Source organism: Streptomyces sp. SudanB182_2057 (genome assembly GCF_964272715.1).
Lineage (GTDB): Bacteria > Actinomycetota > Actinomycetes > Streptomycetales > Streptomycetaceae > Streptomyces > Streptomyces rubradiris.
The window spans coordinates 5,247,235-5,304,702 of record NZ_OZ186798.1 but is presented as its reverse complement, the minus strand read 5'-3'; the positions used below and the strand labels follow the sequence as shown (position 1 = coordinate 5,304,702).

The window sequence follows — 57,468 nt, the reverse complement described above, 5'->3', positions numbered from 1 at the left end:
TGAGCCGGGACCGTTTCGGACGGGAGTTCGGGGGACCGCCCGGCGAGGCGTTCGCGCCAGGCGGCGAGGACGGCCTCGTCGGTGGGCCGGGTGGCCAGGGAGACGGCGACGTAGGCCACGAGCGAGGCCAGCAGGCCGTAGTAGACGGGTTCGTTGGCGAGGATGCCGTAGCCGGCCATCAGGCCAATGACGGCCAGGCCGCCGACGGCGACGGCGGCCAGCGCGCCCTGGGCCGTACCGCGCTTCCACAGCAGGCCGCCGAGGATGGGCACCAGCAGGCCGCCGACGAGCAGGTTGTAGGCCACGGTGAGCGCCTGGACCACGTCGTTCAGCGCGATCGCGGTGCCGATCACGGCGAGGCCCATGACGAGGATGAAGGCGCGGTTGCCGGCGACCTCGTCGTGTTCCTCGTGCTCCGCGGAGCGCTTGGCGAGGCCGCGCAGCCGGGACCAGATGTCGTTGTTGGCGACCGTGGCGCAGGCGATCAGGGCGCCGGAGGAGGTCGACATCACCGCGGCCAGGGCGGCGGCCAGCACCAGGCCGCGCACGCCGACGGGCAGTTCGTCCTTGACGATGGTGGCGAAGGCGTCGTCGGGGCTGCCCAGGTTGGGGTAGAGCACCTTGGCGGCGGTGCCGATCACCGCGCCGGCGACGGCGTAGGCCAGACAGTAGGTTCCGGCCACCGTGCCGCCCCAGCGGGCGGTGCGGTCGCTGCGGGCGGTGAACACGCGCTGCCAGATGTCCTGGCCGATCAGCATGCCGAACGTGTAGATCAGCACGTACGTGAAGATGGTCTCGCCGCCGACGCCCAGCGGGTCGAAGTAGGAGGTCGGCAGCTCGGCCTTCATCTCGGCGAAACCGCCCGCCTTGACCACCGCGATGGGCAGCAGCAGGAGCAGGACGCCGATCGTCTTGACGACGAACTGCACCATGTCGGTCAGGGTGATGGACCACATCCCGCCGAGGGTGGAGTACGCCACGACGATCGCGCCGCCGAGAATGATCGCGACCGTGCGGTTCACGTCGAACAGCACGTCGAAGATGGTGGCGTAGGCGATGGTGGAGGTCACCGCGAGCATCAGGGTGTACGCCCACATGACCACGCCGGAGATCACGCCCGCCCGGCCGCCGTAGCGCAGGTCCAGCATCTCGGAGACGGTGTAGACCTTCAGGCGGGCGATGCGCGCGGAGAAGAACACGGACAGGGCGAGGAGCCCGAGGCCGATGGTGAAGACCATCCAGGCGCCGGACAGGCCGTACTGGTAGCCCAGCCCCACGCCGCCGATGGTGGACGCGCCGCCGAGCACGATCGCCGCCATGGTGCCGGAGTACATGGCTGGGCCCAGGCGGCGGCCCGCCACCAGGAACTCGCTCTTGGACTTGGCGCGGCGCATGCCCCACCAGCCCATCGCCAGCATGCCGGCGAGATAGACGACGATCACTGTGTAGTCGACGGCCATGGGGCGGCCCTCCTTCGCGCACTGTCCGGTGGCGTGTCGTGCAGATCCTGCGGTTCTGTCGGCAGCGGCTCGCGGGGACATCCGCCCGTACCCGCGGCTGCCGTGCTCACTTGACAGTAGGTGGCCGGAAAGCGACTGCGAAGTATACGTTTCATACAGAGGAACGGGGCCGGATGGAAGGTACGCACACCATGCCGGAGACGAGCGGCCCGGCCCAGGCCCCGGCCGTCCCGCCGACCCCGCCGGTACCGCTCCAGGCGCTGCTGGCCCGGGAGGACCTCGCCCTGCGGCGGATCGCCGGGCCCGCGGACCCCGGGACCGTGATCCACGGCGCGCACACCTCGGAGATGGCCGACCCCTCCCCCTACCTGCTGGGCGGCGAGCTGCTACTCACGGCCGGGGTGCACATCCCGGAGGGAGCGGAACCGGGGGGCTACTTCGCCGACTACGTCTCCCGGATCGTGGCGGGGGGCGCCGCGGCGCTCGGCTTCGGGGTGGCCCCGGTGCACGACACGGTCCCGCCCGCCCTGGTCGCCGCCTGCGAGCGGCAGGGCCTGCCGCTGCTGGAGGTCCCGCCGCACACCGCGTTCTCGGCCGTGGCCCGGGCGGTCTGGCAGCTGATGGCCCAGGCCCGGCTGGCGGAGCTGCGCCGCGTCACCGAGGCCCAGCAGAGCCTCGCGGCGGCCGCCGCCCGCCCCGACCCCATTCCCTCGGTGCTGCGCCAGCTCGCCCAGCGCCTGTCCGGCCGGGCGGTCCTCTACGGCCCGGACGGCACGGAGGTCGCGGGGGCGGGGCGGGTACCGGAGGAGGGGGACGCGGGGGCGGCCCTGGCCGGGCTGGCCGACGTGGTCAGGCCGGCCCCCCGCCCGGCGGAAGCCCCCTCCCGCCCCGCCTCCGCCACCGACACCCACGGCGGTGTCCACCTCGCCGTCTACGCGCTCGGGGCCGGGGAGGGGTTCGTGCTCGGGGTGGCCGGCCGGCGGCGGGAGGCCGGGGACCACACCATCGCGTCGGTCGCCGCCGTGCTGCTGGCGCTGCTCACCGGGGAGCACCACAGCGGGGCCGGCGCGGCCCGCTCCTCCGCGCTGGTGCGGCTGCTGCTCGGCGCCCCGCCCGAGGAGGTGGCCCCGCTGCTCGGCGCCGGCCGCCTGCTCGTCGTGCACGCCCGGCCGGAGGCCCAGGCCCCGGACCCGGTCGCCGCGTCCGCGCTCGGCGCCGCGCTGGGCTCGCCGCTGGTCGACCTCGCCGGCGAGATCGTACGGGTGCTGGTGCCCGCCGACCGCGAACCGCGGCCGCAGCCCGGCTGGACCCTCGGGGTGAGCGCCCCGGCCGAGCCCCGGGAGTGGCCGGCCGCCGACACCCAGGCCGCCCGCGCCCTGGCCCGGGCCCGCGCCACCCGCGCCCCGCTGCTGCGGCACGCCGCCCGCCCGGCGCTCGCGGACCTGGTGCCGGCGGCGGACGCCGAGGCGCACGCCCGTACCCTGCTCGCCCCCCTCGCCGGGCAGCCCGCGCTCGCCGAGACGCTGCGCGCCTGGCTGTCGCTGCACGGCAGTTGGGACCGTACGGCGGTGGCGCTGGGCGTGCACCGCAACACCGTGCGGCAGCGCGTCGCCCGCTGCGCGGCCCTGCTGGCCACCGACCTGGACGACCCGGACGTGCGCATGGAGCTGTGGTTCGCCCTGCGCCGGGGCTGACCGCGCCGGGGCGTGACCCCCGTCCCAGCGGGTGATTTCCCCGCTACCGGCGCCGCGCGCTGCCCCACAATGGGTGCCATGCCGATATCCGGGACACCCAGCCGCGCCCAGCTCGTCGACCATCTGGTGCGCACCCGCATCGCGGGGGACGTCGCCACGCCCCGCGAGAACAACCTCTCCCACTACCGTCAGCTCGCCAACGGTGTCCGCGACTTCTGGCTCGGCCTGGAACTGGGCGACCGCTGGACGGACGAGCAGGACGTGCTCGCGGTGATGGCCGAGCGGGTGGGTGTCAACGACGACCCGGAGTACCGCTTCGGGCAGGACACCATCGACCCCGAGCTGACCGTGGACGCCCTGGACCGGATGGCGGCGCGGCTGCGCAAGGCGGCCGAGGACCGCCAGCGGGTGCTGTTCGCGACCGGGCACCCGGGCGGGCTGCTGGACGTGCACCGGGCCACAGCCGCCGCGCTGCGCGCCGCCGGGTGCGAGATCGTGGTCGTCCCGGACGGGCTGAGCACGGAGGAGGGGTACGTCATGCAGTTCGCGGACGTGGCCGTGCTGGAACACGGGGCGACGCTGTGGCACACCCACTCCGGGCAGCCGATGCGGGCCGTCCTGACCGGACTCGAGCGCGCCGGGCGTCCGCTGCCCGATCTCGTCGTGGCCGACCACGGCTGGGCGGGCTACGCGGGGCAGCACGGCGTGGACTCCGTCGGGTACGCCGACTGCAACGACCCGGCGCTCTTCCTCGCCGAGGCGGAGGGCACCGTGCAGGTGGTGGTCCCGCTGGACGACCATGTGGTCAGCCCCCGTCACTACGACCCGATGACGGCGTATCTGCTGGCCGGGGCGGGCCTGGCCTGACGCCTCGTCACTCCGGGCGCGGACACGACGTGCGGCCCCGCCGAGGGGGCCGCACACCGTGTTCGGTTGTCAGGTCGGATCAGTGGCCACCACCGCCACCGCCGCCACCGTGACCGCCGCCACCGCCACCGCCGTGGCCGCCGCCGCCACCGCCGCCGTGGCCACCGCCACCGCCGCCGTGACCGCCGCCACCGTCGCCGTGGCCACCGCCACCGCCACCGTGGTCACCACCGCCGTAGCCGCCGTGGTCGCCACCGCCGTAGCCGTCGTGGTCACCACCGTAGCCACCGTGGTCACCGCGACCGTAGTCGTCATCGTCGTCCCACCAGCCGCCGCCGTGGTCGTCGTCGTAACGGCTGTAGGAACTGTCGCTGCCGTAGTCCGAGGCGGAGGCCGTCGCGGCCGTGCCGAACGCGGCTCCGCCGGCCAGCAGCAGACCGGAGGCGGACAACGCGACAAGACGCCTCGTGCGCTGTGATCGCATGGGAATACCTTCCATCTCCATCGTCTCTCGCGGCTCCCTGGCGGAAGCGCGAGGTGGATGGCCGTCGCCGCGGCTGATGAGAAAGATGCGGCGCGGTCTTCAGGTGTCACCGCAGCACGGAATGAACGAACACGTCGTTCGCTGCGGCCCTTCACCCAGAGAGCCTAATCGGACATACGCCACAAGTCATCCCGAAAAGCACATCCGTCACAGATGTTTCGGAACGCGGACCACGCCCTCCTGGATCACGGTGATGGCGAGCCGCCCGTCCTGCGTGTATATGCGGGCCTGACCGAGGCCGCGGCCGCCGGACGCGGTCGGCGACTCCTGGTCGTACAGCAGCCATTCGTCCACCCGGAAGGGCCGGTGGAACCACATGGCGTGGTCCAGGGACGCCCCGACGACGTCCCCGACGGCCCAGCCGCCGCGCCCGTGGGCGAGCAGCACGGGGTCGAGCAGGGTCATGTCGGAGACGTAGGCGGCGAGGACGGCGTGCCGCAACGGGTCGTCGCCGTCGAGCTTGCCGTCCACGCGGAACCACACCTGGGAGTGCGGCTCGCGCGGCTCGCCGTAGCGCCCGTACGGCGGCTCGTCCACGTATCGGAGGTCGACCGCCTCGCGGGCCTTGAGGAACCGCTCCACGACCCGGGGCGCGAGGTGGCCGTAGCCGCCCAACCGCTCCGGGGAGGTGGGCAGGGTGGCCGGATCGGGCGCGGCGGGCATGGGCACCTGGTGCTCCAGGCCGTCCTCGTACGCCTGGAAGGACGCGGAGAGGTGGAAGACCGGCTTGCCGTGCTGGACCGCGACCACCCGGCGCGCGGTGAAGGACCGGCCGTCGCGGATGCGGTCCACGGTGTAGACGATCGGCGCGCCCGGGTCACCGGGGCGCAGGAAGTACGCGTGCAGGGAGTGGACGGGCCGGTCGGCGGGGACCGTGCGCCCGGCCGCGACCAGCGCCTGCGCCGCGACCTGCCCGCCGAAGACCCGCGGGACGACGGCGGAGCGGGACCGGCCGCGGAAGATGTCCTCCTCGATCCGCTCCAGGTCGAGCAGATCGAGGAGGTCCTGAAGTGCCTGGCTCATGGCGTGCAGGTATACCGCCCGGGGTCCCGGCGTCCTTAGAGACCCATGTCCTTGGCGATGATCGTCTTCATGATCTCGCTGGTGCCGCCGTAGATGCGGTTGACGCGGTTGTCCGCGTACAGGCGGGCGATCGGGTACTCGTTCATGTAGCCGTAGCCGCCGTGCAGCTGGAGGCAGCGGTCGATGACGCGGTGCGCGACCTCGGTGCAGAACAGCTTGGCGGAGGCGGCCTCGGCGGGGGTCAGCTCGCCGGCGTCCAGCGCCTCCAGCGCGCGGTCGGCGACGGCCTCGGCGGCGTCCACCTCGGCCTGGCAGGCGGCCAGCTCGAACTTGGTGTTCTGGAAGTGCGCGACCGGCTTGCCGAAGACGGTGCGCTCCTGCACGTACTGCTTGGCGAACCGGACGGCGGCCTTGGCCTGCGCGTAGGCGCCGAAGGCGATGCCCCAGCGCTCGGAGGCCAGGTTGTGGCCGAGGTAGTAGAAGCCCTTGTTCTCCTCGCCGAGCAGGTCCTCGGCGGGCACCTTGACGTCCACGAAGGCCAGCTCGGCGGTGTCGGAGGTGCGCAGGCCCAGCTTGTCCAGCTTGCGGCCGACGGAGTAGCCCTCGGACTTGGTGTCCACGGCGAACAGGGAGATGCCGTGGCGGCGGTCCTCGGCGGTGGGCGCGGAGGTGCGGGCGCAGACGATCACCTTGTCGGCGTGGACACCGCCGGTGATGAAGGTCTTGGCGCCGTTGAGGACGTAGTGCGTGCCGTCCTCGCTCAGCTTGGCGGTGGTCTTCATGCCCGCGAGGTCGGAACCGGTGCCCGGCTCCGTCATCGCGATGGCCCACATCTCCTCGCCGGTGACGAACTTCGGCAGGTAGCGCTTCTTCTGCTCCTCGGTGGCGAGCATCTTGATGTACGGCAGGGCGAGCAGCACGTGCACGCCGGAGCCGCCGAACTGCACGCCCGCGCGCGCGGTCTCCTCGTAGAGGACGGCCTCGAACTTGTGGGTCTCCAGGCCCGCGCCGCCGAACTCCTCGGGCACGCTGATGCCGAAGACGCCCAGCTCGCCGAGCTTGTAGTAGAAGTCGCGCGGCGCCTGGCCGGCGGCGAACCACTCGTCGTAGACCGGGACGACCTCGGCCTCGATGAAGGCGCGAAGGGTCTCCCGGAACGCCTCGTGATCCTCGTTGAACACCGTACGGCGCACGCCGCCACCTCCACGTACCTGACATCGGGCATGTCTAAGCGCTTGCTCATTCACCGTACCGGCGGGTACGGAAGCCCGTCCAGGGGGGTTCCGCCGTAATGCTCGTCACGCCCGGCCGCCCGGGGACCGGGGCCTGGGGCCGGCCCGGGGCCCGGGCCGGCCTGGGGCCCGGGGCTGGCCTGGGGCCCGGGGTCGGCTTGGTGGTCGGGCCCGCGCGCGGTTATTCCCGGCCCGCCGCCTCGAACGCCCCCCGCGCCATCCGGTGCAGCAGGTCTGCCGTCGTCCCCCGGCCGGGGAGCGTGCCGGCGCGGCCGAGGTGGGGGGTGGAGTTGAGCAGGCCGAAGACGGAGTGGACGGCCGAGCGGGCGGCCGGTTCGGTCAGGCCCGGATAGACCTCGCGGACCACCTGCACCCACAGCTCCACGTACTGCCGCTGGAGCTGGCGCACCAGCTTGCGGTCGCTGTCGCGCAGCCGGTCCAGCTCGCGGTCGTGCAGGGTGATCAGCGGGCGGTCGTCCAGGGCGAAGTCGATGTGGCCCTCGATCAGGGAGTCCAGCACGCGGGTCGCGGGGATCCCGTCGGCCTCCGCGAGCCGGCGCCGGGCACCGGTGAGCAGCTGCCCGCTGATGCCGACCAGCAGCTCGGCGAGCATCGCGTCCTTGCCCGGGAAGTGCCGGTACAGGCCGGGGCCGCTGATGCCGACCGCGGCGCCTATCTCGTCGACACCGACGCCGTGGAAGCCGCGTGCGGCGAAGAGCCGGGCGGCTTCCTTGAGGATCTGCTCGCGGCGGGTGGGGGCGTCGGTTCTGCTGGCCATGCCGTCAATTCTAGACAGCGACGTTAGCGGTCGTTAACCTGAAGGGGATGGTTAACGCTCATTAACAGGTTCGGACACCGGTGAGGGGACCGCAGGATGCAGGAGGCACCGGAGCTTCACAGCGCGGCCGATCCCGCGTCGGAGGGCTGGCGGGCCAACGAGAGGGCCCACCTCGCTCTCGTGGAGGAGCTGCGCGGCAAGCTGGCCGCGGCGGCCCTCGGCGGCGGCGAGAAGGCGCGGGCGCGGCACACCGCGCGCGGCAAGCTGCTGCCGAGGGACAGGGTGGACACACTGCTCGACCCGGGCTCGCCCTTCCTGGAGCTGGCACCGCTCGCGGCCGACGGGATGTACGACGGGCAGGCCCCGGCCGCCGGGGTGATCGCCGGCATCGGGCGGGTCAGCGGCCGCGAGTGCGTGATCGTGGCGAACGACGCCACGGTCAAGGGCGGCACGTACTACCCGATGACGGTGAAGAAACACCTGCGCGCCCAGGAGGTGGCCCTGGACAACCGGCTGCCGTGCGTCTATTTGGTCGACTCCGGCGGGGCCTTCCTGCCGATGCAGGACGAGGTCTTCCCCGACCGGGACCACTTCGGCCGGATCTTCTACAACCAGGCCCGCATGTCCGGCGCGGGCATCCCTCAGATCGCGGCCGTCATGGGCTCCTGTACGGCGGGCGGGGCGTACGTCCCGGCGATGAGCGACGAGGCCGTGATCGTACGGAACCAGGGCACGATCTTCCTGGGCGGGCCGCCCCTGGTGAAGGCGGCCACCGGCGAGGTCGTCACCGCCGAGGAACTGGGCGGCGGCGAGGTGCACTCCCGGGTCTCCGGGGTCACCGACCACCTCGCCGAGGACGACGCGCACGCGCTCGGGATCGTCCGGGACATCGTGGCCACGCTCCCCGCCCGGCGGTCCCTGCCCTGGGAGGTCAGGCCGTCCGTCGAACCCAAGGTGGACCCCTACGGGCTCTACGGCGCCGTCCCGGTCGACTCCCGTACGCCCTACGACGTCCGCGAGATCATCGCGCGCGTGGTCGACGGCTCCCGGTTCGCCGAGTTCAAGGCGGAGTTCGGGCAGACCCTGGTCACCGGGTTCGCGCGGATCCACGGCCACCCGGTGGGGATCGTCGCCAACAACGGCATCCTGTTCTCCGAGTCCGCCCAGAAGGGCGCCCACTTCATCGAGCTGTGCGACCAGCGCGGCATCCCGCTGGTGTTCCTCCAGAACATCTCCGGCTTCATGGTCGGCAGGGACTACGAGGCGGGGGGCATCGCCAAGCACGGCGCCAAGATGGTCACGGCGGTGGCCTGCACGCGCGTGCCCAAGCTGACGGTGGTGGTCGGCGGCTCCTACGGCGCGGGCAACTACTCGATGTGCGGCCGGGCCTACTCCCCCCGCTTCCTGTGGATGTGGCCGAACGCCAAGATCTCCGTGATGGGCGGCGAGCAGGCCGCGTCCGTGCTGGCCACCGTCAAGCGGGACCAGTTGGAGGGGCGCGGCGAGGAGTGGCCCGCCGAGGAGGAAGAGGCGTTCAAGACGCCGATCCGTGCCCAGTACGAGCGCCAGGGCAACGCCTACTACGCCACCGCCCGGCTCTGGGACGACGGCGTGATCGACCCGCTGGACACCCGTCAGGTCCTCGGACTGGCCCTGACGGCCTGCGCCAACGCGCCTCTGGGAGACCCCCAGTTCGGCGTCTTCCGGATGTGAGGAGGGGAACCGTGTTCGACACAGTGCTGGTGGCCAACCGGGGCGAGATCGCCGTACGCGTGATCCGTACGCTGCGCGCCCTGGGCGTGCGCTCGGTGGCGGTCTTCTCCGACGCCGACGCCGACGCGCGGCACGTACGGGAGGCCGACACGGCGGTGCGGATCGGTCCGGCGCCGGCCGCCGAGAGCTATCTGTCCGTGGAGCGGCTGCTGGAGGCCGCCGCCCGCACCGGCGCCCAGGCCGTCCACCCCGGGTACGGCTTCCTCGCCGAGAACGCGGCCTTCGCGCGGGCGTGCGAGGAGGCGGGGCTGGTCTTCATCGGCCCGCCGGCGGACGCGATCGCGCTGATGGGCGACAAGATCCGGGCCAAGGAGACGGTCGAGGCGGCCGGGGTGCCGGTGGTGCCGGGCGGCCGCGACCCGGAGCTGGCCGAGGCGGCCCGCGCCCTGGGCGCGCCCGTGCTGCTGAAGCCGTCGGCCGGCGGCGGCGGCAAGGGCATGCGCCTGGTGCGGGACCTGACCGTGCTGGAGGAGGAGATCGCCGCCGCCCGCCGGGAGGCCCGCACCTCCTTCGGTGACGACACACTGCTGGTGGAGCGGTGGATCGACCGCCCCCGGCACATCGAGATCCAGGTGCTGGCCGACGGCCACGGCAACGTGCTGCACCTGGGCGAGCGCGAGTGCTCCCTCCAGCGGCGTCACCAGAAGGTCGTCGAGGAGGCGCCGAGCGTGCTCCTGGACGAGGAGACCCGGGCCGCGATGGGCGAGGCGGCCGTGCAGGCGGCCCGCTCGTGCGGGTACCGGGGCGCGGGCACGGTGGAGTTCATCGTCCCGGGCGGCGACCCCTCGCAGTACTACTTCATGGAGATGAACACCCGTCTCCAGGTGGAGCACCCGGTCACCGAACTGGTGACCGGCCTTGACCTGGTGGAGTGGCAGCTGCGGGTCGCGGCCGGCGAACGGCTGCCCTTCGGCCAGTCGGAGATCACGCTCACCGGGCACGCGGTGGAGGCCCGGATCTGCGCCGAGGACCCCGCGCGCGGCTTCCTGCCCTCCGGCGGCACGGTCCTGCTGCTGGACGAGCCCGAGGGCGACGGGGTGCGCACCGACTCCGGGCTGAGCGAGGGCACCGAGGTGGGCAGCCTGTACGACCCGATGCTGTCCAAGGTGATCGCCTACGGCCCCGACCGCGCGACCGCGCTGCGCAGGCTCCGGGCGGCCCTGGCGGAGACGGTCACGCTGGGCGTGCAGACCAACGCCGGGTTCCTGCGCCGGCTGCTGGCCCATCCGGCGGTCGTCGCGGGCGACCTGGACACCGGGCTGGTGGAGCGGGTGGTGGACGACCTGGCCCCCGCCGAGGTGCCGGAGGAGGTGTACGAGGCGGCGGCGGCCGTACGGCTTCAGGCGCTGAAGCCGAGCGCGGAGGGCTGGACCGACCCGTTCTCGGTGCCGAACGGCTGGCGGCTGGGCGGCACCCCGAAGCCGCCCGTCTTCCACCTGCGGGTGCGCGAACCGGTCGCCCACACCCCCCGGGGCGCCCACACCGTCACCGGTGACCGGGTGACCGTCACCCTGGACGGCGTCCGGCACACCTTCCGCCGGGCCGGCGACTGGCTCGGCCGGGACGGCGACGCCTGGCAGGTGCGCGACCACGACCCGGTCGCCGCGTCCCTGAACCGCGCGGGCCACGCGGGCGCCGACTCCCTCACCGCGCCCATGCCGGGCACGGTCACGGTGGTCAAGGTGGCCGTCGGCGACGAGGTGACCGCCGGGCAGAGCCTGCTGGTGGTGGAGGCGATGAAGATGGAACACGTCATCTCCGCCCCGCACGCGGGCACGGTCGCCGAACTGGACGTGACACCGGGCAGCACGGTCGCCATGGACCAGGTGCTGGCCGTCATCGCACCGCACGAGGAGGCGGCCGGATGAGCGTCACAGGACTGCCCATGACCGTCCCGGCCGAGGGCCTGCCCGCGCGGGTGCGGATCCACGAGGTGGGCGCGCGCGACGGGCTGCAGAACGAGAAGACGGCCGTGCCGACGGCGGTGAAGGCCGAGTTCATCCGCCGGCTGGCCGGCGCGGGCCTGACCACCATCGAGGCGACGAGCTTCGTGCATCCCAAGTGGGTGCCCCAACTCGCCGACGCGGAGGAGCTGTTCCCCCAGGTCAAGGACGTGGACGCGGCGCTTCCGGTGCTGGTGCCCAACCAGCGCGGACTGGACCGGGCCCTCGCCCTCGGCGCCACGTACGTCGCCGTGTTCGCCAGCGCCACCGAGTCCTTCGCCAAGGCCAACCTCAACCGCACGCTGGAGGAGTCCCTCGCGGTGTTCGAGCCGGTGGTGCGGCGCGCGAAGGACGAGGGCGTACGGGTGCGCGGCTATGTCTCCATGTGCTTCGGCGACCCGTGGGAGGGCCCGGTGCCGCTCGCCCAGGTGGCGCGGGTGTGCGGGGCGCTGCGGGACATGGGCTGCGACGAGCTGAGCCTCGGCGACACCATCGGGGTGGCCACGCCGGGCCAGGTCCGGGCGCTGCTCGGCCTGCTGAACGAGCGGGGGGTGCCGACCGACGCGCTCGGCGTGCACTTCCACGACACCTACGGCCAGGCGCTCGCCAACACCCTGGCCGCCCTCCAGCACGGCGTCACCACCGTGGACGCCTCCGCCGGTGGGCTCGGCGGCTGCCCGTACGCCAAGTCCGCCACCGGCAATCTCGCCACCGAGGACCTCGTCTGGATGCTGCACGGGCTCGGCATCGAGACGGGGGTCGACCTCGGCCGTCTGACCGCCACCAGCGTGTGGATGGCCGAACAGCTGGGCCGGCCCAGCCCGTCCCGTACCGTCCGCGCTCTCTCCCACAAGGACCAGTGATCAGCATGGACCACCGTCTCAGCCCCGAGCTGGAGGAACTCCGCCGTACGGTGGAGGAGTTCGCGCACGACGTCGTGGCGCCGAAGATCGGCGACTTCTACGAGCGGCACGAGTTCCCGTACGAGATCGTCCGCGAGATGGGCCGCATGGGCCTGTTCGGGCTGCCGTTCCCCGAGGAGTACGGCGGGATGGGCGGCGACTACCTGGCGCTCGGCCTCGTCCTGGAGGAACTGGCCCGGGTGGACTCCTCCGTGGCGATCACCCTGGAGGCGGGCGTCTCGCTGGGCGCGATGCCGCTGCACCTGTTCGGCACGGAGGAGCAGAAGCGGGAGTGGCTGCCCCGCCTGTGCTCGGGCGCGATCCTGGGCGCGTTCGGCCTGACGGAACCGGACGGCGGCAGCGACGCGGGGGCGACCCGTACGACGGCCCGGCTGGACCCGGACACGGACGAGTGGGTGATCAACGGCACCAAGTGCTTCATCACCAACTCGGGCACGGACATCACGGGGCTGGTCACGGTCACCGCGGTCACCGGCCGCAAGCCGGACGGCCGCCCGGAGATCTCGGCCGTCATCGTGCCGTCCGGCACCCCGGGCTTCACGGTGGCGGCGCCCTACTCGAAGGTCGGCTGGAACGCCTCCGACACCCGCGAGCTGTCCTTCCAGGACGTCCGGGTCCCGGCGGCCAACCTGCTGGGCGAACGGGGCCGCGGCTACGCCCAGTTCCTGCGTATCCTGGACGAGGGCCGGATCGCCATCGCCGCGCTCGCCACGGGCCTGGCCCAGGGCTGTGTGGACGAGTCGGTGAAGTACGCGAAGGAACGTCACGCCTTCGGCCGCCCGATCGGCGCCAACCAGGCCATCCAGTTCAAGATCGCGGACATGGAGATGAAGGCCCACACGGCCCGCCTGGCCTGGCGCGACGCGGCCTCCCGCCTGGTCGCGGGCGAACCCTTCAAGAAGGAGGCCGCCCTCGCCAAGCTCCACTCCTCCACGGTCGCCGTGGACAACGCCCGCGACGCGACCCAGATCCACGGCGGCTACGGCTTCATGAACGAGTACCCGGTGGCCCGCATGTGGCGAGACTCCAAGATCCTGGAAATCGGCGAGGGCACGAGCGAGGTCCAACGCATGCTGATCGCCCGCGAACTGGGCTTGCAAAGCTGACCCACCACCGCTCGCGCGGGTCGGACTGGGCCGGAGGCGCCGTGGCATCGCTCATCCCGCCGTGCTGAACGTGCCGTTCGCCGCCATGCTCATGGGCATCGCCGCTACGCTCACCGGGCATGGCCCAAGCGCACGGTAGTGACGAGAAGCCCGACGCCTCCGTGATCGTCGCCCGCGACGAGCAGGGGCAGGTCGCCGTCCTGACTGCGGAGTTCCCCCGGCATGGGGGCGAGTACCTGTTCCTGCCCGGAGGCAAGGCCGAGGCGGGCGAGACGCCGGAACAGTGTGCCCGCCGCGAACTCCTCGAAGAGGCGGGCATCACCGCCCGGGCCTGGCGGCGCCTCGGCTCGTACGCCATGACGCTCGACTCCGCCGCACGGGTTCACCTCTTCGAGGCCACACGACTCTCCTGCGGCCCTCAGCAACTCATGCCGTGGGAAGCGAACTTCAAGCTCATGTGGTGGACGATGGACAACGCGCTCGACGCCGTCGGAGAGGGCCGTTTCCTCTTGCAGGGCGGCCCCTTGGCGCTGCTTCTCGCAAGCAGGGTGCCGGTCGACTCCCGGCCCTGATTCCGGATGCGAGCCGGTGGGCTGAGGTGACGCCGCTCGCGCCGTTTGCGTGGGTCGGGCTGGGCCGGGGTTGTCTGGTTGCCGTGGGGCCGCCCGCTTCTCGGTGAGTGTCGTGCTTCCGCGAGGTGAGTCAAGGGCGCGTTCCGCGTCGGCTGCGCCGATGGGCCTGCGGCCCACCCTTGACACACCTCGCTCCAGCACGAGGAAGAAGCGAGCGGGCAGCCCGGGGAAAGTGGCCGACTCAGGTCCCTTGACCCCTGCCGTCGGCTGCGTTCGCACCGTGGGTCGGGGTTGCGCGTCCTCGCCTCGCATGGACGCCGGGCCGGTTCGGCGGCCTGCGGACCGGTGGCTGGTGCGCGCTCGCTTCTCGCCAGCACGCCGGGTGAGTTGGGCGGCTTGCGGGTTGGTGGGTGGCGTGCGGTGGCGCCGGGGGGGGATGAGTGAGAGGTGATGGGGCGGTGGGCCTGGGGGGTGGGTAGTTTTGGACTGCTTGTCCATAACTAAGTCCCCTGCCCCTCGCCTCCTTGCCCCTCGCGTATCTGGGCTGCCGTGGCAGTAGTCGTCGCCCGACACCCCCGTTCGCGAGATGGCCGCTCGTCCGCAGGGCCCATCCGCCGGGCCGCAGGCCGCTGAGCCGGCCCGGCGTGCCGGTGAGGCGCGATCGCGTGCCCACCACCGGGCCGCAAAGCCGCTCAACCGGCCCGGCGTGCTGGCGAGGCGCGAGCGCGTCCCTTGGCTACGGGAGTGTGTAGCTCACCTATGGGTCCGGTGCCGGGCTGGGCCACTGTTCTTTCGGCCGCTCGCTCGCTTCTGCCCCGGGCTGGAGCGAGGTATGTCAAGGGTGGCCCGCAGGGCCATCGCCGAAGGCGACGCGCAGCGCCCTTGACTCACCTCGCGGAAGCCCGACACTGACCGGGAAGCGAGCGGCCCGACGGCCACTTGGAGAAAGGGGCAACGCGTCCTACGCAACAGGGCTGACGGCGCCTCCGAATGGTGCGCTCCCCGACCCCACCCTCTGGACATAAGCTGAGGTTAGGCTAACCTACCTTCGAACTTGTCCGGCGGGCGCTCCGCCCCGGTCGAAAGCAGTCATACCCATGTCCCATGCCCGTGTCACCCACCTCACCCGCCGCGGACTGCTCGCCGCGGGCGGCGCCCTCGGTCTCGGTGCCGCGCTCGCCGCCTGCGGGGACGACAAGGGCAAAGACGGTGGCTCCGGCGGGAGCACGGGCGCGGGCAAGTCGGGCCCCTGGTCGTTCAAGGACGACCGCGGCACGCCCGTGAAGCTGGACAAGGTCCCCGCGAACATCGTCGCGTTCACCGGCGTCGGCGCCGCGCTGTACGACTACGGCATCCAGGTCAAGGGCGTCTTCGGCCCGACGAAGACCACCGCCGGCAAGCCCGACGTCCAGGCCGGCGACATGGACATCAGCAAGGTGACGGTCCTCGGCAACGCCTGGGGCCAGTTCAACATCGAGAAGTACGCCTCCCTCGCCCCGGACGTGCTCATCACGACGATGTTCGACGGCGCCGGCACCCTCTGGTACGTCCCCGAGGAGTCGAAGGGGAAGATCTCCCAGCTGGCCCCCAGCGTCGGCATCTCCGTCTACGACCGTCAGCTCACCCAGCCGCTCCAGCGCATGTGGGACCTGGCCGAGTCGCTCGGCGCGGACATGAAGGCCGCCAAGGTCGCCGACGCCAAGAAGCGGTTCGAGGACGCCGCCGCCCGGCTGCGCGCCGCCGCCAAGGCCAAGCCCGACATCAAGGTGATGGCCGGCAGCGCCAGCGACCAGCTGTTCTACGTCTCCGGCAGCAACCTCTCCATCGACCTGGAGTACTTCAAGTCCCTCGGCGTGAACCTCGTGGAGCCCCCGGAGAGCGCCAAGAAGCAGGGCGGCGGCTGGTACGAGTCGCTCAGCTGGGAGAACGTCGACAAGTACGGCGCCGACATCATCATGATGGACGACCGCTCCTCGGCCATCCAGCCCGCCGACATCACCAAGGCCACCTGGAAGAAGCTGCCCGCGGTGAAGGCGGGTCAGATCATCCCCCGCTCCCCCGAGCCGATCCTCTCGTACGACAAGTGCGTTCCGCTGCTCACCAACCTGGCCGAGGCCCTGGAGAAGGCCAAGAAGGTCAGCTGACGCCGGTCCAGCCCCCCGACAAAGCCCTGAACCACACCCTCAGGAGCCACACATGACCACGGCCGTAGCCGCCCCGTTCCGTTTCTTCTCCCTCCAGGTCGTACGGACGAGGCGGCTCGGCCCGTCTCTGGTCCGGGTCACCTTCACCGGTGCCGACCTGCACGCCTTCCACTCCGACGGGCACGACCAGTCCCTGTCGCTGTTCCTGCCGCACCCCGGGCAGAGCGAACCGGCCGTCCCGCTGGAGCTGGGCGACGGCTGGTGGCAGGGCTGGCGGGAACTGCCGGACGACGTACGGGCCGTGATGCGCTCGTACACGCTGCGGGCGCTGCGCCGCGACCCCGACGAGATCGACATCGACTTCGCCCTGCACGGCGTGGAGCCGGGTGCCGCCACCCCGGCCGGTCCCGCCTCCCGCTGGGCCGCGCGGGCCGCCGCCGGCGACCGGGTGCTGCTGCTCGGGCCGGCCGTCGCCGACAACCGCGCGATCCGCTTCCGCCCGCCCGCGGACACCGATCTCGTCGTCCTGTGCGGCGACGAGACGGCCGTACCCGCCGCGACCGCGATCCTGGAGTCCCTGCCCGCCGGGACCCGGGTCCGGGCCTGGCTGGAGGTGCCGCACGCCGGCGACGTGCAGGACGTGCGCACGGAGGCGGACGCGGAGATCACGTGGCTCGTCCGGCACGACGGGTCCCCCATGGCCGTCGACGCCGTGCGGGACGCCGCGCTGCCGGCCGCCGAACTGCCGTATGTGTGGCTCGCCGGGGAGTCCGGCCAGGTCAAGGCCCTGCGGCGGCACTTCGTCGGCGAACGCGGCGTGGACCGGCGGCGCGTGACGTTCGTCGGCTACTGGCGCCAGGGACTGACGGAGGAACAGCTCCGCGCGGCGGGCGAGTAGTCCGGTCCCCTTCCCCTTCGGCCTGATCCGGCCCGGGGAGAGGCACGCCCACCTCCAGTGAAACTTAGGTTAGGCTAACCTAAGATCATCCCGCACGGATCGTCCCCTCGGAGGACCCCCACATGCGCTCGCACCTGCTCAATGGCCTCACCGCGGAGCACTACCGCCGCTCCGTGACCGAAGGAGTCGAGCGGGTGGCGGCCAAACTCGCCACCACCGACCGTCCGTTCACCGGCGTCACCGTGGACGCCCTCGCCCCCTCCATCGACGCGATCGACCTCGACCGGCCGCTGGGCGACACCACCGCCGTCCTGGACGAACTCGAGGACGTGTACCTGCGGGACGCGGTCTACTTCCACCACCCCCGCTACCTCGCCCACCTCAACTGCCCCGTGGTCATCCCGGCGGTGCTCGCCGAGGCCGTGCTGTCCGCCGTCAACTCCTCGCTGGACACCTGGGACCAGTCGGCCGGCGGCACCCTCATCGAGCGCAAGCTCGTCGACTGGACGGCCGCCCGCATCGGCCTCGGCCCGGCCGCCGACGGCGTCTTCACCTCCGGCGGCACCCAGTCCAACCTCCAGGCGCTGCTGCTCGCCCGGGAGGAGGCCAAGAGCGACTCGCTCGCCAAACTGCGGATCTTCGCCTCCGAGGTCAGCCACTTCAGCGTCAAGAAGTCCGCGAAACTGCTCGGGCTCGGACCGGACGCCGTCGTCGCCATCCCGGTCGACCACGACAAGCGCATGCAGACGGTGGCCCTCGCCCGCGAGCTGGAGCGCTGCGCGCGGGACGGCCTGGTCCCCATGGCCGTCGTCGCCACCGCCGGCACCACCGACTTCGGCTCCATCGACCCGCTGCCGGAGATCGCCGGGCTGTGCGCCCAGTACGGCGTGTGGATGCACGTGGACGCCGCCTACGGTTGCGGGCTGCTGGCCTCCCTGAAGTACCGGGACCGCATCGACGGCATCGAGCGCGCCGACTCCGTCACCGTCGACTACCACAAGTCCTTCTTCCAGCCGGTCAGTTCCTCCGCCCTGCTGGTCCGGGACGCGGCCACCCTGCGGCACGCCACTTACCACGCCGAGTACCTCAACCCGCGCCGCGCGGTGCAGGAACGTATCCCCAACCAGGTGGACAAGTCCCTCCAGACCACCCGCCGCTTCGACGCCCTCAAGCTGTGGCTGACCCTGCGCACGATGGGCGCCGACGGCATCGGGCAGCTCTTCGACGAGGTGTGCGACCTCGCGCGCGAGGGCTGGGAGCTGCTGGCGGCCGACCCGCGCTACGACGTCGTGGTCGAACCCTCGCTGTCCACCCTCGTCTTCCGCTACATCCCGGCGGCGGTCACCGACCCGGCCGAGATCGACCGGGCCAACCTCTACGCCCGCAAGGCCCTCTTCGCCTCCGGCGACGCCGTGGTCGCGGGCACCAAGGTGGCCGGCCGCCACTACCTGAAGTTCACCCTGCTCAACCCCGAGACCAAGGCGGACGACATCGCCGCCGTCCTCGATCTGATCGCCGGCCATGCCGAGCAGTACCTGGGAGAGTCCCTTGACCGCGCGTCCTGACAGCCCGACCAAGACCTACGACTTCGTGGGGATCGGGCTCGGCCCCTTCAACCTCGGCCTCGCCTGCCTCACCGAGCCGATCACCGAACTGGACGGCGTCTTCCTGGAGTCCAAGCCCGACTTCGAGTGGCACTCCGGGATGTTCCTGGACGGCGCCCACCTCCAGACCCCGTTCATGTCGGACCTGGTCACCCTGGCCGACCCGACCTCGCCGTACTCCTTCCTGAACTACCTGAAGGAGAAGGGCAGACTGTACTCGTTCTACATCCGGGAGAACTTCTACCCGCTGCGCGTCGAGTACGACGACTACTGCCGCTGGGCCGCCGGCAAGCTGAGCAGCGTCCGCTTCGGCACCACGGTCACCGAGGTGTCCTACGACGACGGGCTGTACGCCGTGCGCACCGCGGCCGGGGACACCTACCGCGCCCGGCACCTGGTGCTGGGCACCGGCACCGTCCCCTTCGTCCCCGAGGCGTGCCGGGACCTCGGCGGAGACTTCCTGCACACCTCCCAGTACATGCACCGCAAGGCGGAGCTGCTGGAGAAGAAGTCCATCACCGTCGTCGGCAGCGGCCAGAGCGCGGCCGAGATCTACTACGAGCTGCTCTCGGAGATCGACGCCCACGGCTACCAGCTCAACTGGGTCACCCGCTCCCCGCGGTTCTTCCCGCTGGAGTACACCAAGCTGACCCTGGAGATGACCTCCCCGGACTACATCGACTACTTCCGGGCGCTGCCCGAGGAGACCCGCTACCGGCTGGAGAAGCAGCAGAAGGGCCTGTTCAAGGGCATCAACTCGGACCTGATCGACTCCATCTTCGACCTGCTGTACCAGAAGAACGTCGTCAGCGGCGACCGCCCGGTGCCCACCCGGCTGCTGACCAACTCCACGCTGCGCACGGCGTCCTACGCGGACGGCTCGTACACCCTCGGCTTCCACCAGGACGAGCAGGGCAAGGACTTCGAGATCCGCACCGAGGGCCTGGTCCTGGCCACCGGCTACCACTACAGCCCGCCGGCCTTCCTCGAACCCGTCCGCGACCGCCTCCGCTTCGACGGCCACGGCCGCTTCGACGTGGCCCGCAACTACGCCGTCGACGTCACCGGCCGCGGGGTCTTCCTGCAGAACGCCGGCGTCCACACCCACAGCATCACCAGCCCCGACCTGGGCATGGGCGCGTACCGGAACGCGTACATCATCCGAGAACTGCTCGGCACCGAGTACTACCCGGTCGAGAAGTCCATCGCCTTCCAGGAGTTCGCAGTATGACCTTCACTTTCCGACCCGTCGACCCGCTGAAGGACGCCCAGGTGCTGCATTCCTGGGTGACGCACCCCAAGGCGGCGTTCTGGATGATGCAGGACGCGCGGCTGGAGGACGTCGAGCGGGCCTATATGGAGATCGCGGCGGACGAGCACCATCACGCGCTGTTCGGGCTGCGCGACGGTGAGCCGGCGTTCCTGATGGAGAAGTACGATCCCGCGCACCGGGAACTGGTGGGGCTGTACGAGGCGCGGCCGGGGGACGTCGGCATGCACTTCCTGACGCCGGCCACGGACACCCCCGAGCACGGGTTCACCCGGGCCGTGATCACCGCCGTGATGGCGCACCTGTTCGAGGACCCGGCGGTGGAGCGGGTCGTGGTCGAGCCGGACGTCCGCAACACGGCCGTGCACGCCCTGAACGCCGCCGTCGGGTTCGTGCCCGAGCGGGAGATAGACAAGCCGGAGAAGCGGGCGCTGCTGAGCTTCTGCACCCGCGAGCAGTTCGAGAAGGCGGTGACCGCATGACCCTCGCCGACGCCGTGGCCCATCTGTCCCCCGAACGGTGGGAGCGGGCCAACCGCCTGCTGGTGCGCAAGGCCCTCGCCGAGTTCGCGCACGAGCGGCTGATCACGCCCGAGGAGGACGGCGGCCACTACGTGGTGCGCAGCGACGACGGGCTGACCGCCTACCGGTTCGCCGCCGTGCGCCGGGCCCTGGACCACTGGCAGGTCGACGCCGACTCGATCACCCGGCACCGCGACGGCGCGGAACTCCCGCTGGCCGCGCTGGACTTCTTCATCGAGCTGAAGGAGTCGCTGGGGCTGAGCGACGAGATCCTGCCGGTGTACCTGGAGGAGATCTCCTCCACCCTGTCGGGCACCTGCTTCAAGCTGACCAAGCCGCGGGTGACCTCGGCCGAGCTGGCGCGCGCCGGGTTCCAGGCGATCGAGACCGGGATGACCGAGGGCCACCCGTGCTTCGTCGCGAACAACGGGCGGCTCGGCTTCGGCGTCCACGAGTACCTGTCGTACGCGCCGGAGACGGCGAGCCCCGTGCGGCTGGTGTGGCTGGCGGCACACCGCTCGCGGGCCGCGTTCACGGCCGGCGTGGGGATCGAGTACGAGTCGTTCCTGCGCGAGGAGCTGGGCGAGGAGACCGTGGCGCGGTTCCGGTCCGTCCTCACCGGCCGGGGCCTGGACCCCGCCGACTACCTGTTCATACCGGTCCACCCCTGGCAGTGGTGGAACAAGCTCAGCGTCACCTTCGCCGCCGAGGTGGCCCGGAACCTGCTGGTGCCGCTCGGCGAGGGCGACGACGAGTACCTGGCCCAGCAGTCGATCCGTACCTTCTTCAACACCAGCGCCCCGCACAAGCACTACGTGAAGACGGCGCTGTCGGTCCTCAACATGGGCTTCATGCGCGGTCTCTCGGCCGCCTACATGGAGGCCACCCCGGCGATCAACGACTGGCTGGCCCGGCTGATCGAGGGCGACCCGGTGCTGAAGGCTAGCGGCCTGTCGATCATCCGGGAGCGGGCGGCCGTCGGCTACCGGCACCTGGAGTACGAGCAGGCCACCGACCGGTACTCGGCGTACCGCAAGATGCTGGCCGCGCTGTGGCGGGAGAGCCCGGTGCCCTCGCTGGAGGAGGGCGAGTCGCTGGCGACGATGGCCTCGCTGCTGCACGTCGACGACGAGGGCGCCTCCTTCGCGGGCGCGCTGATCGAGCGGTCGGGCCTGGCCCCGGTGGAGTGGCTGCGGCGGTATCTGCGGGCGTACTACACCCCGCTGCTGCACAGCTTCTACGCCTACGACCTGGTGTTCATGCCACACGGCGAGAACACGATCCTGGTGCTGCGGGACGGGGCCGTGCGGCGGGCGGTCTACAAGGACATCGCCGAGGAGATCGCCGTCATGGACCCGGACGCGGCGCTGCCGCCGGAGGTGCGGCGCATCCGGGTGGAGGTCCCCGAGGACAAGAAGCTGCTGTCCATCTTCACGGACGTCTTCGACTGCTTCTTCCGCTTCCTCGCCGCCCAGCTGGCCGCCGAGGGCATCCTGGAGGAGGACGGCTTCTGGCGCACGGTCGCCGAGGTCACCCGCGAGTACCAGGAGGCGAATCCGCAGCTGGCCGACCGGTTCCGCCAGTACGACATGTTCGCCCCGGAGTTCTCGCTGTCCTGCCTCAACCGACTCCAGCTGCGCAACAACAAGCAGATGGTGGACCTCGCCGATCCCTCCGGCGCGCTCCAGCTGGTCGGCACGCTGAAGAACCCCATCGCCGGGTTCTGACGGCACCGCGCGGACGGACGGGCACCCCGGAGTACGGTCCTTGGGGGTGCCCGTCCGTCTTCATCGGGTCAGGGTGCCGGCCAGGGCACCTGCGGTGAGTGGTAGTAGCCGATGCCGAGGGCGTCCCAGCGGGGGCCCTGGGCGGCCAGCCGCTCCCGGTAGCCGTCCCAGCCCAGCCGGTCGGCCGGCGACCAGCCCAGCTCGGCCGCCCCGGCGAACCGGGGGAAGGACAGGTACTCGATGTCGGCGGTGGTCGACACCGTCTCCGTCCACAGGGGTGCCTCGACGCCCCGGACGGCCTCGGCGGGCACCCCGGCCAGGTAGGAGCCCGGGTCCCAGTCGTAGGCGCGCCGCACCTCCACCAGGCTCGCCCACTTGGTGCCGATGGGGGTGTCGGCGGTGTACTTCATGTCGAGGTAGATCCGGTCGGCCGGGGACAGGACGATCCCGGTGCCGTTCCGGGCGGCCTGCGCGACCTGTTCCTTCTCGGCGGCGCTCGTGCGGTCCAGGCCCCAGTACTGGGCGAGGGCGCCCGGGGCCGGGCCGGCACCGGCGAGCTGGTGCCAGCCGATGACCGTCTTGCCGTAGCGGGCGACCACCGGCTGCACCCGGTCCATGAAGGCCACGTAGTCGGCGTGGCTGGTGGAGTACGCCTCGTCGCCGCCGATGTGCAGGTAGCGGCCGGGGGTGAGGGCGGCGACCTCGCGGATCACGTCGTCCACGAAGTCGTAGGTGACCTCCTTGGGCACGCACAGCGAGCTGAAGCCGACCCGGGTGCCGGTGTAGGGCGGGGGTGCCACGCCGTCGCAGTTGAGCTCGGCGTAGGAGGACAGGGCCGCGTTGGTGTGGCCCGGCATGTCGATCTCGGGGACGACCTCCAGGTAGCGGGAGGCTGCGTAGCGGACGATCTCCCGGTAGTCGGCCTTGGTGTAGTAGCCGCCCGGGCCACCGCCGACCTGGGTGGCGCCGCCGTAGGTGGCCAGGCGCGGCCAGGAGTCGATGGCGATGCGCCAGCCCTGGTCGTCGCTGAGGTGCAGGTGCAGCTCGTTGACCTTGTAGAGGGCCACCTGGTCGATGTAGCGCTTGACCTGGGCGACGGTGAAGAAGTGCCGGGAGACGTCGAGCATCGCGCCCCGGTAGGCGTAGCGGGGGCGGTCCTCGATGGTGCCGCCGGCGATCTCCCAGGGGCCGTCCTGCACGGTCTTCTTCTCGACGGCCGCCGGGAGGAGCTGGCGCAGGGTCTGGACGCCGTGGAAGAGCCCGGCGGGGGTGCGTGCGGTGAGGGTGACGCCGCCGGTGCCGCTGTGCAGCCGGTAGCCCTCGGCGCCGAAGTCCCCCTTGTGCAGGCGGAGCCGGATGCCGCCGCCACCGTGGTCGGTGAGCGGCAGCGGGTATCCGGTGGACGGGCGCAGGATGCCGGCGAGGTAGGCGCCGACGCGGCGGACCTCGGCGGAGCCGTCGACGCGGATGCGGGTGGCGCGGGTGATGCGGTACGGCGTGCCGCCCGGCTCGGTGGAGACGGGCGCCGGGATTACCTGGTCCAGCGGCGAGGGTGCGGCGGCCTGGACCTCGGGGGCCGCGCCGACGCCGAAGACACCGGCCGCCGCGAGCAGCAGCAGGGTGGCGAGGGTGCGGAACGTCCGGGGAGTCGTGCCGTGGTTCGGTCTCACATGCGCTCCCTTCGGTTAAGGGGAGGTGACCGTCTGACGGGGTCGTCCTCCACTGTGCCGCAGATCGGGTGAAACAATCCCCGTATGGCGGACATCATCCAGAAGGACGGCACCTGGGCCTTCGACGGCGACGCTCTGCGGATCACCCCGGGCCGGGAGAAGAATGTCGGCCTGCTCCGCCGTGAGCTGGGCGAACTCGCCGTGCCGTTGCGCGCGTTGGCCGGGGTCTCGGTGGAGCAGGGCCGGAAGTCGGGGCGGCTCAGGCTGCGGCTGCGCGACGGCTCCGATCCACTGCTCCAGGCCACCGCGGGCCGGCTGGCCGAGCCGCACGACCCCTATCAGCTCGTCGTGGAGCCCGACCGGTACGGCGTGGCCGAGTACGTCGCCAACGAATTGCGCAACGCCCTGCTGCTGGAGGGGGTTTCGCCGGGCCCGGTCGACGAGTACCTGCTGCCGGGGCCGTCGCTGCCGGTGTCCGCCTCGGCCGGGGACGGCACCGCGAGCTTCGACGGGGAGCGGGTGCGGCTGGAGTGGAACTGGAAGACGGAGGAGTCCAAGGCGTCGGCCGGGTCCCGCACGATCCCGCTGGCCGACCTCACCGGTGTGGACTGGCAGCCGGCCGCCGGTCTGGAGAACGGGCACCTGCGGTTCCTGGTGCGCGGCGCCCCGGTGGACGTGCCGCCCAAGTACGACCCGAACGCGGTGGAGTTGTGGGGGTTCCGGAAGGACCCGCTGATGGCCCTGGTCGCGGCGGCGGTGCAGGCGCGGCTGCCGCACCCCTCGGCCGCGCGGGAGGGGGCGGGGCGGATCCCGGCGCAGCGGGCCGGGGAGCGGGAGGCCGGGGAGGACCACGACACGCTGCTGCGGCGGCTGCGGGAGCTGGGCGAGCTGCACCGCGACGGGGTGCTGACGGACGAGGAGTTCGCGCTGGCCAAGCAGGCGGTCCTCAAGCGCCTGTGAGGACCGCCCGCGCCGCGGGGGCTACTTGGCCGTTCGGGACACCGTGAAGTGGTCGATGCGGTCGCCGGTCTCGGCGATACCCGACACCTTCAGGGTGGCCTGGCGGCCCCTGGGCGCGGGGCTGACGTCCACGCGCAGGAAGGAGTAGTCCAGGTAGCGCACCCGGGACCAGCCGACGGTCTCGTGGACCTTGCCGTCCTTGGTGTTGACGAACGAGGCCACGGAGTCGGTCTCGTGCTCGTGGCCCTCGTAGGTGTCGGGGGCGGTGAAGGCGTACAGGCTGCGGCCGGCCGCGCCGGCGGTGACGTAGACCACGCCGTCGGTCTCGGGGTAGGCGGTGCCGCCGATGGGCAGCTTCTTGGCGACCTCGCCCGCCTTGATCACGTCGGTGCGCTCGTACTGGTGGTTGTGGCCGTTGATGACCAGGTCCACGGTGTACTTCTCGAACAGCGGCACCCACTCCTGGCGCACCCCGCCCTCGGAGGCGTGGGCGGTGGAGGTGCAGTAGGCGCAGTGGTGGAAGAAGACGACGATGAAGTCCACGTCCCTGGCGGCGCGGAACTTCTTCAGCTGTCCTTCCAGCCATGTGGTCTGGGTTCCGCCGGAGATGCCCAGGTTCGCCGGGATCTCGTAGGAGATGTCGTTGGCGTCGAGCGAGATGACGGCGGTGTTGCCGTAGACGAAGGAGTAGACGCCGGGGAGGTTCTTCCGGTCCGGGCCGTTGTCCGGCAGGGTCCAGCGGGCGTCCTCGCCGCCGTAGCCGTTGGGCGAGTACCAGGCCTCCATGTCGTGGTTGCCGTACGCCGGCATCCACGGGACCTGCTTGGCGACGGTCTCGGTCTGGGCGAGGAAGGAGTCCCAGGTGCGCGCGTCGAAGCCGGTGTCGGTGGTCTTGCCCGCGCCGGACGGGTCGGCGTAGGCGATGTCGCCGGCGTGCAGGTGGAAGGCGGGGTTCTGGCCGAGCAGGAGGCTGTTGTTGGCCAGGCCGTGGTAGCCGACGCCCTCGTCGCCGAAGGCGGTGAAGGTGAACGGCGCCTTGTGGGCGGGGGCGGTGGTGAAGGTGCCCACGGTGCCCAGCAGGTGCGGCTCGGCCGGGTCGAAGCCCTGGTGGCCGACGCCGTAGTAGTAGGTCCTGCCGGGGCGCAGGCGGGTCAGCCGGGCGTGCAGGTAGTACTGGGTGTGGTCGCCGCTCGCGCCGACCCCGGCCGGGGTGTGCAGGGTGCGGACCTCGGCCTCCATCTTGCGGGAGAGGTCCCAGGGGTGGGCGCCGATCCGGATGAACGGCTTCTTGACGGCGACCGGGACCTGCCAGGAGACGGTGATCTCGGTGCGCGGGTCGTTGCCCCAGGCCAGGTGGCGGCCGAAGGGGGCGACGTGCGCGCCGTCGACCGTGGCGGCGGCGGGGGCGGTGCTCCGGGCCGGCCCGGTGGCCGCCTGGGCAGTGCCGCCCGGCACGAACGCGCCACCGGCGACGGCGCCCAGCGTGACCGCGCCGCCCCGGATCATGGTGCGCCGCGAGAATCTGGCGCGCAGGTACTCGTGCTGTTCGGCCATGCTCATGCGCTCGGCCAGCTTCTCGGGAACGCCCATACGAGGAATGTCCATGGCGTCTGAAACTGGTCGGCTCGGGCAACGAGATGCCGGACTCCGGGTGGACAGGGGGCGAACAGGGCGCCATAAGAGTTTCAACAGCCCTCTGCCCGGAATCGGGCACGATTCTTGCGAAACAGCCGCCGGTACCCCAGGATCTACCGGGTGCACGACGAACTCGTAGATCATCTGACGCGGTCCACGCCCCTGAGCCGGGGCGAGGCGCTGCGCGTGGTCCAGGACGTGCTCGCCTACTTCGACGAGACGACCCAGGAGTACGTCCGTCGCCGCCACCGCGAGCTCCAGGCCCAGGGCCTGCTGAACGCGGAGATCTTCCAGCGGATCGAGGCGGACCTGAAATACCGGGCGGTGGCGCCGCCGGAGCTGACGCTCAGGCAGCTGCGCCGCATGGTCTACGGCTGAGACCGGCCGCAGCCCGGACCCCCTCACCCCGGACCCCTCCGGCCCGGACCAGCGACAGCCAAGGGATACCTCTATATATGTGCGGAATTGTCGGTTATATCGGTAAGCGTGATGTCGCCCCCCTCCTCCTGGAGGGCCTCCAGCGCCTGGAGTACCGCGGCTACGACTCCGCGGGCATCGTCGTCACCTCCCCGAAGGCGCCCGGCCTGAAGATGGTCAAGGCCAAGGGCCGGGTGCGCGACCTGGAGGCCCGGGTCCCGGCGCGCTTCAAGGGCACCACCGGCATCGCCCACACCCGCTGGGCCACCCACGGCGCCCCCTCCGACGTGAACGCCCACCCGCACATGTCGGCCGACCAGAAGGTCGCCGTCGTCCACAACGGCATCATCGACAACGCCGCCGACCTGCGCCGCAAGCTGGAGGCCGACGGCGTCGAGTTCCTCTCCGAGACCGACACCGAGGTCCTCACCCACCTGATCGCCCGCTCGCAGGCCGAGAAGCTGGAGGACAAGGTCCGCCAGGCGGTCCGGCTGGTCGAGGGCACCTACGGCATCGCCGTCCTGCACGCCGACTTCCCGGACCGGATCGTGGTGGCCCGCAACGGCTCCCCGGTCGTCCTCGGCATCGGCGAGAAGGAGATGTTCGTCGCCTCCGACATCGCCGCGCTGGTCACCCACACCCGCCAGATAGTGACCCTCGGCGACGGCGAGATGGCCACCCTCAAGGCCGACGACTTCCGCACCTACACCACCGAGGGCACGCGCACCACCGCCGAGCCCACCACGGTGGAGTGGGAGGCCGAGTCGTACGACATGGGCGGCCACGACACCTACATGCACAAGGAGATCTTCGAGCAGGCCGACGCCGTGGACCGGGTGCTGCGCGGCCGGATCGACGACCGGTTCTCCACCGTGCACCTCGGCGGCCTCAACCTGGACGCCCGCGAGGCCCGGCGGATCCGCCGGGTGAAGATCCTCGGCTGCGGCACCTCCTACCACGCGGGCATGATCGGCGCCCAGATGATCGAGGAGCTGGCCCGCATCCCCGCCGACGCCGAGCCGGCCTCCGAGTTCCGCTACCGCAACGCGGTCGTGGACCCCGACACCCTGTACATCGCCGTCTCCCAGTCCGGCGAGACCTACGACGTCCTGGCCGCCGTGCAGGAGCTGAAGCGCAAGGGCGCGCGGGTCCTCGGCGTGGTCAACGTCGTCGGCTCGGCGATCGCCCGCGAGGCCGACGGCGGCGTCTACGTCCACGCCGGCCCCGAGGTCTGCGTCGTCTCCACCAAGTGCTTCACCAACACCACGGTGGCCTTCGCCCTGCTGGCGCTGCACCTGGGCCGCACCCGCGACCTGTCGGTGCGCGACGGCAAGCGGATCATCGAGGGCCTGCGCAGGCTGCCCGGGCAGATCTCCGAGATCCTGAAGCAGGAGGAGGAGATCAAGCGGCTGGCGGAGAAGTACGCCGACGCCCGCTCGATGCTCTTCATCGGCCGCGTCCGGGGTTACCCGGTGGCCCGCGAGGCCTCCCTGAAGCTCAAGGAGGTCTCCTACATCCACGCCGAGGCCTACCCCGCCTCCGAGCTGAAGCACGGCCCGCTGGCCCTCATAGAGCCGGCCCTGCCCACGGTCGCGATCGTCCCCGATGACGATCTGCTGGAGAAGAACCGCGCGGCCCTGGAGGAGATCAAGGCCCGCGAGGGCAAGATCCTGGCGGTGGCCCACCAGCACCAGGAGAAGGCGGACCAGACCATCGTCGTCCCGAAGAACGAGGACGAGCTGGACCCGATCCTGATGGGCATCCCCCTCCAGCTCCTCGCCTACCACACGGCGAAGGCGCTCGGCCGGGACATCGACAAGCCGAGGAACCTCGCCAAGTCGGTCACCGTCGAGTAGGCGCGACCACAGAACGGACCCCCGCGTGTGCCACCGGTCACGCGGGGGTCCTTCTCATGCCGCTCGACTTCGACCGGTGGCCGTCACCCCCCGGCCCGCGGCACGCCGGGACACCGCCGTCGGCCAGTGCGCGAGCGCCGCCGTCGCCGCGTACCAGGCCACCGCGCCCGAGGCGACGGCCGCCCAGCCGCCGGCCCGGGCGAGCACGGAACTGCCGGCGAAGGCCGCCACGGCCAGCACCAGCATGGACAGGAACAGCAGCCCGTACAGCAGCCGGCCGAGGACGTCCCGGCCGGTGAGGGTCAGGGTGAGGGCGACCAGGGCGAACAGCAGCAGGAAGAGCCCGGCCGCGTTGGCCGGTCCGCGGTCCGACACGGCCCAGGAGAACCACAGGGCGCCGAGCGTGACGTACCCCGCGCCGGAGGCGGCGGCGCCGTCGTGCAGGGCCAGCAGGCCGACGAGGAAGAGGGTGACCCCGCCGACGTAGTGGGCCACGGTCACGGTGTCGGAGGCGCCCACGCCGTGGATGACGCCGGTCGTCCCGAGCCCGAACGCCAGGAGGGTGAGGGCGAGGGCCAGCCGGCCGGCCACGGCGGTGGTCACGTTTCCCGCTGAGACGTCGTGGTCCACGGCGGGCTCCCTTCGTGCGGGTGCGGTGGTGCGGTGCCCGGTATATGCCCTCCACCAGGGCCGGAACACCTGCTACGCGCGAGTAGTCCGCGTGTGCGCAAAGGGAGTTGAGGGGGCGTGGGATGCCCTAGGGGATGACGATCACGGGCCGTCGCGCCCGCTTGGCGAGCCGCCCGGCGACGGAGCCGAAGATCCGGCCGACGATGCCGTGCGTGGAGCCGACCACGATCGCGTCGGCCTCGTACTCCCGCCCGACCTCTTCGAGTTCGTGACAGATGTCCCCGCCCCGCTCGACCAGGATCCACGGCACCTCGGCCAGATAGTCCGCGCAGGCCAGTTCGAGCCCGAGGACCTCGGTGCGGTGGTCCGGCACGTCGACGAAGACGGGCGGTTCGCAGCCGGCCCACACGGTGGTGGGCAACCGGTTGGCGACGTGGACGATGATCAGGCCCGAGCGGGAACGGTGGGCCATGCCGATCGCGTAGGCGAGGGCGCGCTCACTGGAGGTGGAGCCGTCGAAGCCGACGACGACTCCGTGCCGGAAGGCGGGATCGCAGGAAGGACGTGACTCTTCCGCCGCCAGGGGATCGGCCGCCGTAGGGTCGGCGACCGGCCGCTTGCGGTCCGCGGGTTCGAAGAATTCGTGACCGGCCATGGCTGTCTCGGCGTTGTGATCCTTTATGGGAAGGGACGACAGTGTGCGGCGGAGCTGTGTCCGGGAAACGTCTTCCCAAGCCCATACCCCCAAGGGTACGGCGGCACTCCTCCCGAGCCCAGACCCCGCGCACGCTCCGTAAGCGGTTCCCCCCGGCATCCGCAGGGGTTCACCGGAGCATGCACGAGCCGCGCCCGTAACGCAATGGTTGCTGCCTCGTACAGGCGGTTTGCACACCGTTCACAGATGTACGGTCGGTGACCGGCCGGTCGAACGCGCGTTGAACCGGGGGTGATCCACCGCCACAGGGAGTACGAGATGCCCGGTCCCCGCTCCAGCGGCGACCCCCGCCCCGCGCCGGACGCCGTCGGCGAGGTGATCCGGTGGGCGGCCTTCAGCTGCGTACTCGTACCGGTCGTCCTGCTCTGGAACGGCACCTCGCCGGCCGGAGCCGCCGGCACCGCACCGGGTCTCACCGCCGTCACGGCCGCCTGCGGACTGCTGTTGCGCCGGTCGGAGCGGTGTGCCGCGCGTTGCGCCGCGCAAAGAGGCGGACGTCACACCCGGAGCCAGACACCGGTCGACTGACCTGTTTTCGCGCCTCCGAGCGCTGCTTTTCAGCCAACTTCTGGATATCGGCCAAGAGGGCTCCGACCCGCCCTCCAATCGCCGTTCCACCTGCAAGGAAAGGGTCCGCGAGCCGTCGCGCACCCTACGCGGATTGGCCACGACGACAAGGCGCACTTCCCTGCACGCCTCGTGAGTGCAACGCTTCGTGATCGAATGCTTCACGCCAAGTTGTCATGTCGACAATGTCCGGCGTGTCGAACCGGCCACCGCATGATCGCGGGAGCCAGTAAATTCGATCTTGACTGTCTTTACGGCGGGGGACTCGTGCAGGACCGAGGGGAAACGTGCAGGAGCGACACAACCGAGGAGCCGCGACCACCGAGGGGGGCTTAGCAGTATGAGCCACGACTCCACTGCCGCGCAGGATGCCGCAGCCCGGAAACTGTCCGGGCGACGCCGTAAGGAAATCGTCGCGGTGCTGCTGTTCAGCGGCGGCCCCATCTTCGAGAGTTCCATTCCGCTTTCGGTGTTCGGCATCGACCGCCAGGACGCCGGCGTGCCGCGCTACCGGCTGCTGGTGTGCGCGGGCGAGGAAGGCCCGCTGCGCACCACGGGGGGCCTGGAACTCACCGCACCGCATGGGCTGGAGGCGATCTCCCGCGCCGGGACGGTCGTCGTGCCGGCCTGGCGGTCGATCACCTCGCCGCCGCCGGAGGAGGCGCTCGACGCGCTGCGCCGGGCGCACGAGGAGGGTGCCCGCATCGTCGGGCTGTGCACCGGTGCCTTCGTGCTCGCGGCGGCCGGCCTGCTGGACGGCCGCCCGGCGACCACCCACTGGATGTACGCGCCGACGCTGGCCAAGCGCTATCCGTCGGTGCACGTCGACCCGCGGGAGCTGTTCGTCGACGACGGCGATGTGCTGACGTCGGCGGGCACCGCGGCCGGGATCGACCTCTGCCTCCACATCGTGCGGACGGACCACGGCAACGAGGCGGCCGGCGCGCTCGCCCGGCGCCTGGTCGTCCCGCCGCGCCGGTCGGGAGGTCAGGAGCGCTACCTCGACCGGTCTTTACCCGAGGAGATCGGCGCCGACCCGCTCGCCGAGGTCGTCGCCTGGGCGCTGGAACACCTCCACGAGCAGTTCGACGTGGAGACACTGGCGGCACGCGCCTATATGAGCCGCCGCACGTTCGACCGCCGGTTCCGCTCGCTCACCGGGAGCGCGCCGCTGCAGTGGCTGATCACGCAGCGGGTGCTCCAGGCGCAGCGGCTGCTGGAGACGTCGGACTACTCGGTGGACGAGGTGGCGGGCCGCTGCGGCTTCCGCTCCCCGGTGGCCCTGCGCGGCCACTTCCGCCGCCAGCTCGGCTCCTCCCCCGCCGCCTACCGGGCCGCCTACCGGGCCCGCAGGCCGCAGGGCGAGAAGCCGGGCGAGCCGGAGCCGGCGGTGCCGGTGACCGGCCCGCAGGGCGCCCCGGCGGGGCTGCCCGGGCCGGGACCGGTGAGCGGCCCCGCCCCCGCGCTGCTCCACGAGCACCGCGAAGGCGGAGTGCCGCTCCAGGCGCGCCGCGCCCCGGCCGGCGCGGTGGGCCTGCTCCCGGGCCCGCGCAGCGGTAACTGAGCACGAAGAGGGGGGCGGGCGTGTCCCGCCCCCCTTCGCTGTCGCGGCACAGGGGCACGTAAAAAGCTCAGGTGCGCTTTAGGGTGGTCGCATGAACGATCGCATGGTGTGGATCGACTGCGAGATGACCGGCCTCTCGCTGTCCGACGACGCGCTCATCGAGGTGGCCGCCCTCGTCACCGACTCCGAGCTGAACGTACTCGGCGAGGGGGTGGACATCGTCATCCGTCCGCCGGCCCGCGCGCTGGAGACGATGCCGGAGGTGGTGCGTCAGATGCACACCGCGTCCGGGCTGCTCGCCGAGCTGGAGCGGGGCACGACCCTGGAGGACGCCGAGGAGCAGGTGCTGGCGTATGTGCGCGAGCACGTGAAGGAGCCCGGCAAGGCCCCGCTGTGCGGGAACTCCGTGGGCACCGACCGCGGCTTCCTGCTGCGGGACATGCCGACCCTGGAGGACTACCTCCACTACCGGATCGTCGACGTCTCCTCGGTCAAGGAGCTGGCCCGCCGCTGGTACCCGCGGGCGTACTTCAACAGCCCGGAGAAGAACGGCAACCACCGGGCCCTCGCCGACATCCGCGAGTCGATCGCCGAGCTGCGCTACTACCGCGAGGCCATCTTCGTGCCCCAGCCCGGCCCGGACTCCGACACCGCCAGGCAGATCGCCGCCCGGCACGTCGTACCCGCGCCGTAGCCGCGCCATGGCCGCCCGCGCGAAAACGTGTGCGCGAGCACCCCTGAAGACCCTGTAGACTTCTTCTCGGCCGGTCGGGGAAACGACAAGTTCCACCGCCGGTCGTGGTGGGTGTAGCTCAGCTGGTAGAGCACCTGGTTGTGGTCCAGGATGTCGCGGGTTCGAGTCCCGTCACTCACCCTGAGTGATCAGCCGGTGACTCCGTCGCAAGACGGAGTCACCGGCTGATTCGTTTTTCCACCCACGCTTTCCACCCACGTTTTCCCCCGCGCTCCCCCACCGGCCGGGACTCCTGCGGACCCGGCCGGTGGGCCGCGTCACGACGACGCCCGCACCACCAGCTGCACCGGCAGCACCGCCCGGCGGGGGGCCGCCTCCCGCGCCGGACCCGGGCCCCGGCCGGCGATCTCCGTGAGGAGCAGGTCGATCATCGCGCGGCCCATCTCCTCGATGGGCTGCCGGACGCTGGTGAGCGGCGGGTCCATGTGGCGGGCGATGGCCGAGTCGTCGTAGCCGACCAGCGCCACGTCCTCCGGGATGCGCCGGCCCGCCTCGCGCAGCACCTGGCGGGCGCCCGCCGCCATCACGTCCGAGCCCGCGAAGACCGCGTCCAGGCCGGGCCGGCGGGACAGCAGGGTGGTCATCGCGCGCCGGCCGCCCTCCTCGGTGAAGTCCCCCGGTTCGATGAGGAGTTCGTCCGCCGGGCGGCCCGCGTCGGCGAGGGCGTCGCGGTAGCCGTCGGCGCGGCGCTGGGCGCCGTAGACGTCCAGCGCGCCGGTGATGTGCGCGATCCGGCGGCGGCCCCGGGACAGCAGGTGTTCCACGGCCGCGCGGGCACCGGCGTAGTTGTCGGAGTCCACCGAGGTAAGCGCCTCGGCCGCCGAGCGCGGGCCGCTGATCACGGCCGGGATCTCCAGCTCGGCCAGCAGATCGGGCAGCGGGTCGTCGGCGTGCACGGAGACCAGCAGCACGCCGTCCACCCGGTGGGCCGCCAGGTACTGGGCCAGCCGCTGCCGCTCCCGGTCGCTGCCCGCGAAGGTCAGCAGCAACTGCATCTCGGTGTCGGCCAGCCCCGCGCCGACCCCGCGCAGCATGTCGGAGAAGTAGGGCTCGGCGAAGAACCGGGTCTCCGGCTCGGGGACGACCAGCGCGATGGCGTCGGTGCGGTTGGCCGCGAGGGCGCGGGCGGCGGTGTTGGGGACGTAGCCCAGCTCGGCGACGGCCGCCTCGACGGCGGCGCGGGTGGCGTCGCTGACCCGGGGCGAGCCGTTGATCACCCGGGAGACCGTGCCCCGCCCGACCCCGGCCCGGGCGGCGACCTCCTCCAGGGTCGGCCGCCGGCCGCCCCGGCCCCTCACACCGCTGCCTGCCATGGTCGCCGCCTTCCGTTCACCGCCGTCAGGCCAGGAATGTAACAGCGTGACGGCGGCGCCTTCGATTCCGCGGGCGGGGACGGGCCGTCAGGCGGGCAGGGCGTTGTTCCGGATCACCTCGGCGTACCAGCGGGCGCTGGCCTTGGGGATGCGGCGCTGGGTGGGGTAGTCGACGTAGACGGCGCCGAACCGCTTCGAATAGCCGTAGGACCACTCGAAGTTGTCCAGCAGGGACCACAGGAAGTAGCCCCGCACATCGGCGCCGTCGGCGATGGCCCGGCGGACGGCGTCCAGGTGGGAGCGGAGGTAGGCGATCCGCTGCGGGTCCTCGACCCGTCCCTCCGGGGAGACGTAGTCGTCGAAGGCGGCGCCGTTCTCGGTGACCATCAGCGGCAGCCCGGGGTGCCGGGCCGACATCTCGGTCAGCAGGGTGTGCAGTCCGCTCGCGTCGATGGCCCAGTTCATGGCGGTCAGGTCGTCGTTGGCGAGGTGGAAGGCGACCTGCTCGGAGCCGGTCCACGGGGAGTGGTCGCTCGCGCCGTGGCCGTCGTTGCGCGTGCTGGCGGCCCCGTCGGCGGGCAGCGAGACCACGGTCGGCGCGTAGTAGTTGACGCCGAGCACGTCGAGCGGGCGGGAGATCTCCGCGAGGTCCCCGGCGCGCACCAGCTCGTCCCAGTCGACCAGGTGCGCGGTGTCGCGCAGCAGGTCCTCGGGGTAGGCGCCGTCCAGCAGGGGGCCGGTGAAGATCCGGTTGCCGACGGCGTCGATGCGGCGGGCGGCCTCGGCGTCCTCGGGGCTGCCGGTGAGCGGGCGCACCTGGTGCAGGTTCAGGGTGATGGAGACCTGCGCCGAGGAGGGCAGGTTGGTGCGTAGGGCGCCGACGGCCTCGCCGTGGGCCAGGTTCAGGTGGTGGGCGGCGCGCAGGGTGGCGGCCGGGTCGGTCCGGCCCGGGGCGTGCACGCCGGAGCCGTAGCCGAGGAACGCCGAGCACCAGGGCTCGTTGAGGGTGGTCCACATCCCGACCCGGTCGCCCAGGGCGCGAGCGGCGAGGGCGGCGTAGTCGGCGAACCGGTGGGCGGTGTCGCGGTGCGGCCAGCCGCCCGCGTCCTCCAGCTCCTGCGGCAGGTCCCAGTGGTAGAGGGTGGCGACCGGGGTGATGCCCGCCTCCAGGAGGGCGTCGGTCAGCCGGCGGTAGAAGTCCAGGCCGCGCTCGACGGCGGGGCCCCGGCCGGTGGGCTGGACCCGGGGCCAGGAGATGGAGAACCGGTAGGCCTTGAGGCCGAGGTCCTTCATCAGGGCCACGTCGTCGCGGTACCGGTGGTAGTGGTCGGCGGCGATGTCCCCGGTGTCGCCGTTGCGGACCTTGCCGGGGGTGTGGCTGAAGGTGTCCCAGATGGAGGGGGTGCGGCCGTCCTCGGTGGCGGCGCCCTCCACCTGGTAGGCGGCGGTGGCGGCGCCCCAGACGAAGCCGGTCGGGAAGGAGGTGTCCAAGGCCGGCTGGGCGGTGGTCTCGGGTCGTACGGCGGTCATGGTGAAAGCGCTCCCAAAGCGAAGAGGGATGGATGTCGGTCGGCCCGGCCGTGCGGGAGCCGGTCGCGGGCGGGGCGGGGCGGGACGGTCCCGGGCCCCGGCCGCGGTGCGCGACGGGCGTCGCGGCCGGTGGGCGGTGGAGAGGGACGGGGCCGTGCCCGTCCGGCACCCGGTGCGGGGCCGAGGGCGCGGTCGCGGCCGGGCGGCGGGCGCCGCGTCGGGTACGGCCCCGGCGGGGCCGGGTGGTGTCCGGTCCGGTACGGCCCGCTGCGGGGCGGATGAGGAGGCGGGCGGTACCGGACCGGGCACGAGGGGTGGGCCGGCGCGTGCGGCGCGCCGGCGGTGGGACACGGACCGGCCCGCGGTGGGCCGGTCCGGCGGGGCGGGCCCCGCGGCCGGGGTTCAGCCCTTGACCGCGCCCGCCATGATCCCCCCGACGATCTGCTTGCCGAAGATCACGAAGACCAGCAGCAGCGGCAGGGTGCTGATCAGCGCGCCGGCCATGACGATGCTCTGGTCGGGCGTGTAGGAGGCGCTGAGCTGGCCGAGCGCCACCTGGATGGTGGGGTCCTGCTGGGTCAGCGCGAGGAAGGGCCAGAAGAAGTCGTTCCAGGCCTGGACGAAGGTGAGCATGCCCAGCACCATCATCGCGGGCCGGGCCACGGGCAGCACCACGCTCCACACGATGCGGATGTTGCTCGCCCCGTCCACCTTGGCCGCCTCGATCAGCTCGTACGGCAGTGCCTCGACGAGGTACTGGCGCATGAAGAAGACGCCGAACGCGCCGACCAGGGTCGGGAAGATCACCGACTCCAGCTTTCCGCCCCACCCGATGTCCGACATCATCATGAACAGCGGGACGACGCTGAGCTGGGGCGGGATGGTCAGGGTGGCGATGACCGCGGTCATCAGCACGTTCCGGCCGCGGAAGCGCATCTTGGCGAAGGCGTACCCGGCGAGGGTGCAGAAGAACAGGGTGGCGATGGTGATGCTGCCGGCCACGATCACGCTGTTGACGATGGCCTTGCCCAGGTGCGCCTGGTCCCAGGCCGCCTGGAGGTTGCTCGCCAGCCTGCCGCCCGGCACCAGCGGCGGCGGGCTGTCCAGGACCCGCTGCTGGTCGTGCGAGGCGGCCACCAGCGTCCAGTACAGCGGGAAGATCGAGCCGAGCCCGACGACGATCAGGGCGGCGTAGGTGAACGGGCCGCCCCGCAACTGCTGGCCGGCGCCCAGCCGGAGCCGGCCCGGGGTCTTGCCGGAGGCGGTGTAGGTCGGTGCCTGGACGAGGTCCGGCGCCGAGGTCTTGGTGGGACTGGTGGTGGTCATCGATGTCGCTCCCGTCAGGCCGCGTTCTTGCGCGCGAACCGGCCGACGATCCAGTTGATCAGGGCGATCAGCAGCAGCAGGACGAGCATGGCCCAGGCCACGGCCGCCGCCGGTCCCAGATGACCCAGCTTCCAGCCGTAGTTGAACAGGTAGATGCTGAGCGTCTCGTACTGGTGCTCGCTGCCGCCGATCGAGCCGAGGGTGCCGCCCTGGAGCAGCAGCGGCTCACCGAACAACTGCATCGAGCCGATGGTCGAGATGACGATGGTGAACAGGATCGTCGGCCGCAGCGAGGGGATCGTCACCTTGCGGAACTGCTGCCAGCGCGTGGCCCCGTCGATGGCGGCGGCCTCGTACAGATCGGTGGGGACCGCCTGCATCGCGGCCAGGTAGATGAGGGCGTTGTAGCCGGTCCACCGCCAGATCACGATGACCGAGATGGCGATCTTGGAGGTCCAGGTGCCCTCGCCCCAGTCGATGTCGCCGACGCCGAAGAAGTGCAGCACCCAGTTGAGGATGCCGCCGTCGGCGCGGAAGACCAGCGCGAAGACCAGCGCGGCCGTGGCGACCGAGGTGGCGTACGGGGTGAGGATGACGGTCCGCCAGAAGGTGCTGGCGCGCAGCTTGTAGTTGAGCAGGTGGGCGAGGCCCAGGGCCACCAGCAGCTGCGGCACGGTGGAGATGACACCGATGACGAAGGTGTTGAAGACGGCCGTCCAGAACTCGCCGTCCTGGAGGATCCTGGAGAAGTTGTCGAAGCCCACCCACTCGGACTGGTCGAGGCTCGTCATCTCCACCCGGTGCAGGGCGATCCAGCCGGTGTAGAGGAGCGGATAGAGCCCGAAGGCGCCGAAGATCAGGAAGAAGGGGGCGATGTAGGCGTACGGCGACGCCTTGTCGTCGAAGCGCCACAGCCGGCTGCGCCATGTGCCGCGTCCGTTCGACGCGGCACCGGAGCCGCCGGACGGCGGGGTGTAGGCACCCCGGGCGGGGGTTGTCGTTGCCACGGAGGGAGTCCTTCCCTGAAGGTTTCGGCCGGTGGGGCGTACGGCGCGGTCCGGTCCGGAACCGGTCCGCCGCTCCCCGCGCGGATCGGTACGGTGGCTGACGACCCGTGCCGCGGCCTGACGTGCGTATAAAGCGGAACCCGGCCGTCGGCCGCCGGTCCCCGCCGGTGACGCCGCGGCGGCGCCCTGCCCGGGCACCGCTCCGCGTCGTCGGGCACTCACCCGCCCGGGCCCGGCTCCTGTCGCCGGGCTCCCGCCGCCGGCCCGGGGCACGGGCCTGGCGGGAGTTCGGCGACGGCGTCCGGCTCCCCGGGCCGCGCGCCGGTCTGCGCTGTCCGGCGGCGGGGGCGGGGTGCCCGTACGGGCGGGGTGCGGGCGGCTCGGGGGCCGCCCGCACCCGGGCCGGTCAGCCGAGCGCCTTGTCCAGCGTCTCGGTCGCGGCCTCCCAGGCGTCGTCGGGGGCGGTGCCCCGCTTCTCCATGTTGTTGATCTGGTTGGAGATGGTGTCCTTGATGACGCCGTCCTTCGGGCCGAGCACCGCCTCGGGGATGGACTTGGCCTCCTCGGCGAAGATCTGGCCGATGGGGGCGTCGCTGAAGTACGGGAGCTTGGCGTTCTTCACGTCAGGCAGCTCGTAGGCCCTCTGGTTGGACGGGAAGATACCGGCGGCCTTGAACACCGCGGCCTGCTGCTCGGGCGCGGTCAGCCACTTGACCAGCTCCTGGGCCTCCTTGACGTGCTCGCCGCTCTTGGGAACGGTCAGGAAGGAGCCGCCCCAGTTGGCCGCCGTGGAGCCGGGTGCGCGGGTGATGTCCCACTTGCCCTTGTAGGCGTCGCCGGAGTTGGTGGAGATCTGGGCGGCCATCCAGGCGGGGCAGGCGACGGTGGCCACGCTGCCCTTGCGCAGCGCCGCGGTCCAGGCGTCGGTGAACTGCGGCAGGCCCTGGGTGAGCTTCTTCTCGGCGGCCTCCGCGGCCAGGTTCCAGCCCTGCTTGACGGACGGGCTGTCCTTGTAGATCGCCTCGCCTTCGGCGTTGTAGTACTGCTGGGACGACGAGGAGACGACCGCGTTGTACATCGCGGAGGCGGAGTCCATGAAGTAGGTGCCGGAGGGCGCCTTCTTCTGGTACTGCTCGCCGAGCTTGAGGTAGTCCTCCCAGCCGCCGGCGACGGCCTTGGTGACGGCCTCGCGGTCGGTGGGCAGGCCCGCCTTCTCGAAGAGGTCCTTGCGGTAGCACAGGGACATCGGGCCGATGTCGGTACCGGCGCCGATCACCGTGCCGTCCTTGGCGGTGGCCTGCTTCGCCTTCCAGGACACCCAGTCGCCGACGTTGATGGTCTTGCTCAGGTCGGTGAACTTGTCCGCCTGGGTGTCCACGACCTCCTTGACGCGCGCGACCTCGATACCGACGACGTCCGCCAGGCCGCTGCCCGTGTTCAGCTGCTGAAGGAGCTTCGGGTAGTAGTCCTGCTCGTTGGCGGTCGTCTCTTCCTTGACCGTGATGTTCGGGTGCAGCTCGTGGTACTTGGCGAACAGGTTGGCTTCCTTGTAGCCGAACTGCCCGTAGTCGGCCACCGTGAGGGTGATGTTGCCGCCTGCGTCCGTGCTGCCCGACTCGCCGTCGTCACTGCTGCAACCGGTCAGCAGCAGGGCGGAGGCGGTCAGGGCCGTCGTGGCCACGATCGCCGCTCTGCGGCCGTGGCCACCGCCGGTACGGGTGATGCGCATTCCACTACTCCTTGTTCCAGTGGGGAACGGGACCTCAGGATTCGGACCGCCGGGCCGGGCGGTCCGGACCTGCCCTCTCGGATCGAGCAGCGGCTAGCCAACAGCACACGGTGTGCGGTGGAAACGTGCTGGTCAACGGTGTGCCATGCAAGGTAGAGGGGAAGGCCATGGGTGGTTTCGGCCACACGGAAGAGACCCCGGTCACCCCGTGGGACCGCTCCCACGCGGCATGCCGGAAGACTCGTCCGTGCCGGGGCCGGGTGTCAAGACTTGAAGACGGCGTTGTTGCGCAAGCGTGTTCCGTACGTCACGGGAACGTGTCGCCCCGCTCACCCCGGTACGGCATCGTCCGCCCGGCATCCGCCCAGGTCACCGGCGGTTCTGTCGATCTACGCGGCCATCTGACCGCCGCCCGGGGGCGGTTGACGGAAATCCTGGGCCAGAATGAAGCGCCCCCGACCCGGACCGCCGGAAGGTGAACGATGAGCCCTGCCGAACAGCCGCAGCCGCCCCGGACGGCGGACGTGCGGCGACCGACCCTGAACGCCGTGGCCGCCCGCGCCGGCGTGGGACGCGGCACGGTCTCCCGGGTCATCAACGGCTCCCCCAAGGTCAGCGACCGCTCCCGGGCGGCCGTCGAGCGGGCGATCGCGGAACTCGGCTACGTCCCCAACAGCGCCGCCCGCACACTGGCCACCCGCCGCACGGACTCGGTCGCGCTGGTCGTGCCCGAAGCCGAGAGCCGGCTGTTCGCCGAGCCGTACTTCTCGGAGATCATCCTGGGCGTGTCCGCCGGGCTCTCCAGCGCGGGCATGCAGTTGCTCCTGGTGCTCACCGGCGACGAGACCGAGTACGGCCGGCTGGCGGGCTACCTGGCCGCGCAACGGGTGGACGGGGTGCTGCTGATGGCGGTGCACGCCGAGGACACCCTGCCCGACCGGCTCGCGGAACTGGCCGTGCCGACCGTGCTCGCCGGGCGCCGGGGCGAGGCGGAGCGGCTGGGCCACGTCCGCGCGGACAACCGGGGCGGCGCCCGGCTCGCCGTACGGCACCTGCTGGCGGGCGGGCGGCGGGCCGTCGCCACCATCACCGGCCCGCTGGACATGGACGCGGCGCGGGCCCGGCTCGACGGCTACCGGGACGCGCTGCGGGACGCCGGGATCCCCGTCGCCGGGGAGCTGATCGCGGCGGGCGACTTCACCGAGCAGGGCGGACGCGCGGCCATGCGGGAACTGCTGCGCCGGCGCCCGGACCTCGACGCCGTCTTCGCCGCCTCCGACGTGATGGCCTCCGGCGCGGTGCAGGAACTGCGCGCGGCGGGCCGCCGGATACCCGGGGACGTGGCGCTGGTCGGCTTCGACGACTCCATCGTGGCCCGGCACATCGACCCGCCGCTGACCAGCGTCCGCCAGCCGCTGGCGGAGATGGGCCGCACGATGGCGAGCCTCCTGCTGGAGGAGATCGCCCAGCGCGGCACGGGGCAGCGCGGGGTGGTGCTGCCCACCGAACTGGTGGTGCGGGAGTCCGCCTGACGGGCCGTCCGCCTCGCCGCGCCCCCGCACGCCCCCCGGTCGCACCACACCACCGCCCGCTTCCCCTTCCCTCGTGGGAGCGCTCCCATGCATAATGCGTGCACTCGACCCCTGGGAGAGCCTCCATGCCCGAACCGATGACACAGACCTTTCCGCCCACCTTCCTCTGGGGCGCCGCGACCTCGGCGTACCAGATCGAGGGGGCGGTGGGGGAGGACGGTCGCACGCCGTCGATCTGGGACACCTTCAGCCATACGCCGGGCCGCACGGCCGGCGGCGAGACCGGGGACGTCGCGGTCGACCACTATCACCGCTACCGCGACGACGTGGCGCTGATGGCGGAGCTGGGCCTGACCGCGTACCGCTTCTCCGTGTCCTGGAGCCGGGTGCAGCCGACGGGCCGGGGCCCGGTGGTCCAGCGCGGCCTGGACTTCTACCGCCGGCTGGTGGACGAGCTGCTGGAGCACGGCATCAAGCCGGCGCTCACGCTCTACCACTGGGACCTCCCGCAGGAGCTGGAGGACGCGGGCGGCTGGCCCGAGCGGGACACCGCGTTCCGGTTCGCCGAGTACGCGCGGCTGGTCGGGGAGGCGCTGGGCGACCGGGTGGAGCAGTGGATCACCCTCAACGAGCCCTGGTGCAGCGCCTTCCTGGGCTACGGCTCCGGGGTGCACGCGCCCGGCCGCACCGACCCGGCGGCCTCCCTGCGCGCCGCGCACCACCTGAACCTCGGGCACGGGCTGGCCGTCTCCGCCCTGCGCGCGGCGATGCCGGCCCACAACCGGATCGCGGTCAGTCTCAACTCCTCGGTGGTGCGCCCGCTCAGCCAGGACCCGGCCGACCTGGCCGCCGTCCGCCGCATCGACGACCTCGCCAACGGGATCTTCCACGGCCCGATGCTGCACGGGGCGTACCCGGAGACGCTGGTGGAGGCCACGCACTCGGTGACGGACTGGAGTCACGTCCTGGACACCGACGTGCACACGATCAACGCGCCGCTGGACGCGTTGGGCCTGAACTACTACACGCCGGCGCTGGTCTCGGCCGCGTCCGGCGAGGTGAAGGGGCCCCGGCCGGACGGGCACGGCGCCAGCGAGCACTCCCCCTGGCCGTGCTCCGACGACATCCTCTTCCACCAGACGCCGGGCGAGCGCACGGAGATGGGCTGGACCATCGACCCGACGGGCCTGTACGACCTGATCACGCGCTACACGCGCGAGGTGCCGGGCCTGCCGCTGTACATCACCGAGAACGGCGCGGCCTACGACGACAAGCCCGACCCCGACGGCCGCGTGCACGACCCCGAGCGCATCGCCTACCTGCACGGCCACCTGTCGGAGGTGCGCCGGGCCATCGCCGACGGCGCCGACGTGCGCGGCTACTACCTGTGGTCACTGATGGACAACTTCGAGTGGGCGTACGGCTACGGCAAGCGGTTCGGCGCGGTCTACGTGGACTACGCGTCGCTGGAACGGACACCGAAGTCGAGCGCCCACTGGTACGGCGAGGCGGCCCGCACGGGGGTGCTGCCGCCGGTGCCGGCCGTATAGCCCGAAGGGCGCGGCCTGTCGTGGGGGACGGGCCGCGCCCTTCGCCGTCCCCGGTGGGGGACGGCGGGCGTCAGGCGATCACTTTGAGCGCGGAGTACAGCGCGTAGAGGATGGCCGGGAGGGCCCCGAGGAGCCCGGCGAGCGCGGCGATCACCACGGGCAGCCGGTGTGCCGACTTCAGGTGCCGGGCGAGATAGGCCACGAGTACGAAATAGGCCAGAGTCACCACGACTCCGGCCGAGAGCAGGACAGCAGGACTCATCGAGTGCATACGGCGCTCTTCTCTGTGCGACATGCCCAGTCCGGTACCGGCCCCGCCGTGAGCAGGCCATACGCGTCCCTTGGCAGGGGACATGGGCTGTCGCGGTGCGGTGCCGGTGACATGACGGTAGCTCAAACCGAGCCCCGTGGGCCAGAGTTGGCCGATACGACGGGAGGAGCAGGGGCCCCAGGGAGCCACCCCTGGGTTCCCCCGCTCAGGTCAGCTCCGGACTGGGCAAGTCGCGGAAGACTGCTCGTCAGATACTCGCGCGCCGGGATATACGAACGATATACGCGTCATCCGCGCCGGTTGTTACCCTGACTTGCGGGAAGGGGGCGTCATGCGTGAATCGGTATCCGGTGACCCGGAACCGCGGTTCACCCTCCTCGGCCCGGTGCGCGCCTGGCGGGGCGAGGACGCCCTGCCCACGGGCAGCCCCAATCAACGCGCCTTGCTGGTGGCCCTGTTGCTGCGCGAAGGCCGTACGGCGACGGCCGCCGAGCTGATCGACTCCCTATGGGGCGACACCCCTCCGTCGTCGGCGCTACCTGTATTGCGTACGTACGCCTCCCGGCTGCGCAAGATCCTGGGCCCCGGGGTTCTGGCCAGCGAGTCGGGCGGGTACGCGATGCGTGCCCTGCGCCGTGACGCGGTCGACCTGTGGGTCGTCCGCGACCTGACCGAGGAGGCGGAGCGGGCACGCGCCGCCGGGGACCCGGCCCGGGCGCGAGACGCCCTCGACCGGGCGCTGGCCCTGTGGGACGGCGAACCCCTGGCCGGCGTGCCCGGCCCGTACGCGGAGGCACAGCGCACCCGCCTGGAGGAGTGGCGGCTGCAACTCCTGGAGTCCCGCCTGGACTTGGACCTGACGCAGGGCCGGCACGCCGAGGCGGTGGCCGAACTGACCGCGCTGACGGCGGCCCACCCGCTGCGCGAACGGCTGCGCGAGCTGCTGATGCTGGCGCTGTACCGCAGCGGCCGGCAGGCCGAGGCGCTCGCGGTCTACGCCGACACCCGCCGACTGCTCCAGGACGAACTGGGCGTGGACCCGCGCCCGGGCCTCAGCGACCTCCAGCAGCGCATCCTCCGGGCGGACCCGGCCCTCGCGGAACCCCAGGCCCCGGTGACCGGACCGGCCACCGCACCCGTCGTACCCGCGCAACTGCCCGCCGCCGTAATGGACTTCACGGGCCGGACCGCCTTCGTGGAGGAGTTGCGCGCCGCGCTCGCGTCGGGCGCGGGCGAGGTGATGGCCGTATCGTCCCTCACGGGCATCGGCGGGGTCGGCAAAACGGCACTGGCCGTGCAGGTGGCGCACCGGGCGAGCGACGCCTTCCCGGACGGGCAGCTGTACGCCGACCTCCGGGGCGCGGGACAGCGACCCGCCGAACCGGCCACGGTGCTCGGCTCCTTCCTGCGCGCGCTCGGCACCCCGGACGCGGCGATCCCCGACTCGGCGGAGGAGCGGGCGGCCCTCTACCGCTCGCTGCTGCGCGGCCGGCGCGTCCTGGTGGTGCTGGACAACGCCCGGGACGCGGCCCAGGTACGCCCGCTGCTGCCCGGCACCCCCGGCTGCGCGGCCCTGGTGACCTCCCGGGTACGGATGCCGGACCTCGCGGGCGCCCACCTGGTGGACCTGGACCTCATGTCCCCCGGGGAGGCCCTGGCCCTGTTCACGCGGATCGTGGGCGAGGAACGGGTGGCGGCGGAGCGGGAGGCGGCGCTCGACGTCGTGGCGGCCTGCGGCTTCCTGCCCCTGGCGATCCGCATCGCGGCGTCCCGCCTGGCGGCCCGCCGCACCTGGACCGTCTCGGTGCTGGCGGCCAAGCTCGCCGACGAACGGCGCCGGCTGGACGAACTCCAGGCGGGCGACCTCGCGGTCAAGGCCACGTTCGAACTCGGCTACGGCCAGCTGGAACCGGCCCAGGCCCGCGCCTTCCGCCTCCTCGGCCTGGCCGACGGCCCCGACATCTCGCTGGCCGCGGCGGCGGCCCTGCTGGACCTCCCGGCCTGGAGCGCCGAGGACCTGCTGGAGTCCCTGGTCGACACCTCCCTGCTGACATCGGCCGCGCCCGGCCGCTACCAGTACCACGACCTGGTCCGCCTCTTCGCCCGTGCCTGCGCGGAGCGGGACGAGCTGCCGGACGAACGGGAGGCCGCCCTCGCCCGCCTGCTGGACTTCCACCTGGCCACGGCCACCCGGGCCTACGCGGTCGAACGGCCCGAGGACCGGCTGGTGGAGCACCTGCACGGCGCCGAGCGGCCCGGGCTGTCCTTCACCGGCCCGCGGGAGGCCCAGGACTGGCTGCACACGGAGGCCGGGCCCCTGCTCTCCGTGGTGCGCCAGTCGGCCCGGCCGCCGCTGCTCGGCCACGCGGTGGACACGCTCTGGGCCGCGCTCGGCCTGTCCGAGGGCAGCGACGCACGGGCGTACGAGGAGACGGCCCTGGCCCTGAGCGCCGCCGCCCGCGCGGCGGGCGACCGGCGGGCCGAGGCGCGGGCGCTGGTCACGGTGGCGCACGCCCATGTGATCAGCGGCCGGTTCGAGGAGGCGGACGGGGCCGCCGCGCGGGCCGTCGAGCTGAGCACCGGCACCGATCCCCTGACCACGGCCTGGGCCCTCTACCGGCGGGGCGTCATCGCGCACTACCAAGGGCGGCTCTCGGAAGGCGACGGGTATCTGGCCCACGCTGCCGAGGGCTTCCGCGGCTGCGGCGACCGGCCCGGCGAGGCGGTGGCGCTGTGCGGCCTCTCCCGCCTCCGGATGGCGACCGGCCGTCTCCGGGAGGCGGTCCGGCTCGCCCGGCAGGGGATGGAGCTGTACGACGCGATGGGCCACGCCCTGCGCGGGGCCGACGCGCGCTACGCCCTGGCGCTGGCGCTGGCCGCCACCGGAGAGCCGGACACCGCGCTGCGCCTGCTCGGCGAGGCGCTGGAGGTGTTCCGGGGCGGCAGGCAGCTGTTCTGGCAGAGCATGACGCACTACCGGATGGCGGAGATCCAGCTCGCCCAGGACGCTCCGGCCGCCGCCGCGGCCGCCGCGGAAGCCGCGCTGATCCCGCTGGACGAGGTCGGCGGGGACGTGTGGCGGGCGAACGCGCTGACGCTGCTGGGCCGCGCGCTCGCCCGGCTCGGCCAGCCCGGCCGGGCCGAGTCCTGCTGGCGGGAGGCGCTCGCCCTGTACGAGGGGCTGGGCGCGGACGAGGCGCGGGACCTGCGGGACCTGCTGCACGAGGGCGCCGTGTCGGCACCGGCCTCCTGAACGGGGCGGGCACGCCGGTGGGGTCGGGTCACTTGTAGGCGCCGACCTCGGTCCGGCCGACGCCACGCGCGCCTCGGCGGCCCCGGGCACCGGCTGGTCGATGCGGGTGTGGAAGACGGCGAGACGTACTGAGCAGACACTGAGCAGCGGCTGACCAGCGGCCCTAGCGGAACACCGACGGCGGCGGGGCCGGGGACGCCACCGCGGCCGCGTCCGTCACGGGTACCGCGCCACCGGTGAAGTCGGTGAGCGCCCGGCCGTGTTCGACCCGGCCGGGATGCGGGTCGGAGGCGGCCCGGCGGGTGAGCTCGGCGAGCGGCAGCGGGGCGTCGGAGGCGACCAGGACGGCGTTGCCGAAGCGCTTGCCGCGCAGCACGGCCGCGTCGGCGATCAGCGCGAGTTCGCCGAACCGGGCGGCGGCAGTGGCGATCTGGCCGCGCAGGTGGGCGAGCGGCGGGCCGTCGGCGAGGTTGGCCGCGTAGCTCCCGGAGGGTTTCAGGGCCCGGCGGACCTCGTCGAGGAACTCGGTGGAGGTGAGGTGGGCGGGGGTGCGGGCGCCGCTGAACACGTCGGCGACGACCAGGTCGGCCCAGCCGTCCGGCACCTTGGCCAGGCCCTCCCGGGCGTCCACCGCGCGCACCCGGACGCGCGCGTTGGCGTCCAGCGGCAGCTCGCGGCGGACCAGCCGGACCAGGCTCGCGTCGCGCTCCACGACCTGCTGGGTGGAGCGGGGCCGGGTCGCGGCGACGTACCGGGCGAGGGTGAAGGCACCACCGCCGAGGTGCACGGCGTGCACGGGGCGGCCGGGCGGGGCGGCGAGGTCGATGACATGGCCGAGGCGCCGCTGGTAGTCGAAGGAGAGGTACGCCGGGTCGTCCAGGTCGACGTGCGACTGGGGCGCCCCGTCTATCAGCAGGGTCCAGGCCCGGCCCCGGTCGGGGTCGGGGACGAGCTGCGCGAGACCGCCGTCGACCGGCTCCTCGACGGTGACGGCCGACCTGCGCCGGGTGTTCCTGGACCTGCCCATCCGCCCATTTTCGCAGGTGTCACGGCAGGGCGCGGCACCGCCGGCGACCGGTGGGGGGCGCGGGGCCCGCACGTCGCCGGCACGCGTCCGCACGTGCCGGCACGCCTCGGCGGGCGTCCGCCCGCCTCAGCAGCACCCGTCCGCCACCTCGATCAGCCGGGCCGCCTCCCCCAGGGCCCGGCGCAGTACCGCCGGGTCCGTGGCGGGGTCGGCCTCGCCGGGCGGCAGCAGCCAGTCCGAGCCCGCCACCGGGGGCCCGGGGGCCGGCCGCAGTCCGCGCCCGTCCGTCCCGGTGCAGGTGCTGCCCGGCACGTCCCAGCAGGCCGCCGTACCGGCGGGCACCAGGAAGCAGAGGGTGTCGCGGTCGTCGTCGTGCAGGACGGGCCCCACCGCGTCCGCTCCCGCTCGCCGCAGGATGTCGACCGCCTCCAGCCCCTGCCGGGCCGGTACCGTCACTAGGTCGCATGCCGGGTCGCCCGCGCACGCGGACGACGACGGCGACGTACAAGGTTCGTTGCTCTGGCTGGTCTCCATGCCGGCCTCCACACAGCCCTGTTGCGGTCCACGGGGTTCAACGCGACAACACGTCAACAGGCACGGCCGAAGTGCGCCGCAAAGGATGGCACTTCATGGCAGATCACGCGGGAGATACCCGGTTTGCGGCCAAACACCGCGTGCCGGACCCCCCGCAGCGGGTACGTTCATGCCCGCCGGAACCGGAGCGCCGGCCAGGCGCCCCGTCCCGGTACCACCCCGGAACCGCCCCGGTCCCGGCATGGTTCGACGGTTCGCACGAGAGGACCCGGCCATGGCGTCGTCAACGGTGACCTCGTCACAGCCCGACCGGCCGACCCGGCCGAACCTCGCCTTCCGCCGGCTGCGGGGCGCGCGCTCCCCGGCCGAGTTCGCGGCGCTGGTCCGGCGGGCCGCGCACGAGATCGGCGAGCGGGTGAGCTGTGACGCGCGCTACATCGGCCGGGTCGAGGCGGGCGAGATCCGCTGCCCCAATTACGCCTACGAGCGGGTGTTCCTGCACATGTTCCCCGGCCGCACCCTCACCGACCTGGGTTTCGTGCCCCGTTCGTCCGTCCGCGGCCGGGCGGCGCGGACGGCCGTGGTCTCTCCCCGGGGGCCCGCCCCGGGGGAGGGACCCGGCGGGCCGCCCGGGGCCGTCGAGCCGTACGACCCGCGGGACCCCTGGCGGAACGATCCCCCGAACCACCCGAACCACGAGGAGAGCGACGTGCTGCGTCGCGCATTCATGACCGGCGGAGGCGCCACGGTGGCCGCCGCCACACTGGTCCCGCTGGGGCTCGCCCCGGCCGCCGCGGCGGCGGACCCGCTGCCGGGACGCGCCGGTGTCCCCGAGGCCATGGCCCTGGAGGAGGCCGTCCGCCGCATCCGGCTGCTCGACGACCGGCACGGCGCGGACGGCCTGTACCGGCGCGCGGCGGCCCCGCTGCGCGCCGCCTACGCGCTGCTCGACGCCGGCGCCACCCGGCAGACCACCGCCGACCGGCTGCACGCGGGCGCCGGTGAACTCGCCATCTCCGTCGGCTGGCTGGCCCACGACTCCGGCCGCTTCGACGACGCGCGCTCGCACTACGCGGAGGCGCTGGCCACCGCCCGGATGACCGGGGACGCGGGGCTGGAGGCGCACGCCTTCTGCAACACCGCCTTCCTCGCCCGGGACGCGGGCCGCCCCCGGGAGGCGGTCCGGGCCGCGCAGGCCGCGCAGCGCGCCGCGCGGCCGCTCGGCTCGGCCCGGCTGCTGTCCCTGCTGGCGCTGCGCGAGGCGGGCGGCTGGGCGGGGCTCGCCGACCGCACCGGCTGCGAGCGGGCGCTGGCGCGCGCGCAGGCCCTGTTCGAGCGGGGCCGCGCGGACGCGGACCCGGAGTGGATGAGCTTCTACGGCGAGGCCGAGCTGGCGGGCCTGGAGGCGCAGTGCTGGTCCACGCTGGGCGACTGGCGGCGGGCGTCCCGGCAGGCGCGGCGCGCCGCGCAGGCGCAGGACCCGCACTTCACCCGCAACATCGCGCTCTACACCGCCGAGCTGGCCGACGACCTCGCCCGCGAGGGCCGTCCCGACGAGGCGGCGGAGGCGGGGCTGCGGGTGCTCGCGCTGCTGGACCAGGTCCAGTCCTCGCGGATCCAGGGAATGCTGGCCGGGACGGCGCGGGTACTGCTGCCGCACCGGCGGGCGTCGGGAGTGGCGGAGTTCCTGGACCGGCACGCGGCCTGCAAAAGTCCGCGTCCGGTGCGGGACGGGGGGCCGGTGTAGTCGTCGGGACGGCACGCGGGCCGGTGCGTCACCGTTCCGGGGCGGATCGTCGTATCACCTCACCGGTGCCGGACGGGGCCCCCGTCACCGGTCCCGGCCGAAGGCCGGCGCGCCATCGGTTCCGGGGGGGGAGCCGATGCATGACCGGTCCAGGGGAGGACCGGCGCGTCACAGGCCCCTGACGGGAGCCGACGCATCAGGGGTCCCAGGCGAGGCCGGCGCATCACCGGTCCCGGCGAGAGCCGACGCACCCCCGGCCCTCGTACCCGCGCCACCCCGCGCCGCTCCCCCGTCAGCCGGTCAGGTGGCCCACGTCGTTCCAGTTCTCGATCGCCGGCTCGCCGTACGCCCAGCCCAGGACGGACAGCGACGTGGGGTTCAGCCGGATGCGGGCCCCGAAGTCCAGCGGCAGGCCCAGCCACCGCGCCCCGATCGACCGCAGGATGTGCCCGTGGGCGAAGACCAGGACGTCGCGGTCGGCCGAGCGGGCCCAGGACACCACCTCGTCGGCGCGCGCGGCGACCTCGGCGACGGACTCGCCCTCCGGGACGCCGTCCCGCCAGATCAGCCAGCCGGGCCGGACCGCCTGGATCTCGGCGGGGGTCATCCCCTCGTACGCGCCGTAGTCCCACTCCATGAGCGTGTCCCAGCGCTCGGCCCGGTCGCCGAACCCGGCGAGTTCGCACGTCTCGCGCGCGCGGGCGAGCGGGCTGGTGCGTACCTCCACGTCCGCCAGCCCGTCCAGCGGAGCGCGGTGCAGCCGCTCGCCGAGCAGTTTGGCCCCGTGCCGGCCCTCCTCCAGCAGCGGCACATCGGTCCTGCCGGTGTGCTTGCCGGACAGCGACCAGGCGGTCTGTCCGTGCCGGGCCAGCAGGATGCGCGGTGCCATGGGAGACCTCTCCGGAAGGGGGGTGGCGCCCGGAGGCGGCCACGGAAGCTACGAGTGTTTTCGGCCCCTCCATCATCGCGCACCCCGCCGACAGGCAACCTCGCGGGCGGCCCCGGCGTCTTCCAGGGCCGGACGTACCCCGGGCATGGCCGACGGGCCCCTCATGGGCGCGGTAGGGACACCGTAAAGTGGCACGGTCGCCCGCCGGGGGCGCGCGTACCGCACACAGCAGAAGGGGGAGGGCGATCGGATTGCCGCAGACCGAGACACCGGGCACCGAGGTGGCCCTCCGTCCCCGGCCGCGCTGGTGGACCGAGCTGCCGCTGATCCTGCTGGTCTACGGCTGCTACTCGGCCGGCCGGCTCCTCGCGCGCGGTGACGTCTCCGGCGCCGTCGACCACGGCCTCGCGCTCCTGCGCATCGAGAAGGCCCTGCACCTCAACGCCGAGCACCCGCTGAACCGGCTGTTCACCCGGGAGCCCTGGCTCGGCGTGCCGGCCGACTTCTGGTACGCCTCGCTGCACTACCTGGTCACGCCCGCCGTCCTGGTGTGGCTCTTCCGCGCGCGTGCCCCGCACTACCGGGCCGCGCGCACCTGGCTGCTCGCGTCCACCTTCATCGGCCTGATCGGCTTCACCCTGCTGCCGACCTGCCCGCCCCGGCTGCTGGACGCCGGATACGGCTTCGTGGACACCATGGCGCAGTACAGCTCGTACGGCTGGTGGGGCGGCGAGGCCAGCGCCCCGCGCGGCATGGGCGGCATGACCAACCAGTACGCGGCGATGCCGAGCCTGCACGTGGGCTGGGCGCTGTGGTGCGGGGTGCTGCTGTGGCGCCACGGCGGCACGCGCCTGGCGAAGGTGCTCGGCGTCGTCTACCCGCTGGTGACCGCGATCGTGGTCATGGGCACCGCCAACCACTACCTCCTGGACGCGGTCGCGGGCGTCGCCGTGATGGGCGTCGGCTACCTGCTGGCGCCGCCCCTCATGCGGGCGGCGGACCGGCTCCGGGCCCGGCTGTCGCGCCCCGCCGCCCCGGTCGCTTCCCGCACCGGTTCCCCGATTGTCAGTGCCGGATGCCAGACTTCGGCGGGTGAGCGAATTCCACGGCAGCGCGACTCGCGGCGCGGCCCCGCGCCCGGACCGGACGCCCCCGCCGCCGACGCGGGCGAAGGGGCTGCGACACCGGCTCGCTGAGCTGCGCGGTCCCGACGTACCGGCCAAGGCCCTGGACGCCCGCGCCCTCGCGGCGCTCGCCGCGAACCCCGGGTGCGCCCGGCGGGCGATCCTGGACGGCGCCGGGGTGGACAAGGCCCGGCTGGCGACCGCGCTGGGCGCCCCGTCCGGCTTCGGGCAGTCGCAGTTCGCGCTGACCCGGGGCAACGCGTTCGAGGCGCGGGTGAAGGCGGACGGCGGCGCGGAGCTGCTGCGGCTGGTGCACGCCCGGCTCGACCCGGGCGCCGAGCCGCCCGCCGGCGCCGCCGTGCCCGACCTGACCGCGCACGGCCCCGAGGGGCGTACGGCGCGTACGGCGCTGGCGCTGCGCGAGGCCACCGAGGCGGGCGGCTGGACGCTGCTGGACCATCCGATGCTCGCCCTGGAGGTGGCCGGTTCGCTCGCCTTCCTGGAGCCGGACGCGGTGGTGGTGCACCCGGACGGCGGCTGGTCGGTGGTGGAGATCAAGTCCTTCCCGATGGTGGACGGCGCCGCGGATCCCGCGAAGGCCGGCGCGGCGGCCCGGCAGGCGGCGGTGTACGTGCTGGCGCTGGAGCAGGTCGCCGCCCGCCTCGACCCGGTTCCCGAGGTGCGCCACCAGGTGCTGCTGGTGTGCCCGAAGGACTTCTCGAACCTGCCCGCGGGCTGTGCCGTGGACGTCCGCAAGCAGCGCGCGGTCACCGCCCGCCAGCTCGCCCGGCTCACCCGGATCGAGGAGATCGCCGGCACGCTGCCCGAGGGCACGTGCTTCGCGCCGGACCGGCCCGCCGAGGAGCTGACGGCCGCGGTGGAGGCAGTGCCCGCGAGCTACGCCCCGGAGTGCCTGTCCGCCTGCGAGCTGGCCTTCCACTGCCGGGAGCGGGCCCGCGCGGCCGGTGCGGTCACCCGGCTGGGCCGGCCCCTGCGGGCCGAGCTGGGCGGCCTGGCCACCGTGGCGGAGGTGCTGTCCGCCGCCCGTGGGGCGAGCGGCGACCCGGCCGACCCGGCGGTGGCGGCGCTGCGCCGGGCGGCGGCCCTGCGCGCGGAGGCCCTGCGGACGGCCGCCGAGCGGGCGGCCCCGCTCCCGGGTGACGGCCCGGCGGTGGGTGCCGGGGAGGTGGGCGCGTGTCGCTGATCACCGCCCTCGCCCGGCTGGAGGCCGTGGACAGCGGCCGGGCCCAGCCGGCGGCGACGGTCCGGCACCGGCACCTGTCCGACCGCCCGCTGGTGTTCGTGCCGCTCACCACCGCCGGTGAGACCGGCGCCCCGCTCGGCGCGCTGGTCGGCACCGACCGGGACGCGCCCCGGCTGCTGGTCGTGCCGCAGCCCCGGGACCGCGATCTGCGCTTCACGTTCCTCGCCGACCTGGCCGACGTCGTACTGCCGCACATCGAGTCGTACGCGGACGCCGTGGAGGCGGCCGAGCGCACCGAGACCGACCCGGAGACCGGCAAGCGGGTCAAGGTGGCGGCCGAGCTGTGCGCGGACGCGCCCCAGCTGATCGTGCCGAGCCGCACCGGCCTGGACTTCGTACGGCTGCTGGGCCGCTCGATGCGGTTCCGGCGCACCGCCGAGCAGGACCCGGACGCGCCCTACCCGGCGCCGCCCCGGGTGCCGCTGCTCGGCCGCTGGCTGACCCACTACGGCGAGCGGGCCCGGGTCCCCGGCTCCTCGCTGCTGCTGGCCATGACCGACGTGCTCTCCCGGCACTGGGCGACCGGCCAGTCCGGCCTGGAGGACGAGCACCTGGGCGCGCTGCTCGCCTGGATCGACCCTCCCGAAGGGCTGTCCGGCGCCGAGGCCGCCCGCCGGGCCGAACTCGCCCGGGACGCCGACGGCCAGCTGCTGTGCCCGCCGGCCGGTCCCGCCACCGACCCGGCGTTCGACAACAAGCTGCTGGCCCCGGCGATCGAGCGCTACGACCGCGCGCGGACGGCCCTGGCCGCCGCCGAGGACCCGCTGACGGCCGACGCCCGGCTGGCCGCGCTCACCGCCGCGGAGCGGGAGATCCGCGACCTGGTCGCGAGCCGCGCCCGGCCCACCTGGGACGCGGTGTGGCGGGGCCTGGACCTGCTGCGGGCGCTGCCGGCGGGCGCGCACGTGGAGGGGCGCTGGACCCGGGACCGCTGGTCGTTCACCGCGCACCGGGACCGGGTGCGGGCCGGCGAGCCGCCGCAGCCGCGCCGGGACGACGCGGTGACGGCGGCGAACAAGCTGGCCACGCGCGAGCGGGAGCAGGCCCGGCTGGAGGCGCAGGAGGCGCTGGACGATCCGCTGGTGATGGCCGGGCGGCGGCTGGCCGGGGAGGCGTTCGCGGGCGAGGTGACGGATGTCGTGATGGCGTACAGCGAGGGGAAGCGGCCGAGCCCGCGCCCGCTGGTGACCGTCCGCACGGACGACCGGCCGCATATCGCGGAGCGGGCGCGGGTGTACCGCTCGCTGGACGGCCGTCCGCAGTCGGCGGAGTTCGTCGGGTACGAGGCGGACGGGGTGCTGACCCTGCGCGTCCTGGACCGGATGGGCCGGGGCAAGGAGCCCGAGCCCGGTTCGGTGCCGCACAAGGGCGACCGGATCTGCTTCACGCTGTTCGAGCACGAGCAGCGCGGCGGCGCGAAACTGCCCGACCCCGAGGAGACCCCGTGGACGCACGGCGGCCCGCCGGGCGAGGCGGCGCCGGAGGCTCCCGACCCCGTCACCGAGGAGGACGTGCTGTGACGACCGTCGACTTCGATCCCGGCACCGCGGCCGGCCGTGCCACGGAGGCGATCCTCCACGACACGCTGCACGGCACCGAGCGGGGTGTGGTGGTGGACTCGCCGCCGGGCGCCGGCAAGTCGACGCTGGTGGTGCGCGCGGCCCTGGAACTGGCCGCGGCGGGCCGCCCGCTGATGGTGGTGGCGCAGACCAACGCCCAGGTCGACGACCTGGTGCTGCGGCTGGCCGAGAAGAACCCGGAGCTGCCCGTCGGCCGGCTGCACAGCAGTGACGCCGACGCCTACGACAAGGCGCTGGACGGCCTGCCGCAGGTGCGCACGTCGGCGAAGGCGGCCGACCTCGCCGGGCTGCCGGTCGTGCTGTCCACCGCCGCGAAGTGGGCGCACGTGAAGGTGGACGAGCCGTGGCGGCACGCGATCGTGGACGAGGCGTACCAGATGCGCTCCGACTCCCTGCTCGCCGTGGCCGGGCTGTTCGAGCGGGCGCTGTTCGTGGGCGACCCGGGCCAGCTGGACCCGTTCTCCATCGTGGGCGGCGAGCAGTGGGCGGGGCTGTCGTACGACCCCTCGGCGTCGGCGGTCAGCACGCTGCTGGCGCACAACCCGGGTCTGCCCCAGCACCGGCTGCCGGTGTCCTGGCGGCTGCCGGCGTCGGCGGCCCCCCTGGTGTCGGACGCGTTCTACCCGTACACGCCCTTCCGCAGCGGCACGGCCCACGGCGACCGCCGGCTGGCCTTCGCGGTGCCCTCGGACGGCTCCGGCCCGGACCGGGTGATCGACGAGGCCGCGGAGTCCGGCTGGGGGCTGCTGGAGCTGCCCGCCCGGCACACTCCGCGCACGGACCCGGAGGCGGTGCGGGCGGTGGCGACGGTGGTGCGCCGCCTGCTGGACCGCGGCGGCGCGGCGACCTCCGAGCGCTCCCCCGACCCCACCCCGCTGACGGCGGACCGGGTCGCCGTGGGCACCGCCCACCGCGACCAGGCGGCGGCGGTCCGGGCGGCCCTGGCCGAACTGGGCGTCCGGGACGTCACGGTCGACACCGCGAACCGGCTCCAGGGCCGGGAGTACGACGTGACGGTCGTCCTGCACCCGCTCTCCGGCCGGCCCGACGCCACCGCGTTCCATCTGGAGACCGGCCGGCTGTGCGTCCTGGCCTCCCGCCACCGCCACGCCTGCGTCGTGGTCTGCCGGGCCGGCGTCCCCGACCTCCTGGACGACTACCCCGCGACGGAACCGGTCCAGCTGGGCACCCTGGTGAAGTTCCCGGACGGCTGGGAGGCGAACCACGCGGTGCTGTCCCACCTGACCGAACACCGAGTGATCTGGCGACCCTGAGCCGGGTGCGGCGCCACCCATCCGCCGCCCGCCGCCGGAGGCGGCCGATGGACACAGCCCGGACGGCTGGGAGGCGAACCACGCCGTGCTGTCCCACCTGACCGAACACCGGGTGGCCTGGCGGCCCTGAGCCAGGTTCGGCGTGTCCCGGAATAAGCGGGGACTCCCTCCTGTTAGCGCCCGGAGGACAGCGCACGCAGTGCTTGGAACAGGAGGCCATACCGTGGCGGCAGACGAGGTAGACGAGATCAGGGGGGTCGCGCGCGGCAGCGCCCCCGTGCCCCTCTCCGTGCTGGACCTGGTGACCGTCGGCGCGGGCAGCACCGCCACCGACGCCCTGCGCACCGGCGTCGCGCTCGCCCGGCTCACGGAGTCCCGCGGCTTCCACCGGTACTGGGTCGCCGAGCACCACTCCATGCCCGGCGTGGCCTCCTCCTCCCCCGCCGTGATCCTCGCCCACCTCGCCGCCCACACCGACCGCATCCGGCTCGGCTCGGGCGGCGTCATGCTGCCCAACCACGCCCCGCTGGTGATCGCGGAGCAGTTCGGCACGCTGGAGGCGATGGCCCCGGGCCGGGTCGACCTAGGACTGGGGCGGGCGCCGGGCACGGACGGCGCCACCGCCGCGGCCCTGCGCCGCACCGACCGCCTGAACGAGGGCGCCGACGACTTCCCGGAGCAGCTCGCCGAACTGACCCGGTTCCTGGACGACGATTTCCCCGACGGCCACCCCTACCGGCGCATCCACGCGATCCCCGGCCCCGTGCAGGGCTCCTCGCCCGGCGGGACGCAGTCCCCGCACCGCCCGCCGATCTGGCTGCTCGGCTCCTCCGGGTTCAGCGCGCGGCTGGCCGGTCTGCTCGGTCTGCCGTTCGCCTTCGCGCACCACTTCTCCGCGCAGAACACCGTCCCGGCCCTGGACCTGTACCGGGAGACCTTCCGGCCGTCCGCCGTCCTGGCCGAGCCGTACGCCCTCATCGGCGTCTCCGCCCTCGCCACGGACGACCCGCGGGAGGCCCGCCGGCAGACCCGGGCGATGGCGCTGAACATGCTCCGGCTGCGCACCGGCCGGCCGGGCCTGTTCCCGGACCCGGAGGAGGCCGAGCGGCACGAGTTCGGCCCGATGGAGGAGGAGTTCATCACCTCCTGGACGGCGAACGTCGTGCACGGCACGGCCGACGAGGTCCGCACCGGCCTGGACGATCTGCACAAGCGCACCGGAGCCGACGAGCTGATGATCGTCTCGCACGCGCACCGCGGCGAGCTGCGGCTGCGCTCCTACGAACTGATCGCGGACGCCTACGGGTTGCCGACCGCGTAGGTCCGCGCCCCGAGCAGCTCGGAGATACGATCCGGCGGCACCGGACGGGAGTACAGCCAGCCCTGCCCGGTGTCGCAGCCGATCCTGCGCAGCCGGCTGGCCTGGGCCGAGGTCTCCACGCACTCCGCGGTGACCGTCAGGCCCAGCCGGTGGGCGAGCTGGATCATCGCCTCCACGACGACCTCGTCGGCCGGGTTGGGCATGGCGTCCCGGGCGGCCTCCTCGTACTGGAAGCCCCGGACGAAGGAGCCGTCCAGCTTCAGCGCGGAGACCGGCAGCCGGCTCAGATAGGCGAGGTTGGAGTAGCCGGTGCCGAAGTCGTCGATGGCGATGCGCACACCCATGTCGCT

General features: G+C 72.9%; 47 protein-coding genes and 1 tRNA gene (2 of these 48 cut by a window edge). 30 read left to right on the top strand and 18 right to left on the bottom strand.

All coding sequences use genetic code 11. The annotated features are described in order from the left end of the window. Nucleotides 1–1,460, bottom strand: the 5' portion of a protein-coding gene (locus ACSURM_RS23400; protein ID WP_436957661.1) for a sodium:solute symporter. 7 nt of this gene lie to the left of the window's left edge; the window shows 1,460 of its 1,467 coding nt (coding positions 1–1,460); it begins with the start codon at nt 1,458–1,460; its stop codon lies off the left edge, out of view. Nucleotides 1,461–1,633: 173 nt separating this feature from the next. On the opposite strand from ACSURM_RS23400, the gene ACSURM_RS23395 reads away from it, so the two are divergent. From ACSURM_RS23395 to ACSURM_RS23385, 3 genes are all read left to right on the top strand, one after another. Next, the gene (locus ACSURM_RS23395; RefSeq protein ID WP_436957659.1) at nt 1,634–3,154 is read left to right on the top strand and encodes a PucR family transcriptional regulator ligand-binding domain-containing protein; all 1,521 of its coding nucleotides are present in this window, start codon (nt 1,634–1,636) and stop codon (nt 3,152–3,154) included. A 78-nt stretch (nt 3,155–3,232) separates the two neighbouring features. Next, a complete protein-coding gene (locus ACSURM_RS23390; protein ID WP_436957657.1) occupies nt 3,233–4,021 on the top strand; it encodes a phosphatase in 789 nt (262 codons plus the stop codon). Between the two features lie 82 nt (nt 4,022–4,103). Continuing rightward, a complete protein-coding gene (locus ACSURM_RS23385) occupies nt 4,104–4,499 on the top strand; it encodes a hypothetical protein (protein ID WP_436957655.1) in 396 nt (131 codons plus the stop codon). Between the two features lie 213 nt (nt 4,500–4,712). Here ACSURM_RS23385 and ACSURM_RS23380 read toward each other — a convergent pair whose 3' ends face one another. From ACSURM_RS23380 to ACSURM_RS23370, 3 genes are all read right to left on the bottom strand, one after another. Then, nucleotides 4,713–5,588 carry an acyl-CoA thioesterase gene (locus tag ACSURM_RS23380; protein ID WP_436957653.1) on the bottom strand — a complete coding sequence of 292 codons (876 nt, stop codon included), beginning with the start codon at nt 5,586–5,588 and terminating at the stop codon, nt 4,713–4,715. A gap of 35 nt (nt 5,589–5,623) precedes the next feature. Then, the gene (locus tag ACSURM_RS23375) at nt 5,624–6,781 is read right to left on the bottom strand and encodes an acyl-CoA dehydrogenase family protein (RefSeq protein ID WP_359048001.1); all 1,158 of its coding nucleotides are present in this window, start codon (nt 6,779–6,781) and stop codon (nt 5,624–5,626) included. A 220-nt stretch (nt 6,782–7,001) separates the two neighbouring features. Then, complete coding sequence (locus tag ACSURM_RS23370) at nt 7,002–7,598, bottom strand: SACE_7040 family transcriptional regulator (RefSeq protein WP_436957651.1); 597 nt, start codon at nt 7,596–7,598, stop codon at nt 7,002–7,004. 96 nt (nt 7,599–7,694) lie between these two features. Here ACSURM_RS23370 and ACSURM_RS23365 point away from each other — a divergent pair, with 96 nt between their 5' ends. The 11 genes from ACSURM_RS23365 (at nt 7,695) to ACSURM_RS23315 (ending at nt 22,079) form a co-directional block, all read left to right on the top strand. Then, nucleotides 7,695–9,311: a carboxyl transferase domain-containing protein gene (locus ACSURM_RS23365; protein ID WP_436957649.1), complete on the top strand. Its 1,617-nt coding sequence runs from the start codon at nt 7,695–7,697 to the stop codon at nt 9,309–9,311. An 11-nt stretch (nt 9,312–9,322) separates the two neighbouring features. Further along, nucleotides 9,323–11,239, top strand: coding sequence for a biotin carboxylase N-terminal domain-containing protein (locus ACSURM_RS23360; RefSeq protein WP_436957648.1), 1,917 nt, complete (start codon nt 9,323–9,325; stop codon nt 11,237–11,239). Beyond that, on the top strand, nt 11,236–12,177 hold the full coding sequence (locus tag ACSURM_RS23355) for a hydroxymethylglutaryl-CoA lyase (RefSeq protein WP_436957646.1): 942 nt from the start codon (nt 11,236–11,238) through the stop codon (nt 12,175–12,177). The genes ACSURM_RS23360 and ACSURM_RS23355 overlap by 4 nt, the downstream gene beginning before the upstream one ends. A 5-nt stretch (nt 12,178–12,182) precedes the next feature. Further along, nucleotides 12,183–13,343: an acyl-CoA dehydrogenase family protein gene (locus ACSURM_RS23350; protein ID WP_436957644.1), complete on the top strand. Its 1,161-nt coding sequence runs from the start codon at nt 12,183–12,185 to the stop codon at nt 13,341–13,343. A gap of 119 nt (nt 13,344–13,462) precedes the next feature. Next, on the top strand, nt 13,463–13,915 hold the full coding sequence (locus ACSURM_RS23345) for an NUDIX hydrolase (protein ID WP_436957643.1): 453 nt from the start codon (nt 13,463–13,465) through the stop codon (nt 13,913–13,915). Between the two features lie 1,097 nt (nt 13,916–15,012). Further along, a complete protein-coding gene (locus tag ACSURM_RS23340; protein ID WP_436957642.1) occupies nt 15,013–16,059 on the top strand; it encodes an ABC transporter substrate-binding protein in 1,047 nt (348 codons plus the stop codon). Nucleotides 16,060–16,111: 52 nt separating this feature from the next. Beyond that, the gene (locus tag ACSURM_RS23335) at nt 16,112–16,957 is read left to right on the top strand and encodes a siderophore-interacting protein (protein WP_436957641.1); all 846 of its coding nucleotides are present in this window, start codon (nt 16,112–16,114) and stop codon (nt 16,955–16,957) included. A 122-nt stretch (nt 16,958–17,079) separates the two neighbouring features. Then, nucleotides 17,080–18,522, top strand: a complete 1,443-nt coding sequence (desA, locus tag ACSURM_RS23330) for a lysine decarboxylase DesA (RefSeq protein WP_436957639.1) — start codon at nt 17,080–17,082, stop codon at nt 18,520–18,522. After that, nucleotides 18,506–19,792, top strand: a complete 1,287-nt coding sequence (locus ACSURM_RS23325; RefSeq protein ID WP_436957637.1) for a lysine N(6)-hydroxylase/L-ornithine N(5)-oxygenase family protein — start codon at nt 18,506–18,508, stop codon at nt 19,790–19,792. Before desA ends, ACSURM_RS23325 begins: the two co-directional genes overlap by 17 nt. Then, on the top strand, nt 19,789–20,313 hold the full coding sequence (locus tag ACSURM_RS23320; RefSeq protein ID WP_436957636.1) for a GNAT family N-acetyltransferase: 525 nt from the start codon (nt 19,789–19,791) through the stop codon (nt 20,311–20,313). The genes ACSURM_RS23325 and ACSURM_RS23320 overlap by 4 nt, the downstream gene beginning before the upstream one ends. Continuing rightward, complete coding sequence (locus ACSURM_RS23315; protein ID WP_436957635.1) at nt 20,310–22,079, top strand: IucA/IucC family protein; 1,770 nt, start codon at nt 20,310–20,312, stop codon at nt 22,077–22,079. Before ACSURM_RS23320 ends, ACSURM_RS23315 begins: the two co-directional genes overlap by 4 nt. A gap of 68 nt (nt 22,080–22,147) precedes the next feature. On the opposite strand, the gene ACSURM_RS23310 is transcribed toward ACSURM_RS23315, so the two are convergent. Next, nucleotides 22,148–23,749 carry a beta-N-acetylhexosaminidase gene (locus ACSURM_RS23310; protein WP_436957633.1) on the bottom strand — a complete coding sequence of 534 codons (1,602 nt, stop codon included), beginning with the start codon at nt 23,747–23,749 and terminating at the stop codon, nt 22,148–22,150. An 84-nt stretch (nt 23,750–23,833) separates the two neighbouring features. Here ACSURM_RS23310 and ACSURM_RS23305 point away from each other — a divergent pair, with 84 nt between their 5' ends. After that, nucleotides 23,834–24,709, top strand: a complete 876-nt coding sequence (locus ACSURM_RS23305; protein ID WP_436957631.1) for a DUF4429 domain-containing protein — start codon at nt 23,834–23,836, stop codon at nt 24,707–24,709. Nucleotides 24,710–24,730: 21 nt separating this feature from the next. Here the strand turns inward: ACSURM_RS23305 and ACSURM_RS23300 are convergent, their stop codons facing one another. Continuing rightward, on the bottom strand, nt 24,731–26,299 hold the full coding sequence (locus ACSURM_RS23300; RefSeq protein ID WP_436957630.1) for a fibronectin type III domain-containing protein: 1,569 nt from the start codon (nt 26,297–26,299) through the stop codon (nt 24,731–24,733). A 165-nt stretch (nt 26,300–26,464) separates the two neighbouring features. On the opposite strand from ACSURM_RS23300, the gene ACSURM_RS23295 reads away from it, so the two are divergent. Together ACSURM_RS23295 and glmS are read left to right on the top strand one after the other, a co-directional pair. Continuing rightward, complete coding sequence (locus tag ACSURM_RS23295) at nt 26,465–26,722, top strand: hypothetical protein (RefSeq protein WP_359044690.1); 258 nt, start codon at nt 26,465–26,467, stop codon at nt 26,720–26,722. A gap of 77 nt (nt 26,723–26,799) precedes the next feature. Further along, nucleotides 26,800–28,617: a glutamine--fructose-6-phosphate transaminase (isomerizing) gene (gene glmS / locus ACSURM_RS23290; RefSeq protein WP_436957628.1), complete on the top strand. Its 1,818-nt coding sequence runs from the start codon at nt 26,800–26,802 to the stop codon at nt 28,615–28,617. 54 nt (nt 28,618–28,671) lie between these two features. On the opposite strand, the gene ACSURM_RS23285 is transcribed toward glmS, so the two are convergent. Further along, nucleotides 28,672–29,247: a hypothetical protein gene (locus tag ACSURM_RS23285; RefSeq protein WP_436957626.1), complete on the bottom strand. Its 576-nt coding sequence runs from the start codon at nt 29,245–29,247 to the stop codon at nt 28,672–28,674. 127 nt (nt 29,248–29,374) lie between these two features. After that, the gene (locus ACSURM_RS23280) at nt 29,375–29,902 is read right to left on the bottom strand and encodes a universal stress protein (protein ID WP_030618650.1); all 528 of its coding nucleotides are present in this window, start codon (nt 29,900–29,902) and stop codon (nt 29,375–29,377) included. 318 nt (nt 29,903–30,220) lie between these two features. Here ACSURM_RS23280 and ACSURM_RS23275 point away from each other — a divergent pair, with 318 nt between their 5' ends. The 4 genes from ACSURM_RS23275 (at nt 30,221) to ACSURM_RS23260 (ending at nt 32,967) form a co-directional block, all read left to right on the top strand. Beyond that, nucleotides 30,221–30,490 carry a hypothetical protein gene (locus tag ACSURM_RS23275; RefSeq protein ID WP_436957624.1) on the top strand — a complete coding sequence of 90 codons (270 nt, stop codon included), beginning with the start codon at nt 30,221–30,223 and terminating at the stop codon, nt 30,488–30,490. 379 nt (nt 30,491–30,869) lie between these two features. Further along, complete coding sequence (locus tag ACSURM_RS23270) at nt 30,870–32,093, top strand: GlxA family transcriptional regulator (RefSeq protein WP_359044680.1); 1,224 nt, start codon at nt 30,870–30,872, stop codon at nt 32,091–32,093. A gap of 91 nt (nt 32,094–32,184) precedes the next feature. Continuing rightward, nucleotides 32,185–32,787 carry an oligoribonuclease gene (gene orn / locus ACSURM_RS23265; protein ID WP_359044678.1) on the top strand — a complete coding sequence of 201 codons (603 nt, stop codon included), beginning with the start codon at nt 32,185–32,187 and terminating at the stop codon, nt 32,785–32,787. A 107-nt stretch (nt 32,788–32,894) separates the two neighbouring features. Next, nucleotides 32,895–32,967 (top strand) — tRNA-His (locus ACSURM_RS23260). A gap of 137 nt (nt 32,968–33,104) precedes the next feature. On the opposite strand, the gene ACSURM_RS23255 is transcribed toward ACSURM_RS23260, so the two are convergent. From ACSURM_RS23255 to ACSURM_RS23235, 5 genes are all read right to left on the bottom strand, one after another. Continuing rightward, nucleotides 33,105–34,160 carry a LacI family DNA-binding transcriptional regulator gene (locus ACSURM_RS23255; RefSeq protein WP_436957623.1) on the bottom strand — a complete coding sequence of 352 codons (1,056 nt, stop codon included), beginning with the start codon at nt 34,158–34,160 and terminating at the stop codon, nt 33,105–33,107. An 87-nt stretch (nt 34,161–34,247) separates the two neighbouring features. Further along, on the bottom strand, nt 34,248–35,690 hold the full coding sequence (locus tag ACSURM_RS23250; protein WP_359044674.1) for a GH1 family beta-glucosidase: 1,443 nt from the start codon (nt 35,688–35,690) through the stop codon (nt 34,248–34,250). A 402-nt stretch (nt 35,691–36,092) separates the two neighbouring features. Next, entirely contained in the window at nt 36,093–37,016 is a 924-nt protein-coding gene (locus ACSURM_RS23245) for a carbohydrate ABC transporter permease (protein ID WP_436957622.1), read from the bottom strand. 14 nt (nt 37,017–37,030) lie between these two features. Continuing rightward, entirely contained in the window at nt 37,031–38,023 is a 993-nt protein-coding gene (locus ACSURM_RS23240) for a carbohydrate ABC transporter permease (protein ID WP_436957620.1), read from the bottom strand. Between the two features lie 406 nt (nt 38,024–38,429). Further along, nucleotides 38,430–39,752: an ABC transporter substrate-binding protein gene (locus ACSURM_RS23235; RefSeq protein ID WP_436957618.1), complete on the bottom strand. Its 1,323-nt coding sequence runs from the start codon at nt 39,750–39,752 to the stop codon at nt 38,430–38,432. A 482-nt stretch (nt 39,753–40,234) separates the two neighbouring features. Here ACSURM_RS23235 and ACSURM_RS23230 point away from each other — a divergent pair, with 482 nt between their 5' ends. Both ACSURM_RS23230 and ACSURM_RS23225 read left to right on the top strand, forming a co-directional pair. Further along, entirely contained in the window at nt 40,235–41,284 is a 1,050-nt protein-coding gene (locus ACSURM_RS23230) for a LacI family DNA-binding transcriptional regulator (protein ID WP_436957616.1), read from the top strand. Nucleotides 41,285–41,409: 125 nt separating this feature from the next. Continuing rightward, nucleotides 41,410–42,834 (top strand): GH1 family beta-glucosidase, encoded by a 1,425-nt coding sequence (locus tag ACSURM_RS23225; RefSeq protein WP_436957614.1) that lies wholly within the window; start codon nt 41,410–41,412, stop codon nt 42,832–42,834. A gap of 70 nt (nt 42,835–42,904) precedes the next feature. Here ACSURM_RS23225 and ACSURM_RS23220 read toward each other — a convergent pair whose 3' ends face one another. Further along, the gene (locus tag ACSURM_RS23220; protein WP_436957612.1) at nt 42,905–43,129 is read right to left on the bottom strand and encodes a hypothetical protein; all 225 of its coding nucleotides are present in this window, start codon (nt 43,127–43,129) and stop codon (nt 42,905–42,907) included. A 307-nt stretch (nt 43,130–43,436) separates the two neighbouring features. On the opposite strand from ACSURM_RS23220, the gene ACSURM_RS23215 reads away from it, so the two are divergent. After that, complete coding sequence (locus ACSURM_RS23215) at nt 43,437–46,358, top strand: BTAD domain-containing putative transcriptional regulator (protein ID WP_436957611.1); 2,922 nt, start codon at nt 43,437–43,439, stop codon at nt 46,356–46,358. Between the two features lie 163 nt (nt 46,359–46,521). Here ACSURM_RS23215 and ACSURM_RS23210 read toward each other — a convergent pair whose 3' ends face one another. Together ACSURM_RS23210 and ACSURM_RS23205 are read right to left on the bottom strand one after the other, a co-directional pair. Next, the gene (locus tag ACSURM_RS23210) at nt 46,522–47,385 is read right to left on the bottom strand and encodes a spermidine synthase (RefSeq protein ID WP_436957610.1); all 864 of its coding nucleotides are present in this window, start codon (nt 47,383–47,385) and stop codon (nt 46,522–46,524) included. 126 nt (nt 47,386–47,511) lie between these two features. After that, a complete protein-coding gene (locus ACSURM_RS23205; protein ID WP_436957608.1) occupies nt 47,512–47,919 on the bottom strand; it encodes a hypothetical protein in 408 nt (135 codons plus the stop codon). A 274-nt stretch (nt 47,920–48,193) separates the two neighbouring features. Between ACSURM_RS23205 and ACSURM_RS23200 the strand changes: the two genes are divergently transcribed. Then, on the top strand, nt 48,194–49,666 hold the full coding sequence (locus ACSURM_RS23200) for a hypothetical protein (protein WP_436957607.1): 1,473 nt from the start codon (nt 48,194–48,196) through the stop codon (nt 49,664–49,666). Nucleotides 49,667–49,958: 292 nt separating this feature from the next. Here the strand turns inward: ACSURM_RS23200 and ACSURM_RS23195 are convergent, their stop codons facing one another. Then, the gene (locus tag ACSURM_RS23195) at nt 49,959–50,555 is read right to left on the bottom strand and encodes a histidine phosphatase family protein (RefSeq protein WP_436957605.1); all 597 of its coding nucleotides are present in this window, start codon (nt 50,553–50,555) and stop codon (nt 49,959–49,961) included. Between the two features lie 251 nt (nt 50,556–50,806). Between ACSURM_RS23195 and ACSURM_RS23190 the strand changes: the two genes are divergently transcribed. The 5 genes from ACSURM_RS23190 to ACSURM_RS23170 all read left to right on the top strand — a co-directional run bounded on the left by ACSURM_RS23190 (nt 50,807) and on the right by ACSURM_RS23170 (nt 57,118). Next, on the top strand, nt 50,807–51,751 hold the full coding sequence (locus ACSURM_RS23190) for a phosphatase PAP2 family protein (protein ID WP_436957603.1): 945 nt from the start codon (nt 50,807–50,809) through the stop codon (nt 51,749–51,751). Then, a complete protein-coding gene (locus ACSURM_RS23185; RefSeq protein WP_436957602.1) occupies nt 51,648–52,883 on the top strand; it encodes a hypothetical protein in 1,236 nt (411 codons plus the stop codon). Before ACSURM_RS23190 ends, ACSURM_RS23185 begins: the two co-directional genes overlap by 104 nt. Next, nucleotides 52,874–54,463, top strand: a complete 1,590-nt coding sequence (locus ACSURM_RS23180; protein WP_436957600.1) for a hypothetical protein — start codon at nt 52,874–52,876, stop codon at nt 54,461–54,463. Before ACSURM_RS23185 ends, ACSURM_RS23180 begins: the two co-directional genes overlap by 10 nt. After that, nucleotides 54,460–55,797 carry an AAA domain-containing protein gene (locus ACSURM_RS23175; protein WP_436957599.1) on the top strand — a complete coding sequence of 446 codons (1,338 nt, stop codon included), beginning with the start codon at nt 54,460–54,462 and terminating at the stop codon, nt 55,795–55,797. Before ACSURM_RS23180 ends, ACSURM_RS23175 begins: the two co-directional genes overlap by 4 nt. Before the next feature lie 223 nt (nt 55,798–56,020). Beyond that, nucleotides 56,021–57,118 (top strand): LLM class flavin-dependent oxidoreductase, encoded by a 1,098-nt coding sequence (locus ACSURM_RS23170; RefSeq protein WP_436957597.1) that lies wholly within the window; start codon nt 56,021–56,023, stop codon nt 57,116–57,118. Here the strand turns inward: ACSURM_RS23170 and ACSURM_RS23165 are convergent. Then, a protein-coding gene (locus ACSURM_RS23165) for a putative bifunctional diguanylate cyclase/phosphodiesterase (protein WP_436957595.1) crosses the window boundary here: on the bottom strand, nt 57,097–57,468 show its 3' portion. The gene runs 1,434 nt beyond the window's last position; 372 of the gene's 1,806 nt are visible here — the last part of the coding sequence; its start codon lies off the right edge, out of view — the gene reads right to left on this strand; its stop codon occupies nt 57,097–57,099. The genes ACSURM_RS23170 and ACSURM_RS23165 overlap by 22 nt on opposite strands.

Coding starts and splice junctions, on each gene's coding strand:
- ACSURM_RS23395 (WP_436957659.1), top strand. CDS start 1,634: ATGGAAGGTACGCACACCATGCCGGAGACGAGCGGCCCGGCCCAGGCC.
- ACSURM_RS23390 (WP_436957657.1), top strand. CDS start 3,233: ATGCCGATATCCGGGACACCCAGCCGCGCCCAGCTCGTCGACCATCTG.
- ACSURM_RS23380 (WP_436957653.1), bottom strand. CDS start 5,588: ATGAGCCAGGCACTTCAGGACCTCCTCGATCTGCTCGACCTGGAGCGG.
- ACSURM_RS23370 (WP_436957651.1), bottom strand. CDS start 7,598: ATGGCCAGCAGAACCGACGCCCCCACCCGCCGCGAGCAGATCCTCAAG.
- ACSURM_RS23365 (WP_436957649.1), top strand. CDS start 7,695: ATGCAGGAGGCACCGGAGCTTCACAGCGCGGCCGATCCCGCGTCGGAG.
- ACSURM_RS23355 (WP_436957646.1), top strand. CDS start 11,236: ATGAGCGTCACAGGACTGCCCATGACCGTCCCGGCCGAGGGCCTGCCC.
- ACSURM_RS23350 (WP_436957644.1), top strand. CDS start 12,183: ATGGACCACCGTCTCAGCCCCGAGCTGGAGGAACTCCGCCGTACGGTG.
- ACSURM_RS23345 (WP_436957643.1), top strand. CDS start 13,463: ATGGCCCAAGCGCACGGTAGTGACGAGAAGCCCGACGCCTCCGTGATC.
- ACSURM_RS23340 (WP_436957642.1), top strand. CDS start 15,013: ATGTCCCATGCCCGTGTCACCCACCTCACCCGCCGCGGACTGCTCGCC.
- ACSURM_RS23335 (WP_436957641.1), top strand. CDS start 16,112: ATGACCACGGCCGTAGCCGCCCCGTTCCGTTTCTTCTCCCTCCAGGTC.
- desA (WP_436957639.1), top strand. CDS start 17,080: ATGCGCTCGCACCTGCTCAATGGCCTCACCGCGGAGCACTACCGCCGC.
- ACSURM_RS23320 (WP_436957636.1), top strand. CDS start 19,789: ATGACCTTCACTTTCCGACCCGTCGACCCGCTGAAGGACGCCCAGGTG.
- ACSURM_RS23315 (WP_436957635.1), top strand. CDS start 20,310: ATGACCCTCGCCGACGCCGTGGCCCATCTGTCCCCCGAACGGTGGGAG.
- ACSURM_RS23305 (WP_436957631.1), top strand. CDS start 23,834: ATGGCGGACATCATCCAGAAGGACGGCACCTGGGCCTTCGACGGCGAC.
- ACSURM_RS23300 (WP_436957630.1), bottom strand. CDS start 26,299: ATGGGCGTTCCCGAGAAGCTGGCCGAGCGCATGAGCATGGCCGAACAG.
- glmS (WP_436957628.1), top strand. CDS start 26,800: ATGTGCGGAATTGTCGGTTATATCGGTAAGCGTGATGTCGCCCCCCTC.
- ACSURM_RS23280 (WP_030618650.1), bottom strand. CDS start 29,902: ATGGCCGGTCACGAATTCTTCGAACCCGCGGACCGCAAGCGGCCGGTC.
- ACSURM_RS23275 (WP_436957624.1), top strand. CDS start 30,221: ATGCCCGGTCCCCGCTCCAGCGGCGACCCCCGCCCCGCGCCGGACGCC.
- ACSURM_RS23270 (WP_359044680.1), top strand. CDS start 30,870: ATGAGCCACGACTCCACTGCCGCGCAGGATGCCGCAGCCCGGAAACTG.
- orn (WP_359044678.1), top strand. CDS start 32,185: ATGAACGATCGCATGGTGTGGATCGACTGCGAGATGACCGGCCTCTCG.
- ACSURM_RS23255 (WP_436957623.1), bottom strand. CDS start 34,160: ATGGCAGGCAGCGGTGTGAGGGGCCGGGGCGGCCGGCGGCCGACCCTG.
- ACSURM_RS23250 (WP_359044674.1), bottom strand. CDS start 35,690: ATGACCGCCGTACGACCCGAGACCACCGCCCAGCCGGCCTTGGACACC.
- ACSURM_RS23245 (WP_436957622.1), bottom strand. CDS start 37,016: ATGACCACCACCAGTCCCACCAAGACCTCGGCGCCGGACCTCGTCCAG.
- ACSURM_RS23235 (WP_436957618.1), bottom strand. CDS start 39,752: ATGCGCATCACCCGTACCGGCGGTGGCCACGGCCGCAGAGCGGCGATC.
- ACSURM_RS23230 (WP_436957616.1), top strand. CDS start 40,235: ATGAGCCCTGCCGAACAGCCGCAGCCGCCCCGGACGGCGGACGTGCGG.
- ACSURM_RS23225 (WP_436957614.1), top strand. CDS start 41,410: ATGCCCGAACCGATGACACAGACCTTTCCGCCCACCTTCCTCTGGGGC.
- ACSURM_RS23220 (WP_436957612.1), bottom strand. CDS start 43,129: ATGTCGCACAGAGAAGAGCGCCGTATGCACTCGATGAGTCCTGCTGTC.
- ACSURM_RS23215 (WP_436957611.1), top strand. CDS start 43,437: ATGCGTGAATCGGTATCCGGTGACCCGGAACCGCGGTTCACCCTCCTC.
- ACSURM_RS23210 (WP_436957610.1), bottom strand. CDS start 47,385: ATGGGCAGGTCCAGGAACACCCGGCGCAGGTCGGCCGTCACCGTCGAG.
- ACSURM_RS23205 (WP_436957608.1), bottom strand. CDS start 47,919: ATGGAGACCAGCCAGAGCAACGAACCTTGTACGTCGCCGTCGTCGTCC.
- ACSURM_RS23200 (WP_436957607.1), top strand. CDS start 48,194: ATGGCGTCGTCAACGGTGACCTCGTCACAGCCCGACCGGCCGACCCGG.
- ACSURM_RS23195 (WP_436957605.1), bottom strand. CDS start 50,555: ATGGCACCGCGCATCCTGCTGGCCCGGCACGGACAGACCGCCTGGTCG.